Origin of the sequence: Ferrovibrio terrae, assembly GCF_943371255.1 — a bacterium.
Taxonomy (GTDB): domain Bacteria; phylum Pseudomonadota; class Alphaproteobacteria; order Ferrovibrionales; family Ferrovibrionaceae; genus Ferrovibrio; species Ferrovibrio terrae_B.
This window is the reverse complement of record NZ_CALRUC010000001.1, coordinates 1-53,672: the sequence shown is the minus strand read 5'-3', so window position 1 is coordinate 53,672 and position 53,672 is coordinate 1. Positions and strand designations below refer to the sequence as shown.

At 63.7% G+C, this 53,672-nt stretch carries 66 protein-coding genes, 2 tRNA genes and 1 pseudogene (1 of these 69 running past the window's edge); 57 read left to right on the top strand and 12 right to left on the bottom strand.

Annotated features, from left to right (window positions below):
• Together AAG799_RS00345 and AAG799_RS00340 are read right to left on the bottom strand one after the other, a co-directional pair.
• A protein-coding gene (locus AAG799_RS00345; protein ID WP_341893781.1) for a hypothetical protein crosses the window boundary here: on the bottom strand, positions 1–319 show its 5' portion. Its footprint begins 86 nt before the window's first position; 319 of the gene's 405 nt are visible here — the first part of the coding sequence; it begins with the start codon at positions 317–319; the stop codon falls past the left edge of the window.
• Positions 320–321: 2 nt separating this feature from the next.
• Positions 322–627 carry a hypothetical protein gene (locus AAG799_RS00340; RefSeq protein ID WP_341893780.1) on the bottom strand — a complete coding sequence of 102 codons (306 nt, stop codon included), beginning with the start codon at positions 625–627 and terminating at the stop codon, positions 322–324.
• Positions 628–819: 192 nt separating this feature from the next.
• On the opposite strand from AAG799_RS00340, the gene AAG799_RS00335 reads away from it, so the two are divergent.
• The gene (locus tag AAG799_RS00335) at positions 820–1,545 is read left to right on the top strand and encodes a hypothetical protein (RefSeq protein ID WP_341893779.1); all 726 of its coding nucleotides are present in this window, start codon (positions 820–822) and stop codon (positions 1,543–1,545) included.
• Here the strand turns inward: AAG799_RS00335 and AAG799_RS00330 are convergent.
• On the bottom strand, positions 1,508–1,981 hold the full coding sequence (locus AAG799_RS00330; RefSeq protein WP_341893778.1) for a hypothetical protein: 474 nt from the start codon (positions 1,979–1,981) through the stop codon (positions 1,508–1,510). The two genes, AAG799_RS00335 and AAG799_RS00330, sit on opposite strands and share 38 nt — an antisense overlap.
• Before the next feature lie 147 nt (positions 1,982–2,128).
• Complete coding sequence (locus AAG799_RS00325; protein ID WP_341893777.1) at positions 2,129–2,698, bottom strand: hypothetical protein; 570 nt, start codon at positions 2,696–2,698, stop codon at positions 2,129–2,131.
• A gap of 87 nt (positions 2,699–2,785) precedes the next feature.
• On the opposite strand from AAG799_RS00325, the gene AAG799_RS00320 reads away from it, so the two are divergent.
• From AAG799_RS00320 to AAG799_RS00215, 22 genes are all read left to right on the top strand, one after another.
• The gene (locus AAG799_RS00320) at positions 2,786–3,013 is read left to right on the top strand and encodes a hypothetical protein (RefSeq protein ID WP_341893776.1); all 228 of its coding nucleotides are present in this window, start codon (positions 2,786–2,788) and stop codon (positions 3,011–3,013) included.
• Entirely contained in the window at positions 3,010–3,453 is a 444-nt protein-coding gene (locus AAG799_RS00315) for a hypothetical protein (protein WP_341893775.1), read from the top strand. The genes AAG799_RS00320 and AAG799_RS00315 overlap by 4 nt, the downstream gene beginning before the upstream one ends.
• The gene (locus AAG799_RS00310; RefSeq protein ID WP_341893774.1) at positions 3,450–3,836 is read left to right on the top strand and encodes a hypothetical protein; all 387 of its coding nucleotides are present in this window, start codon (positions 3,450–3,452) and stop codon (positions 3,834–3,836) included. The genes AAG799_RS00315 and AAG799_RS00310 overlap by 4 nt, the downstream gene beginning before the upstream one ends.
• Complete coding sequence (locus tag AAG799_RS00305) at positions 3,814–4,122, top strand: DUF2312 domain-containing protein (protein ID WP_341893773.1); 309 nt, start codon at positions 3,814–3,816, stop codon at positions 4,120–4,122. Before AAG799_RS00310 ends, AAG799_RS00305 begins: the two co-directional genes overlap by 23 nt.
• Entirely contained in the window at positions 4,119–4,337 is a 219-nt protein-coding gene (locus AAG799_RS00300; protein ID WP_341893772.1) for a hypothetical protein, read from the top strand. The genes AAG799_RS00305 and AAG799_RS00300 overlap by 4 nt, the downstream gene beginning before the upstream one ends.
• Positions 4,330–5,172: a phage Gp37/Gp68 family protein gene (locus tag AAG799_RS00295; protein WP_341893771.1), complete on the top strand. Its 843-nt coding sequence runs from the start codon at positions 4,330–4,332 to the stop codon at positions 5,170–5,172. Before AAG799_RS00300 ends, AAG799_RS00295 begins: the two co-directional genes overlap by 8 nt.
• Positions 5,169–5,291 (top strand): hypothetical protein, encoded by a 123-nt coding sequence (locus AAG799_RS00290; RefSeq protein ID WP_341893770.1) that lies wholly within the window; start codon positions 5,169–5,171, stop codon positions 5,289–5,291. Before AAG799_RS00295 ends, AAG799_RS00290 begins: the two co-directional genes overlap by 4 nt.
• Positions 5,288–5,668 (top strand): DUF3307 domain-containing protein, encoded by a 381-nt coding sequence (locus AAG799_RS00285; RefSeq protein ID WP_341893769.1) that lies wholly within the window; start codon positions 5,288–5,290, stop codon positions 5,666–5,668. Before AAG799_RS00290 ends, AAG799_RS00285 begins: the two co-directional genes overlap by 4 nt.
• A gap of 27 nt (positions 5,669–5,695) precedes the next feature.
• The gene (locus tag AAG799_RS00280) at positions 5,696–7,588 is read left to right on the top strand and encodes a DNA cytosine methyltransferase (RefSeq protein ID WP_341893768.1); all 1,893 of its coding nucleotides are present in this window, start codon (positions 5,696–5,698) and stop codon (positions 7,586–7,588) included.
• Entirely contained in the window at positions 7,585–7,791 is a 207-nt protein-coding gene (locus tag AAG799_RS00275; protein WP_341893767.1) for a GcrA family cell cycle regulator, read from the top strand. Before AAG799_RS00280 ends, AAG799_RS00275 begins: the two co-directional genes overlap by 4 nt.
• A 4-nt stretch (positions 7,792–7,795) precedes the next feature.
• The gene (locus tag AAG799_RS00270) at positions 7,796–8,317 is read left to right on the top strand and encodes an HD domain-containing protein (RefSeq protein WP_341893766.1); all 522 of its coding nucleotides are present in this window, start codon (positions 7,796–7,798) and stop codon (positions 8,315–8,317) included.
• Positions 8,314–8,550, top strand: a complete 237-nt coding sequence (locus AAG799_RS00265) for a hypothetical protein (protein WP_341893765.1) — start codon at positions 8,314–8,316, stop codon at positions 8,548–8,550. The genes AAG799_RS00270 and AAG799_RS00265 overlap by 4 nt, the downstream gene beginning before the upstream one ends.
• A 38-nt stretch (positions 8,551–8,588) precedes the next feature.
• Positions 8,589–8,930, top strand: coding sequence for a VRR-NUC domain-containing protein (locus AAG799_RS00260; RefSeq protein WP_341893764.1), 342 nt, complete (start codon positions 8,589–8,591; stop codon positions 8,928–8,930).
• A complete protein-coding gene (locus tag AAG799_RS00255) occupies positions 8,930–9,259 on the top strand; it encodes a hypothetical protein (RefSeq protein WP_341893763.1) in 330 nt (109 codons plus the stop codon). The genes AAG799_RS00260 and AAG799_RS00255 overlap by 1 nt, the downstream gene beginning before the upstream one ends.
• A complete protein-coding gene (locus AAG799_RS00250) occupies positions 9,256–9,864 on the top strand; it encodes an MT-A70 family methyltransferase (RefSeq protein ID WP_341893762.1) in 609 nt (202 codons plus the stop codon). Before AAG799_RS00255 ends, AAG799_RS00250 begins: the two co-directional genes overlap by 4 nt.
• Positions 9,861–11,003 (top strand): site-specific DNA-methyltransferase, encoded by a 1,143-nt coding sequence (locus AAG799_RS00245; RefSeq protein ID WP_341893761.1) that lies wholly within the window; start codon positions 9,861–9,863, stop codon positions 11,001–11,003. The genes AAG799_RS00250 and AAG799_RS00245 overlap by 4 nt, the downstream gene beginning before the upstream one ends.
• A complete protein-coding gene (locus AAG799_RS00240; RefSeq protein ID WP_341893760.1) occupies positions 11,000–11,389 on the top strand; it encodes a hypothetical protein in 390 nt (129 codons plus the stop codon). The genes AAG799_RS00245 and AAG799_RS00240 overlap by 4 nt, the downstream gene beginning before the upstream one ends.
• Positions 11,389–11,580, top strand: a complete 192-nt coding sequence (locus tag AAG799_RS00235; RefSeq protein WP_341893759.1) for a hypothetical protein — start codon at positions 11,389–11,391, stop codon at positions 11,578–11,580. The genes AAG799_RS00240 and AAG799_RS00235 overlap by 1 nt, the downstream gene beginning before the upstream one ends.
• Positions 11,577–12,416 (top strand): hypothetical protein, encoded by an 840-nt coding sequence (locus tag AAG799_RS00230; protein ID WP_341893758.1) that lies wholly within the window; start codon positions 11,577–11,579, stop codon positions 12,414–12,416. The genes AAG799_RS00235 and AAG799_RS00230 overlap by 4 nt, the downstream gene beginning before the upstream one ends.
• Entirely contained in the window at positions 12,406–13,182 is a 777-nt protein-coding gene (locus AAG799_RS00225) for a hypothetical protein (RefSeq protein WP_341893757.1), read from the top strand. Before AAG799_RS00230 ends, AAG799_RS00225 begins: the two co-directional genes overlap by 11 nt.
• 67 nt (positions 13,183–13,249) lie before the next feature.
• Complete coding sequence (locus AAG799_RS00220; RefSeq protein ID WP_341893756.1) at positions 13,250–13,738, top strand: hypothetical protein; 489 nt, start codon at positions 13,250–13,252, stop codon at positions 13,736–13,738.
• Positions 13,729–13,962 carry a KTSC domain-containing protein gene (locus AAG799_RS00215; protein WP_341893755.1) on the top strand — a complete coding sequence of 78 codons (234 nt, stop codon included), beginning with the start codon at positions 13,729–13,731 and terminating at the stop codon, positions 13,960–13,962. The genes AAG799_RS00220 and AAG799_RS00215 overlap by 10 nt, the downstream gene beginning before the upstream one ends.
• A 190-nt stretch (positions 13,963–14,152) precedes the next feature.
• Here AAG799_RS00215 and AAG799_RS00210 read toward each other — a convergent pair whose 3' ends face one another.
• Positions 14,153–14,350 (bottom strand): hypothetical protein, encoded by a 198-nt coding sequence (locus AAG799_RS00210; protein WP_341893754.1) that lies wholly within the window; start codon positions 14,348–14,350, stop codon positions 14,153–14,155.
• Between the two features lie 64 nt (positions 14,351–14,414).
• Between AAG799_RS00210 and AAG799_RS00205 the strand changes: the two genes are divergently transcribed.
• From AAG799_RS00205 to AAG799_RS00070, 28 genes are all read left to right on the top strand, one after another.
• A tRNA-Met gene (locus tag AAG799_RS00205) sits at positions 14,415–14,489 on the top strand.
• A gap of 355 nt (positions 14,490–14,844) precedes the next feature.
• A tRNA-Gly gene (locus AAG799_RS00200) sits at positions 14,845–14,918 on the top strand.
• Between the two features lie 24 nt (positions 14,919–14,942).
• Entirely contained in the window at positions 14,943–15,155 is a 213-nt protein-coding gene (locus AAG799_RS00195; protein WP_341893753.1) for a hypothetical protein, read from the top strand.
• A 7-nt stretch (positions 15,156–15,162) separates the two neighbouring features.
• Complete coding sequence (locus AAG799_RS00190) at positions 15,163–16,002, top strand: hypothetical protein (protein ID WP_341893752.1); 840 nt, start codon at positions 15,163–15,165, stop codon at positions 16,000–16,002.
• A 2-nt stretch (positions 16,003–16,004) separates the two neighbouring features.
• Positions 16,005–16,217 carry a hypothetical protein gene (locus AAG799_RS00185; protein ID WP_341893751.1) on the top strand — a complete coding sequence of 71 codons (213 nt, stop codon included), beginning with the start codon at positions 16,005–16,007 and terminating at the stop codon, positions 16,215–16,217.
• Positions 16,214–17,827: a hypothetical protein gene (locus AAG799_RS00180; protein ID WP_341893750.1), complete on the top strand. Its 1,614-nt coding sequence runs from the start codon at positions 16,214–16,216 to the stop codon at positions 17,825–17,827. Before AAG799_RS00185 ends, AAG799_RS00180 begins: the two co-directional genes overlap by 4 nt.
• A gap of 20 nt (positions 17,828–17,847) precedes the next feature.
• A complete protein-coding gene (locus AAG799_RS00175) occupies positions 17,848–19,824 on the top strand; it encodes a hypothetical protein (RefSeq protein WP_341893749.1) in 1,977 nt (658 codons plus the stop codon).
• A complete protein-coding gene (locus AAG799_RS00170) occupies positions 19,821–20,327 on the top strand; it encodes a hypothetical protein (protein WP_341893748.1) in 507 nt (168 codons plus the stop codon). The genes AAG799_RS00175 and AAG799_RS00170 overlap by 4 nt, the downstream gene beginning before the upstream one ends.
• A 2-nt stretch (positions 20,328–20,329) precedes the next feature.
• Positions 20,330–20,599 carry a hypothetical protein gene (locus AAG799_RS00165; protein WP_341893747.1) on the top strand — a complete coding sequence of 90 codons (270 nt, stop codon included), beginning with the start codon at positions 20,330–20,332 and terminating at the stop codon, positions 20,597–20,599.
• Between the two features lie 166 nt (positions 20,600–20,765).
• Entirely contained in the window at positions 20,766–21,812 is a 1,047-nt protein-coding gene (locus AAG799_RS00160; protein WP_341893746.1) for a hypothetical protein, read from the top strand.
• Between the two features lie 12 nt (positions 21,813–21,824).
• Complete coding sequence (locus tag AAG799_RS00155; protein ID WP_341893745.1) at positions 21,825–22,937, top strand: N4-gp56 family major capsid protein; 1,113 nt, start codon at positions 21,825–21,827, stop codon at positions 22,935–22,937.
• Positions 22,938–22,964: 27 nt separating this feature from the next.
• Positions 22,965–23,687 (top strand): hypothetical protein, encoded by a 723-nt coding sequence (locus AAG799_RS00150; protein WP_341893744.1) that lies wholly within the window; start codon positions 22,965–22,967, stop codon positions 23,685–23,687.
• A gap of 96 nt (positions 23,688–23,783) precedes the next feature.
• Positions 23,784–24,842 (top strand): hypothetical protein, encoded by a 1,059-nt coding sequence (locus AAG799_RS00145; protein ID WP_341893743.1) that lies wholly within the window; start codon positions 23,784–23,786, stop codon positions 24,840–24,842.
• A 6-nt stretch (positions 24,843–24,848) separates the two neighbouring features.
• Positions 24,849–25,598, top strand: a complete 750-nt coding sequence (locus AAG799_RS00140; RefSeq protein ID WP_341893742.1) for a hypothetical protein — start codon at positions 24,849–24,851, stop codon at positions 25,596–25,598.
• 2 nt (positions 25,599–25,600) lie between these two features.
• Positions 25,601–26,776: a hypothetical protein gene (locus tag AAG799_RS00135; protein WP_341893741.1), complete on the top strand. Its 1,176-nt coding sequence runs from the start codon at positions 25,601–25,603 to the stop codon at positions 26,774–26,776.
• Positions 26,773–27,516, top strand: a complete 744-nt coding sequence (locus AAG799_RS00130; protein WP_341893740.1) for a LamG-like jellyroll fold domain-containing protein — start codon at positions 26,773–26,775, stop codon at positions 27,514–27,516. Before AAG799_RS00135 ends, AAG799_RS00130 begins: the two co-directional genes overlap by 4 nt.
• A gap of 3 nt (positions 27,517–27,519) precedes the next feature.
• Positions 27,520–28,014 carry a hypothetical protein gene (locus tag AAG799_RS00125; protein WP_341893739.1) on the top strand — a complete coding sequence of 165 codons (495 nt, stop codon included), beginning with the start codon at positions 27,520–27,522 and terminating at the stop codon, positions 28,012–28,014.
• 3 nt (positions 28,015–28,017) lie between these two features.
• Positions 28,018–28,671, top strand: coding sequence for a hypothetical protein (locus tag AAG799_RS00120; protein WP_341893738.1), 654 nt, complete (start codon positions 28,018–28,020; stop codon positions 28,669–28,671).
• Positions 28,672–28,783: 112 nt separating this feature from the next.
• Positions 28,784–29,128, top strand: a complete 345-nt coding sequence (locus tag AAG799_RS00115) for a hypothetical protein (protein WP_341893737.1) — start codon at positions 28,784–28,786, stop codon at positions 29,126–29,128.
• Position 29,129: 1 nt separating this feature from the next.
• Entirely contained in the window at positions 29,130–31,016 is a 1,887-nt protein-coding gene (locus AAG799_RS00110) for a hypothetical protein (RefSeq protein ID WP_341893736.1), read from the top strand.
• A gap of 1 nt (position 31,017) precedes the next feature.
• On the top strand, positions 31,018–32,433 hold the full coding sequence (locus AAG799_RS00105) for a hypothetical protein (RefSeq protein WP_341893735.1): 1,416 nt from the start codon (positions 31,018–31,020) through the stop codon (positions 32,431–32,433).
• The gene (locus AAG799_RS00100) at positions 32,433–32,942 is read left to right on the top strand and encodes a hypothetical protein (protein ID WP_341893734.1); all 510 of its coding nucleotides are present in this window, start codon (positions 32,433–32,435) and stop codon (positions 32,940–32,942) included. The genes AAG799_RS00105 and AAG799_RS00100 overlap by 1 nt, the downstream gene beginning before the upstream one ends.
• 28 nt (positions 32,943–32,970) lie before the next feature.
• Positions 32,971–33,891: a hypothetical protein gene (locus AAG799_RS00095; RefSeq protein ID WP_341893733.1), complete on the top strand. Its 921-nt coding sequence runs from the start codon at positions 32,971–32,973 to the stop codon at positions 33,889–33,891.
• 59 nt (positions 33,892–33,950) lie between these two features.
• Positions 33,951–35,102 (top strand): hypothetical protein, encoded by a 1,152-nt coding sequence (locus tag AAG799_RS00090; protein ID WP_341893732.1) that lies wholly within the window; start codon positions 33,951–33,953, stop codon positions 35,100–35,102.
• Positions 35,089–35,367 carry a hypothetical protein gene (locus AAG799_RS00085; RefSeq protein WP_341893731.1) on the top strand — a complete coding sequence of 93 codons (279 nt, stop codon included), beginning with the start codon at positions 35,089–35,091 and terminating at the stop codon, positions 35,365–35,367. The genes AAG799_RS00090 and AAG799_RS00085 overlap by 14 nt, the downstream gene beginning before the upstream one ends.
• A 10-nt stretch (positions 35,368–35,377) precedes the next feature.
• Positions 35,378–36,055 carry a hypothetical protein gene (locus AAG799_RS00080; protein WP_341893730.1) on the top strand — a complete coding sequence of 226 codons (678 nt, stop codon included), beginning with the start codon at positions 35,378–35,380 and terminating at the stop codon, positions 36,053–36,055.
• Positions 36,052–37,458, top strand: coding sequence for a hypothetical protein (locus AAG799_RS00075; RefSeq protein ID WP_341893729.1), 1,407 nt, complete (start codon positions 36,052–36,054; stop codon positions 37,456–37,458). The genes AAG799_RS00080 and AAG799_RS00075 overlap by 4 nt, the downstream gene beginning before the upstream one ends.
• 270 nt (positions 37,459–37,728) lie before the next feature.
• Positions 37,729–45,360: a hypothetical protein gene (locus tag AAG799_RS00070; RefSeq protein ID WP_341893728.1), complete on the top strand. Its 7,632-nt coding sequence runs from the start codon at positions 37,729–37,731 to the stop codon at positions 45,358–45,360.
• Here AAG799_RS00070 and AAG799_RS00065 read toward each other — a convergent pair.
• The 6 genes from AAG799_RS00065 to AAG799_RS00040 all read right to left on the bottom strand — a co-directional run bounded on the left by AAG799_RS00065 (position 45,335) and on the right by AAG799_RS00040 (position 48,615).
• Positions 45,335–45,505, bottom strand: a complete 171-nt coding sequence (locus AAG799_RS00065; RefSeq protein WP_341893727.1) for a hypothetical protein — start codon at positions 45,503–45,505, stop codon at positions 45,335–45,337. The two genes, AAG799_RS00070 and AAG799_RS00065, sit on opposite strands and share 26 nt — an antisense overlap.
• Positions 45,506–45,632: 127 nt before the next feature.
• Complete coding sequence (locus AAG799_RS00060) at positions 45,633–46,055, bottom strand: hypothetical protein (RefSeq protein WP_341893726.1); 423 nt, start codon at positions 46,053–46,055, stop codon at positions 45,633–45,635.
• 3 nt (positions 46,056–46,058) lie between these two features.
• A complete protein-coding gene (locus AAG799_RS00055; RefSeq protein WP_341893725.1) occupies positions 46,059–46,328 on the bottom strand; it encodes a hypothetical protein in 270 nt (89 codons plus the stop codon).
• Positions 46,329–46,608: 280 nt separating this feature from the next.
• Positions 46,609–47,277, bottom strand: coding sequence for an SOS response-associated peptidase (locus tag AAG799_RS00050; protein ID WP_341893724.1), 669 nt, complete (start codon positions 47,275–47,277; stop codon positions 46,609–46,611).
• A gap of 1 nt (position 47,278) precedes the next feature.
• Entirely contained in the window at positions 47,279–47,629 is a 351-nt protein-coding gene (locus AAG799_RS00045; RefSeq protein WP_341893723.1) for a hypothetical protein, read from the bottom strand.
• Positions 47,630–47,856: 227 nt separating this feature from the next.
• On the bottom strand, positions 47,857–48,615 hold the full coding sequence (locus AAG799_RS00040) for an IclR family transcriptional regulator (RefSeq protein ID WP_341893722.1): 759 nt from the start codon (positions 48,613–48,615) through the stop codon (positions 47,857–47,859).
• A 75-nt stretch (positions 48,616–48,690) separates the two neighbouring features.
• Between AAG799_RS00040 and AAG799_RS00035 the strand changes: the two genes are divergently transcribed.
• From AAG799_RS00035 to AAG799_RS00010, 6 genes are read left to right on the top strand one after another with little or no spacing between them, the layout of a single operon-like run.
• Complete coding sequence (locus tag AAG799_RS00035) at positions 48,691–49,323, top strand: nuclear transport factor 2 family protein (protein WP_341893721.1); 633 nt, start codon at positions 48,691–48,693, stop codon at positions 49,321–49,323.
• A 54-nt stretch (positions 49,324–49,377) separates the two neighbouring features.
• Positions 49,378–50,355 carry a tripartite tricarboxylate transporter substrate binding protein gene (locus tag AAG799_RS00030; protein ID WP_341893720.1) on the top strand — a complete coding sequence of 326 codons (978 nt, stop codon included), beginning with the start codon at positions 49,378–49,380 and terminating at the stop codon, positions 50,353–50,355.
• A gap of 17 nt (positions 50,356–50,372) precedes the next feature.
• A complete protein-coding gene (locus tag AAG799_RS00025) occupies positions 50,373–50,822 on the top strand; it encodes a tripartite tricarboxylate transporter TctB family protein (RefSeq protein ID WP_341893837.1) in 450 nt (149 codons plus the stop codon).
• Positions 50,819–52,327: a tripartite tricarboxylate transporter permease gene (locus tag AAG799_RS00020; protein WP_341893718.1), complete on the top strand. Its 1,509-nt coding sequence runs from the start codon at positions 50,819–50,821 to the stop codon at positions 52,325–52,327. The genes AAG799_RS00025 and AAG799_RS00020 overlap by 4 nt, the downstream gene beginning before the upstream one ends.
• A 10-nt stretch (positions 52,328–52,337) precedes the next feature.
• A complete protein-coding gene (locus AAG799_RS00015) occupies positions 52,338–52,901 on the top strand; it encodes an NADPH-dependent FMN reductase (protein ID WP_341893717.1) in 564 nt (187 codons plus the stop codon).
• A 51-nt stretch (positions 52,902–52,952) separates the two neighbouring features.
• Positions 52,953–53,354 (top strand): RidA family protein, encoded by a 402-nt coding sequence (locus AAG799_RS00010; RefSeq protein ID WP_341893716.1) that lies wholly within the window; start codon positions 52,953–52,955, stop codon positions 53,352–53,354.
• 3 nt (positions 53,355–53,357) lie between these two features.
• Here the strand turns inward: AAG799_RS00010 and AAG799_RS00005 are convergent.
• A pseudogene (locus AAG799_RS00005) lies at positions 53,358–53,672 on the bottom strand (ABC transporter permease); the annotation flags it as partial.

The following is a 53,672-nucleotide window of genomic DNA, read 5'->3' as shown; positions in this document are numbered from 1 at the left end:
GCGCCCCGGCCAGCATGTCGGCTGACCGCGCCAGATGGCGAACCGCTGGGCTATGCTCATTGATGACGCCGCAGCCATTTGCATAGATCAGCCGGATATATCCATCCGACCGTTCGATGCGCCGTGATGTGTTGCCCGGCAAGAACACGTGCAGGTGTTCCTCATCGTATTTCTCGATGTTCGCCGCGACCCGCTGTGCACTGTTGGTGAGGGGGCAGACAGGCTTTACGCCGTAGGGCTCCACGATCTTGATGCTGCAGCCGGCAGCCAGAATGTCGTGAACCAACCGTCCCACGATCATGTGAGAAGCGATGTGCATGGTTAGGCCCCGATCTGCAGACGGGAAGGCAATGACAACCAGCACCGGGTTTCCGGGTGGGGCATCGGTTCTTCAAGCACCTTGATCTCGCGCCACGCGCTCAGCTTCGACACGGCCAGCGCGATGAAGCTGGTCTGCCAGCCGTCGCTCTCGTAGTCGGTGCAGCGCACGGAATGCGTGGCGCCATCCGGCCAGGTCGCAGTGACCACCAGCTGGGCCATTACCGGGGTGCGCTGGGCTGCGGCGATGCAGCAGCCCATCTGCTTCTGAATTTCCCAGCGGATTTCTTCGTCGGTGTAATGCGCCATGGGTTGCCCCCGTCTGTTGCCTGAAGTCATAATAGGACTATTCCTATTTCAGAAGCAATAGGAATTTTCCTATTTCTGTTCAGCGGCAGTTTTGCGGGTTGTAATTTGTCCGTGTCCGGCTCAATCGGTAACCGTGGATGAACCTTGCGCTGCTACCTTTGAGTGTCGAATCCGCAATCTGGAGGGGTAAACATGCGTAAATCGGTCAGGTTCACCGCCGACAGCTACATTTCAACCATCCTCGGAGAGATCAGCAGCAGGGGCTTGCGGATCGACCAGGATCCAGACCTGACCCGCTGGCGCGCTGCCATTACGGCCGCGCCGGGAAACCTCGGGGCCAATATCAGCTTCGATCCCGCGCACCACGACCTCGATCCTGGCGGCCCGCATTACTGGCTGCGCGTGACAGAAATGGATGGCGCTGCCAAGGGCCGCATGTCGGCCTGCATTGCGTTCCGGCTTATCGAAACCGGGAAAGGGGGCTGGATGGAGTGGCTGGCGAGCGGCAGGCTATTCAGCAGTCGCCTGCCTCCGCTGGGCCGGCCGCGCCTAGTGCATCCTGCAGATTTGAACTGGCGAGGCCGCATCGGCCACCACGGCGGCTTGTGGGTGCATCCAGAGCGCAGGGGTGAGAACTTACCATACCTGCTGACGCACCTCATCCGCGCCCTATCCGTACAACGTTACGACGTCGACCACCATTGCGGCTTGGTGTTTGATGATCTTCGCAATAGCAGAATCCCATTGAGTCGGGACGGCTACGGTTACACCCGGGTAGTCCTGTCGCTGGTCGGCTTTGTCGACGCCGCCGGCAAGGTCACCCAGATGCACACCACACACATCGATCGCCGCGGCATGGATAAGCAGATAGCGGAAGGGCCTATGGCCGCAATCGAGCCGGCGAGGGCCGCTGCTTGATGCTGGATATCTCGGCCAGGCTGCTGCGGAACAGGATCGGCCTTACAAGTGTCGCAATGCGGGTCACTTCGTTGCGAACACCGAAGAAGGGCAGCAGGGCGCGCTCGTAGATCCGCTGCGGCATCGAGACAGTGAACAGCAGAGGCTCACGCATGGCCACCACCATGCCGTAAGTCTGCTCAGCAGCAATGCGAGCCGGAAGGAAGTTCAGCGTGCCCAGGCGAATATCCTTGTAGTCGCCGCCATCCATGACGAAGGGGTGGCGCTGGAAGTCGACCATGTTCCAGTAATCAATATCGCGCGGAGTCGTATCCAGCAGGTGAACAGGCTCGGGTGCATGTAAACGCCGCAGAGTTTGAACGAAATCAACAGCATTGTGCTGGCGGGCATTATGGCGCCACAAGCCGAGAGCCAAGCTTAGCTTTGGATCGAGCATAGCGGCGTGATCAAACGGCGTTCGGTCAATTCTGACCAGGTCGTTTGGGGTCGGAACTACAATGGAATGCGCTGCATACACGCATTGAGGGTAGCCAAGTCCTAAACCGGCTGCAACCTTGTAATATTGGACAATTCTACCAGAGGGTTACTTCGCTTTCCGCGCCGTCACCGGTTGAGGATTACCCTGCGTAACCTGTGGTTTTTCGGCGGCGGCCAGCACCCTGCGCTGCAGAATCTTCTGCATCAGACCAACACGCTCCAGGGCGTTGATCGGCCGGCCAAGCGATTCCTTCAATGCTTCGCCCATTTCGAGCGCCTCTATGTCGGCATCGACGAAGGCGAGGACTTCGGAATTTGCCACGGACATACCGATGGCCATCATGTCCAGATAGTCGCGCTGTTGCTTGGTCAGTACCAGATGCTCAAAGGCCGGCGGAGCTTCGTGGAAGCCCATGAATGCAGGGCTTTTCATCGTTATACCGCCCTGCGGCCTTCGGTTTTTATCGCCGCGCAGCTGCGCCGGCTCCAGATTGAGTTTCTTTGCCAGCTCGTCGCGCACGTCTTCCGGCAGAGCCCGAGGCACGCCGCGCTCCAGAAACTGCTGCAGGTAAGAGTGGCTTCGGCCGATCGAACGAGAGACTTCCGCCATGTTGAGATCCAGGGCGGCAAGCTGTGCCCGCACCAACTGGCGGACCGGATCATTGAGAATCACCATAGGATTAATCCTATTTTATACGGCCGCCGAGGTCGCGTAGGAAAATGCCTATTGTAAAATAGGAATAGTCCTATTATGATCTCGTCCATGACCAAAACGGCACCTGATCTCCTTGAAGACGTCGAGGCATTTCTAAAGCGCCACGATATGAAGCCGACCACGCTGGGCAGACTGGCGAAGGGCGACCCGAATTTCGTCTTCGATCTCCGTGCCGGCCGGGAAGGCCGCAGCAGCACCGAGGCGACGGTTCGGGACTTCATGAACGAGCGGGATGAACAGCTCCAGTCGCGGAAGCGGCGGGCGAGGGCTGCATGATCCGGCACTTCATCCAGCGGCTGCAATTCAGCAGAACCAAGCCGGTGCTGTCCTGCGTCTCGGACCGCAACGGGCTTCCCGACGGCTTCTTCGCTTCCGTGCTGAAAGAGGCATGGCCGCACGACACGGTGAAGCACGCAGCCCGCGCCACGGGGCGCCATACCCGCACCGTTGACGGCTGGATCGCCGGAGCCGAGCCCGGCCTGGGCGACATCATCGCCCTGATGGCTGCGAGCAGCATCATCTGGCAGCGCATCAGCCAGCAGGCCGGCCATAGCGATGCCAGCAACGTCATTCTTCTCATGCACCAGGCCCAGACTCTGGCCGGCGCATTGAGTCAGCTTCTCCAGCCCCATCGGCTTCCGGCAGCCGATCACACGCGCCTTTACCCCCCCGGCGCGGTGGACAGTGCCGGGTCAGAGCGCGGGGCCGCTGCATGAGCGCGGCCCCGCAACTCGATCTTTTCACGGGCCGACGCCCAGCGCGCCGCCGCAGCTATCCCGCGACTCCCGGCTTCAAGGAGAAGGGGGGCACCAGCCAATCCGCTGCCGTCTCAATCGAGAGCCGCGCAGCCGCCGTGCGCGCCCGTGTGCTGGCAGCTTTCACTGCTGCCGGTGCTCGCGGACTCACGCCCGACGAAGCCGGCAAGCAGGTGCAGGAAGACAAGCTCACGGTGCGCCCGCGCGTCTCGGAACTGCTGCGCGACGGGCTGCTGGTGAAGACCAAGCGCACCCGGATGAACGCCAGCATGAAAAACGCGGCGGTCTATGTCGCCAGCGAACACTTCAATGGGGGAACCGATGGCCAAACTCAAGAGCGGTAACTTTTCCACGGACCAGCTGAACCAGCTGGTGGCGCGCATCGAGCGCCTGGAAGAGGAAAAGAAGGCGCTGGGCGACGACATCAAGGAAGTCTATGCCGAGGCGAAGGCGCATGGCTTCGATGTGAAGATTCTGCGCCAGGTGATCCGCCTGCGCAAAATGGACAAGGCCGATCTGGACGAGCAGGAAACCCTGCTGCAGGTCTACATGGAAGCGCTCGGCATGCTTGCGGATACGCCGTTGGGCGGGGCTGCGATGCGCGCTGCTGGCGTTGAAGCGGCGGCATGAAGCACATGCTTCCTGATTCACTGCGACAGGCGATCCTGACTGACGCCAGCGCGATTGCTGACGAAGAGATCAAGTCGGCGCAGGAGCGCGTACAGACCCGCGTTCGCGCTCGCGTCGCGCAGCTCGCCGCTACGGTGATCGAGCAGATCAGCATTGAGAAGGACCAGGACAATCTTGTCATTACGCTGAAATTTGATGGTGCCCGCCGTGGCTGAGAACAGCAAGATCGAGTGGACGGACCACACCTTCAATCCGTGGCTGGGATGCACGCGCGTTTCGCCAGGCTGCCAGCATTGCTATGCAGAAACGCAGGCAACGCGGGTCAAGCTGGTGGAGTGGGGGCCGAAAGCCAATCGCCGCCGCACAGGCGTCGACAACTGGCGCGGGCCGGTGAAGTGGAACGCCAAGGCAGAAAAGCTGGGTATCCGGTTCAAAGTCTTCTGCTCCAGCATGGCCGATGTCTTTGACGATCACCCGAGCATCCGCCCGGAATGGCGCGGTGAACTCTGGGCCCTGATCCGGGAAACGCCGCATCTGGACTGGCTGCTGCTGACCAAGCGGCCTGAGAACTGGGCGAAGTTCCTGCCCAACCGCTCGCCGCCGCCTTCGCTCCAGCACGCCCGCCTGGGCGTGACCATCGAAGACCAGCCGCGCTTTGACGAGCGCAGCCCGCACATTATCCGCGAGCACGGCCACGGCTGGCCAACCTTTGTCAGCTATGAGCCGGCGCTGGGCGCGGTTGACTGGCGCCCGGCAATCCATGCCATCGACTGGCTGATCTGCGGAGGCGAGAGCGGCCACGGCGCGCGTCCGATGCACCCGGACTGGGCTCGCCAGACGCGCGATGACTGCAACGACGCAGGTGTGCCGTTCTTTTTCAAGCAATGGGGCGAGTGGGCAAGGCTTCCGGAAGGGTCGGCTCCAGAGCCGTTCATCGACAAAGGTGCGGCCCATTTCCTGCCCGAATCAGGGAACTGGATGGCGCGTATCGGGAAGCATGCAGCCGGCCGGCATTTGGACGGCGCTCTGCACGATGCGGTGCCGGCATGAGCACGTACGATCTGTTCGCATTGGGCACCTTCATCTTCGCAGCCAATGACAAGTGGGGCTCCGCCTGGTGCTGCTTTGCGATCGCTATCCTCAGCATCATCACGGCGAGGTGGGCATGACCACCGATCTCGTCCTCTGGATCATTCTCGCGCTGACGGTGAAGCACTTCATCTGTGACTTCCCGCTGCAGGCCACGCCCTGGATGTACCGCAACAAGGGCACCTATGGGCATCCGGGCGGCCTGATGCATGCGGCTATCCACATGCTCGGCACGGCCATCGCTCTGAGACTGCTGCTACCGGAATCCACGACGATATTCCTGTGTGTCTTGGCCGACTTCGTCGCTCACTACCACATCGACTGGGCAAAGATGCGCCTTAACGCGCACTGGAAGCTCGGCCCGACCACCAGCGAAGGCTTCTGGATTCTGCTTGGCGTGGACCAGCTGCTGCACGGCCTCACCTACATCGCAATCGTCTGGGCGCTGACCCAGTAGACCTTCTGAGTTGGGGGAAGAATAAGAATGTTTCCAAGTGGAGAAATCTCCATCGACAGCTTTGCCGGCGGCGGTGGCGCCAGCGAAGGGCACCTGCGGGCCTTCGGTATCGACCCGGACGTGGCGATTAACCACGACCCGGAAGCCATCGCCATGCACCGGGCCAACCATCCCGGCAGCCGACACCTGTGCCAGTCCGTCTACCGCGCCGATCCGCGCGACGTTGCCGGCAAAGACCCGGTCGGCCTGCTGTGGGCATCGCCGGACTGCAAGCATTTCAGCAAGGCCAAGGGCGGTCAGCCGCTCAACAAGAACATCCGGGATCTCGCATGGGTGGTCGTCCACTATGCCGAACGCCTGCCGGATTGGCAGAAGCCACGCCTGATCAGCCTGGAGAATGTCGAAGAGTTCCAGCAGTGGTGCGATCTCATCCCGGTGCTGGATGCTCACGGCGAGTACGTTCTGGACGTCCACGGCCGGCCGAAGATGGTTCCCGACAAGACCAAGATCGACAAAAAGGGCCTGGGCAACATCTTCAAGCGCTGGGTGAAGCGTCTCCGCGCCCAGGGCTATGTCGTGGAATGGAAGGTGCTGCGCGCCGCCGACTACGACACCCCAACGATCCGGAAGCGGCTGTTCGTGTTGGCGCGTCGCGATGGCCGACCCATCGTCTGGCCGCAGCCGACTCATGGCAAGCCCGGGAGCCTCGGCGTGAAGGCGGGCAAGGTGCAGGCCTGGCGCACGGCGGCTGAGCTGATCGACTGGAGTCTGCCGACCCACAGCATTTTCATGGATGCGGCAGAAGCGAGGGCCTTGGGCTGTAAACGGCCGCTGGCGCCTGCGACCATGGAACGCATCGCGCGTGGCATCGACCGCTACGTGCTGCGCGCCCAGCGCCCCTTCATTGTCCGAACTGACATGGCAAGTGCTGCCGGCCGGAATGGTGTCCACGGGCTGGATGAGCCGATCCGGACGCAATCGACGGCAGGTTCCTTCGCTCTGGTTGCGCCAGTGCTGTCCTATGCCCAGCAGGGCGGGGCCAATCGGTCCCCCGAGGATCCGCTGCACACGGTAACGGCCAGCAAGAAGGACCAGAACGCTCTTATCGCCGCACACCTGACTAAGTTCCGGGCCGGCGCCGTGGGCGTCGGTATGGACGAGCCGGTTCCGACAGTGACGGCCAACAGCTTTATCAAGCGGGAAGGCGGCGCCCCGCCTATGGGCCTCGTCGCTGCCACCCTGATCGGCCGGCACAGCCTGCACGGAGATGATGTCCGCGCGGCCTCCCCCGATGCCCCGATGAATACCATCACGGCAAGCGGCGGCCCTGCGGTCGTCGCGGCCTTCCTCGCGCAGCACAACACCGGCGTAGTCGGCCATGCCGCTGACGAGCCGGTCAGCACCATCACACAGGCCGGTTCGCACCAGAATGTGGTCACCGCCTTCCTGCTGAACCAGAAGGGCGCTGACCAGCGCATGCAGGGGATGGAGCAGCCGGCGCCGACGATATGTGCCGAGGGCACCCACGCCGGCGCGGTCTATGCCTTCCTTTGCAAATACTATGGCGAGGGAGGTGTCGGCCAGGCGGCAAACGACCCGCTTCACTCGGTCACGACACTGGCGCGCTTCGGCCTGGTCACCGTGCAGATCGACGGCGAGACTTACGTCATCGCCGACATCGGCATGCGGATGCTGGCCCCGCGCGAACTGTTCCGGGCCCAGGGCTTCCGCGAGAGCTACATCATCGAGAAGGGGCTGTTCGTTATCGACGGCGCCTCCGGTGCCGTCGAATGGCGCCCACTTACCAAAGCCAGCCAGATCCGCATGTGCGGCAACAGCGTCTGCCCGCCGCTGGCCGAAGCCATCCTGCGCGCGAACCTGCCTGAGTTCGTCGCTATCCCGGAAAGGAAAGCCGCATGAAGTCCCCGTGGACAGACGAGAAGATCAAGGCGCTGACCCAGCACTGGAACGCCGGTACCAGCATCAGCGTGATCGGCACGGCCATGGGCATGAGCCGCAATGCCGTGGTGGGCAAGGCCCACAGGCTGGGCCTGCCGCGCCGTGCTGACCCGATCCATCGCGGCCCGCGCTATTCCACGCAACCCGTAACTGCGCAGGCCTGACCAGATGAATGAGCTTGCAGAACGCGCGAGAATCTTTGCCGCCGCCGCGCATGACGCGGTCGGGCAGACGCGCAAATACACCGGCATTCCATACTGGTTGCACCCTTGGTCGGTTGCTCAGCGGGTTCAGCGTGTCCGCCACACGCAGGAAATGCTCGCCGCAGCCTACCTGCACGATGTCCTTGAGGACACCAAAGTGCGGCCGATCACAATTGGAAGCCTCTTCGGCGACACCGTGCTCAGCTACGTCGATTGGCTAACTGACGCCTCGACAGGAATGGAGGCAAACCGGGCAACCCGGAAGGAGTTCGATCGCCAGCACATCGCCAAGGCACCTGCCTGCGTGAAGACAATCAAGCTGGCGGACCTGATCGACAACAGCACTTCAATCCTCACCTTCGACCCAAACTTCGCGAAGGTTTACCTGCCTGAGAAAAAACTTCTCCTGCAGGTGCTGCGAGAAGGCGATCCCATTTTGTGGAATGAAGCCAACGACATTGTTGAACAGGGGATTGCACAATTATGAGCCGCCAGACCCCCAACGAAGACATGGTCGAAGCCTACGTGCTGTTCCTGCGCAAGCTGCCGAAGCGCACCAACCACGTCTATTTCACCGGCCTGCATGCCAGCGGCGAGTGGTGCGCGGCTGCGCGCAAGGCGATGGACCGTGGCTTCGGCGCCCTGGTACAGCGCCGGGTGATGAACGCTAGCGGCGCAACGATGTTCGAGTACGTCTTCCAGCGCAACGGCACGCCATGAAGAATGTGATCCGGCGCCCAGAGCAGGACTTGCAGCGCATGGTGTGGCGGTTCTTCGAGATCGCGCTGCCCATCGGCTGTTTTGCCTTCCATGCTGCCAATGGTGGGCGGCGCGGCCGGATCGAGGCTGCAATCTTCAAGGGCCTCGGCGTGGTGGCCGGCGTTCCAGACTTCATCATCATCTGGCAGGGCCGGGTCTTTGGCATCGAGCTGAAGGCGGATAGCGGCCGGCTTTCCATGCCACAGGTGCGCACCCACCAGGCTATGACGGCGGCGGGCTGCGAGATTGCCGTCTGCCGCTCACTGGACGAGGTCGACACCGCCCTGCGCGGCTGGGGCATCCCTCTGCTGGCCCGCTTCAACACCATGGCGGCTGCCTGATGGGTAAAGCCCAGCACCAGCGCCTGCATGCCGCACGCCGCGCCGTGGAGCGCTATGACGTGGTTTACAGCGATGTGCTGGAGAAGCGCCTGAAGCGCATCATCAAGCGGCGCATTGAAGGCACCGCAGACACGGTCGAGTGCGCCATCCTGGTCGGCATTTCCAAGAACCGGCCGATCTTCCGTGTCCGTCTCGAAGTGACCACCCGGCACGATGAAACCCGGTATGTCGATTTCAATCTGGTCTTCGACAAGGCGCTCTGGCGCATCGTCACATTCCTGCCGCCTGGTTATCGCGTGCTACCCAGCCATCGCGGGGTGGCGGCATGACGCCGTTCGAGCAGGCCTGCCATGACATCGCCGCGCTGCCGCAGGGCGGCTATCGCGTTGTGTATGCCGATCCGCCGTGGAAATTCAGCGCCGGCAAGAACAAGAATCCGTCGCGCCACTATCCGACCATGCCGCTGCGCGACATCGCGGCGCTGCCAGTTGCCGGCCTGGCACATCCCGAGGGCTGCCGCCTGCTGATGTGGGTGACGCCGCCGATCCTGCTGCTGCCGTTCGGCCCGCGCGAAGTGCTGACGGCATGGGGCTTCAAATACAGCACCGTGCGGACCTGGTTCAAACTCTACAACCGGGAGAATGGCCTGTTCATCTACAACAACAGCATGTCGCGCGGTCCTGGCTACGAGGCGACCGGCGATGCCGAGTTCCTTGTGGTCGCCAAGCGCGGCCGACCGGAGCGCATTGCCGGCGGCAAACCGCGCGGCGCCATCTTCGGCCAGCGGCGCGAGCACAGCCGCAAGCCGGACTTCGTACGCGACGAGATCTGCACGCTGTTCCAGGGACCGCGCGTGGAGCTATTCACTCGCACACAGCATGACGGCTTCGACAACTTCGGCAATGAAATCGGAAAATTCGAGGCAGCGGCATGAGCGTGCGGATCATCTTGGGTGATGTGCGCGACAGACTTGCCGATCTGTCGGACGCCTCTGTGCATTGCGCAATCACCAGCCCACCGTATTGGGGCCTGCGGGATTACGGGGTGGCCGGTCAGATCGGCCTTGAGGAATCCCCTGAGGCTTTTGTCGCTGAGATGGTCGCCGTATTCCGTGAGGTCCGGCGCGTGCTGCGCCCCGACGGCACCCTTTGGCTGAACCTGGGCGACAGCTATGCAGGCTCGGGCCGCGGCGGTAACCCAACGCGGGAGTCGTCTACCTTGGAAGGCGCCCACCGCTCGCAGGAGGCCAGTATGATCAGGCGTTCACGCGGAAAAGGCGAGACTGGGACCAACGCTCGGGCCGCGGCGGTAACCCAACGCGGGAGTCGTCTACCTGCTGGCTTTCACGAAAAACAGGTGGAGGCAGGAGCGCTCGGTAGGGCGTGGGTACCACCGCCTGTCGGTCTAAAACAGAAGGATTTAGTCGGCATACCTTGGATGGTGGCTTTCGCCCTTCGCGCTGACGGCTGGTATCTGCGGCAAGACATCATCTGGGCCAAGCCGAACCCAATGCCGGAGTCGGTGCGCGACCGGTGCACAAAATCTCATGAATACCTGTTCCTTCTCAGCAAGAGCGAGCGATACCACTTCGATCAGAATGCAATCGCTGAGGCGGTTGCGGGCGACCCCAATGCACCGCGCAATCGGTGGGACACGAAGGATTATGACGTTCCGGGACAGAAGCCACAGAAGCGGCTGGCTCGAAGTGGAAACAAAGTCCGTAAGCCGGGTAGTGCTCGTGGGTGTCCTGATGGCTCACCTTCGAATGTTTGCGGGTCCGTTCCTTGGGAAGGAATCACTCGCAACAAACGGTCAGTCTGGTCGGTTGCTACCTCGCCTCTAAAAGAATCCCATTTTGCGACCTTCCCCGCTGATCTGGTCGAGCCATGCATTCTGGCTGGGTGCCCGCGGGGAGGGGTGGTGCTCGATCCTTTCGGCGGCGCAGGCACAACGGGTCTTGTAGCCGATCGGCTGGGCCGCGATGCCATCCTGATCGAGTTAAATCCAGAATATGCCGAGATGGCCCGCCGCCGCATTCAGGGCGATGCGCCACTACTGACGGAGGTGGCATGACCCGCAAACTCGCCTTCATCGTCGCTGCCGCCGCCGCCGGCATGGTGATCGCCGCCGCTGCGCTTGGCCAACATTCCCACAGCGCCAGCCCCGGCGTTTCGCAGGGCATCGGCAAGGGCCCGGATGCTGGCGACCACGACTGGATCAGGGATGATCCGCAGTACCGCATGGAGCCCGGCGGCACGCATTGCTGTGACGCCTCGCACTGCAAGCCCCTGGACGACAGCGAAGTGATTCCGCGTCATGGCGGTTATTACATCCCGCGCACGGGCCAGTTCTTCAAGGAAGGTCAGCCAGGCGTCTACCAGAGCCGCGAGTGGCGCTTCTATGGCTGCGGCTCGCCGGAGCGCCTGTGGTGCTTCTTCATCGCGCCGGGTGGCGTGTGATGAACCTCACTGACGACGAGAAACAGCGCATCGTCAAGATGGCGGCCAGCGGCTGGCCCAGCACCACCATGAACCGGCTGCTGCCGGCGACGCGATACCAGCGGGCGAGGAAAGCTCGGATCGAGGCCTTCCTGGCCGAGAACGGGCTGTCGCTACGAAGCAACCAGTACAGGGCAGGGGTAACGGTGTGAGTAAAGTCAGGCGTATCGACTTCAATCCGGATGAGTTCCTGGCCGGCGTGTTCGGACTGTTCAATCCGACTCAGTTCGCGGCCTGGTGGCTGGTCTGCACCTATTGCTATTCCGAGGGCCGTCCGATCCGCGAGGATGACCGGCTGTACGACAAGATTGCCCGCGCCGTGAAGATGCGCCGGCCCGATGTGATCAAGGCCATCGAGTATGCCGTGAGCATCGAGAAGCTGCAGCGTACCGTCGATGAACACGGGGTGTGGCTGTCTCAAAAGCGTGTCGAAAAGGAGTTGAAGGCAGCGCGAAAGCGTATCGAAGGCCCATCGAAGCCGACGCGAACAGAGCTAAAAGACCAATGCATTCAAAGGGAGGACGAAGAGGGCACAGAAATTCCCGTCGCAGCCCCTGCACTACCAACTACCACTACCAATACCAACACCATCAATAATGCAGAGAGCGCAGGCATCCCGCTGGATCGGCTGGCCATTGAGGATTTCGATTCGATCCGGGTCGAAGTCTTCGGCCCTGAACAGGCCCGTGCCTACCCCAACAGCCTCGATCTGGTGACGGCGCGCCGATGGATCGAGCAGGGGGTTCAGCGCACGACCTGGATGGCCGTGTTCCGTGCCAAGCAACTGCAGCGGCGGGCTGGTGCGCAGCGTCCCATCGACACCATGAACTATTTCGACCAGGCCATTCTCGACGCCCATGGCGCGGCCAGCCGGCCATTCCAGCCCATGGCAGCGGCTGGTGGCAGCACCATGCGCCACGACCGCACGGGCCGCGGCGCAGAGAATGGATTCGCAGTAATCATCCGGGAGGCCAACGATGGCAACTGACCTGACCAGCACGAGCCAGACCGCACTGGCCACGGCCGAGACCACCAGCATGGGCTCGCTGCTGCATCTGGAGGACAACGACGGCAACTGGCTCCCGCCGCGCGTGGTGACGGACCAGCTGCGCCTGCAGGCCCGCGCCATGCTGGCCGACATGCCGCGTCGGATGGCGCCCGCAAAACCAGAGTCGATCGCCAACTGGCTCGCCAGCCTCGGCGTGCTCTGCGCCGGCAAGATCAGCGTTGAAGACGCCAAGCTGAAAATCGCGGCCTATGTCAGCGTGCTGGAAGGTGAGTTCGAGGCCGGCTGCTACACGGAAGGCAGCCTGAAGCGGATTTACCCGCAATTCACCTGGTTTCCGGCCGGCGGGGAGATCCATGCCGCCCTGCTGCGCGAGAAGCGACGCCTGTGGGTCGAGCGCGGCCGTCTGCGCAAGCTGGCAGACGGCGACCGCGGCGTCCGCGAGGACCGCCCGCCGCCAACGCAGGAGCAACAGGATCGGGTGGCCGAGGCCATGCGCGACTCAGGATTGCTGGACCCCGGCAAGCCTGAGCGCCATCGCCGCGCCGCCCAGGAACCGATGACCGAGAAGCAGAAGGACATGCTTCGCGCCGGGCTGTCGAAGTGCGATTTCGGTGGCGGCGTGCTGTCCGATGAACAGGTTGAGTCGGCTTTCGGCGAAACGAATCACGTTTCACGTGAAACACCCGACGCCGCTGCACCGGCCGAATCTTCAAGCGGGCAGGGCGATGCCGAAGCAGCACAGTGAGGACGGGATGACCGATAAAGTGATAGAACTTCCGATCCTTAACGATCGCGGCGCCGGCGGCAATGCCATGAGCAATCGCCCCGCCGTGATCCGGGAAACCATGACTGCGGGGATTTATCAGCGCGCCATGCTGGACAGCACAGCGATCGACGTGGCCCAGCGGGCAGGCTGGCTCGGTGAAGCCGACAGCGACGAATCCAAATGGCGCATCGAGGCCGCCCTGTGGCTGCGCCGCACCTATGAGCGGGCAGGCCTGCGTCAGCGCGAGAGCGGTTCATACCAGACCCGCAGCGAAGGATCGCCCGAGATGAGCGACGTGGAAGCCTGGAACCAGAAGGTCTTCACCGACGCTGCCCGGGTGATCGGCACGGCCAACTGGCCCGCCATGCGCCAGTTCGTGATCGACGACCATCAACCACCGCCGCCGGCCCGGCAGGTGATCTGCCACCAGCTCGACCGGCTCGCCTGCCACCGCGGCATGGTCTCGCAGGATCATCCCCGCTATCACAGCCTGGCGGCGACGCTGCGGGCGGAAGGAGTCTCGTCATGGCGCTGACCAAACTGGTGATGAACCCGGTAAAATCCTCCAACCTCTCGGCCGTCGGCTACGATCCCGAGTCCAAAACCATGCGGGTCGAGTTCAACGGCGGAGCTCGCCACGACTATTCAGGCATCACGCCCGAGCAGTTCACCGATTTCATGTCGGCCGAGAGCAAGGGCAAGCATTTCCACAAGAATTTCCGCAGCCGCAGCAGCAAGCCGGTGCGCGACACCGATTGACCAGGGGTCGCGGGGAAATCTGCGTTTCGATGCGCAGCCAACCCCAACTAGGAAAAATATCTACGAATAGGACTATTTAGGCTTGCGTGCCCCAGATTTTGGGGGTATTGACTGAACCCGGGTTCATGCGGCCAAAGCGCACATGAATCGGCAGAGCGGCGGCAGGGCAACCAGGCCGCCGTTTCGCGTTTCAGCGCGCACGCGCCATCGAGGCAGCTTCGGTAAAGGCATCCATCGTGCCGACAACGACCACGCTGTGCTCCTTATCGAAGTCCAGCGTCAGGATTGTGTGCTGCTGGTAGGTGCCCTCGGCACCCGTCCGAACGAGGTCAGCATTGACGAGCACTGTGGCTCCACCGATCAGTTTGCACTTCACCATTGTTGCCATGCCATTTCCCCCTGTTTGAGGCGCCCATCATCGGCAGCCCGACGCGGATAATCAACGAAATTACTGCGGGATAGCTCAGTGGTAGAGCGCCAGACTCATAACCTGGCTGTCGCCGGTTCAACTCCGGCTCCCGCTACCAATTCCCGGCAACGGGATGGTGCGTGTTGCCAGAGCGGTCGAATGGTGACCAAGCAAAGAGGCCTGACGGGCTATGCTGGTAGCAATCCTAGGGCTTCGTACGTTCAAATCGTACACACGCACCACACTAACTCCGGGGAAGCCCGGATGGCGTGCTTGGAGGGAAGAATATCGTAGCCCTCTGTCGGTCCTGATCTAGAGCAGGATACCGGCCACAGCGGAAAGTTTGCGACCCGCCGCGCCCCTACCATTCGCCCTATGGGCACTGGCATCTGCCGGCCGGACCCCACAAGTGCCAAGGGATGCTATGGGCCCTTGGCCGGATAAACTTTGCGCCATTCGCCCCATTGGGCACAGCGGCCTTGGCCGAGCGGTCAGGCTCCAGCCTTCCAAGCTGGCTACGCCGGTTCGATCCCGGCAGGCCGCTCCAAACCTTCAACCATCGAGGCAAGCTATGGGCGAGACCATTTTCGCGCTGACGCCGGTCAGCCTGCCGTATCCGCCGTACATTAACGTCAGTGAGCGTGCTGGCGGGCTGGAGATCACCATCCGCTCTGCCGCGAACGGCGAACAGTCTGGGGCTACGGCCGCCTTCCATTTCGACGCCAAGAGCCGCGCAGAGCTTGAACGGCTGAGCGCAGCACTTCAGGCGTACCTCGCCCGCTGAGCCACCCGTGCCCAAGAAACCCACCCAGGCCCCAGTAAAGACCGGCCCGGACTGGGGCGCCATCAAGCGCCACTGGGTTGCCGGTATCCGCAGTATCCGTGACATCGCCAAAGAGGCGGGCATTACCCACCGGGCAGTATCCGAGTATGCGAAGCGGCATGAGTGGCCGGAACGCAGCCTTGCCCAGAAGATCCGGGACACCGCCAAGGATAAGACGGCCCGTAAAATCGCGGAGGAAACCCGCGCCAGCCAGAATGCCAAGCCCACCATTGCCCCGGTAGCCACTGAGCGGCAAGCCGAGGGCGGAGGGCCGTCGCAGCCCGAGCGCGTAGCCAATACCGATGCACGGGCGATTCGGGCAGAACCCGATATCGACGAAGCCGAGATTGTCGAACTGAATGCCGTGGCGCAGTCCGAGGTGACCGCCATTCACCGGCGCGACGCCCGGGTGCAGCGGCAAATGATCGGCCGGTTGCTGCTCGAGCTGGACCATACCACGGCCCGGCGCGATGAAATCGAGGCGGAGATTGAGGCTGAAACCCAGAAAGACACCAACGGGACGCGCCGCGCCGCAATGATGCGGGCCGTCAGCCTGCCCAGCCGGGCCGGCGTGATGCGGGATCTTGCAACGGCACTGACCAAGGTGGTCGGGCTGGAGCGTCAGGCCTTCGGCATGGTGGACGCAGACCCGAACCGGCCGTCAGGCTCCGGCGCACCGCTTGCTTCTCGCCTGACGCAGATCGACCAGCAGCGCAGGGTTGAGACAGAAACGACGACAACGCCGCAAGGCGCAACGGTGGTGAAGCAGACCACGACGCTGCAGCAGCGGCTTCGGCAGATCAGCTGACAATGGCAGGGCCTGCCGAAATGAAGCCGTGGCAGTTCACGGCCGTCATCGGCGTGCCCGGTGCGCTCTATGCCATGAAGCCTGACGAAGCGCAGGAATGCGAGGCGGCCAAGCTCTGCTCCTGCGAGGACTGCCAGTCGCTGGTGAAGACCTACCAGCAGGAACAGATTGAATTTCTCTCAGCCAGAATGATGGAGGGGCAGCGCCTGACATGAGCCAGGCCGCCCCGGTCCAAGGTTACGATGGGCTGGATGATGACGAAGTAATCCGCCGGCTGCGGCTCGATCTGGAAGCCTATTGCACGGGCTTCGTCCGGATTCAGGACAAACAGGGCCGGGTTCACTTCTTCAACTGGAACCGTGCGCAGCGCCGACTGCATGCCGCGATCGAGAAGCAGAAGCTGGAGAAGGGCTGGGTCCGGGTCATCATCCTGAAGGCCCGCCAGATGGGCATCTCGACCTACATTGGCTCTCGCTTCTACCGCAACACCTCGCTGTTCCTTGGTCGCAACACCTTCATCCTCACGCACGAGGACAAGGCGACGCAGCAGCTGTTCAACATGGTCAAGCGCATCCATGACCACATGGATGATCGCCTACGCCCCGCGACGGAAGCCGCCAACGCCAACGAACTGAAATTCGCCGGCTACGACGGCGGTTATCGCGTCGGCACCGCCAAGAATCAGGGCGGCCTGGGCCGCTCCATGACGCTGCAGCAGGTGCATGGCTCCGAGATGGCCTTCTGGCCGCAGGCCGCCAACCACTTCGGCGGCATCGGCCAGGCTGTTCCGGGCGAGCCCGGGACCGAGATCATCATGGAGTCCACGGCCAACGGGCCGATGGGCGACTTCTACGAGGAATGGAAGAAGGCCGAGGCCGGCCTGTCGGATTACCTCGCCATCTTCCTGCCGTGGACGCTGGAAGACGCGTATCGCCGTGAGCCGCCGCAGGACTGGCAGCCGACCGGCGCTCTGCGTGAATACGCCCAGCTCTATGGGCTAGACCGGCAGCAGGCTTTCTGGGCCGAGCGCAAGAACGTCGAGTTGGGTGGCCAGCCCGGCGAGATCGTGCCGCTGTTCCAGCAGGAATACCCGATCACCGCGGCGGAAGCCTTCCAGGCCACGGGCGTCAACGGGCTGATTGCTGGCGAATATGTAGCTCGCGCACGCCGGGTGTCCTTAAGCGAGGCGCCCGGAGCGTCCCGCGTGCTGGGCATCGACGTTGCCCGTGGTGGCCGAGACAGCACATGGCTGATCGACCGCAAGGGCTGGCGTGCTGGTCACGCCGTCAATGAGCGGATCGACACCGACAACATTCTGGTTCTGGTCGACAAGGTCACCAAGACCCTGATCGCCAACCCCGACATCCGGCGCGTCTACATCGACGCTTCGGAGGGCTTCGGCCATTCGCTGGCCAACATCCTGAGCTCCAACGGCTTCGCGGATCGTGTCTGCGCGGTGAGCTTCGGCGGCGAGGCATCCGAGCCCCTGCTGTACCTGAACAAGCGGGCCGAGATGTATGGCCGCATGCGCGACTGGTTCAAGGCAGCCGGAGGCGCCGACCTGGTCGACAGCGACGAACTGCACAGCCACATCGTGGCGTCGGGCTTCGCCTATGGGCTGGACGGGGTTCTCAAGATCGAGCCCAAGGAAGCCATCAAGAAGAAGTTCGGCTTTTCGCCTGACGGTGCCGACGCCCTGGCGCTGACCTTTACCGAAATCCTACCCGTCGAAATGCCGGAAGCAGCGCCCTATGGCGCGGCGGACGGCTACGGCTGGGCCGGGATCGACACCTCAAACGAAGTCATGGATTGGCGAGCCCGGTAGGGCAGCAACAGGGAGAGTCGATGCGCTACGGACCGACCGCCCCCCGGGGCCTGCCCGTGCAGGATCCGGAAAAGCTGCTGCTGCTGGCGGATCGCTGGGCCCGTGCGACTGCGCCCCACGACAAGTGGGCTGAAGACGCCAAGAAGTGTGTTGATTATGTGGAAGGCCGGCAGTGGGCCGAGAATGTGAAGCGCAGCATCGAGCGGCAGGGCCGGCCGGTGCTCACCTTCAACGAGATTTTCCCGCTGGTCCGCCTGGTGCTGGGCTACCACCGCAACAACCGCAACGACACCCGAGCCATCCCCGGCTACGACGGCACCGGCGAGGAAAAGGTGGCGGAAGCCATCAGCCGCGTGTTCAAGCAGACCGCCGAGCAGAACCAGATGTCGGCCCGCGACGCGGAAGTGTTCGGCGACGGCATCATGACCGGCCGCGGCTTCTACGATACCCGGCTTGATTTCAGCGAAAACGACTTCGGCGAGATCAAGACCGGCAGCCGAGACCCGTTCCGGGTCAAGGTCGACCCCGATCTGGACGACTACGATCTCGACAAGGGCGGCTTCGTCATCCAGGACGAATGGGCCTGCATTGATCAGGTGCGTGATCTCTATGGCCAGCAGGCCGCTGATCTCGTATCGCCGCTGACCAGGGGCAACACCTCGGTCGGGCCGATCATCAACACCAATTCAGAGTCAGGCGACGTCCACCCGATCCGCAGTTTCGGGCTGGAAGACAACGACATGCCGGAATGGTGGGGCCAGTACAACACCGTGCTGGGGGATTACACCGACCCGCTGCGCAAGAGCATCCGCGTGCTGGAGTTCCAATACTGGCAGGCCACCCCGACCCGGGTGTTTGTCGATCTGGAGACCGGCGACCGCTCGGTGATCCCGGATCACTGGAACCAGGAGAAGATCGGCAAGGCGCTCTATTTCGCCGAGCAGCGCGGCAATCCGCTGTTCGTGCGCAAGCAGATGACCAAGCGGGTACGCTGGACCACCATCATCGGCGATCTCATCGTTTATGACGACTGGTCGCCCTACGACGGTTTCACACTGAAGGGCTATTTCTCATGGTTCCGCCGCGGCTTCACGCGCGGGATGGTGCATGACCTGATTTCCCCGCAGGACGAGATCAACAAGCGCCATATGGCCGGCGTCGAGACCGTGATGCGCACCGCCAACTCCGGTTGGATGTATCAGGAAAACTCGCTGGACCCTGTGCAGGAGCGCCAGCTGAAGAATTTCGGCTCCGCGCCCGGTATCAACATCAAATTCAAGGGCGAGAAAGCCCCGACCCGCATTACGCCCGTTGGTCCCTCGACCGGCCATGAATGGCTGGAGACGAACGCCGAAGACAAGATGCGTCGCATCAGCGGTGTCAACGAGGCGGCCCTTGGTGAGAACGACAAGGTGCAGAGTGGTCGCGCGCTGGAGGCCAAGCAGCGCCAGGCCGTGATCTCGCTGCAGGTCTATATGGACAATTTCAAGCGCACCAAGGAACTGGTGGGTCGGCAGTGGCTGAACATGGTGCAGAAGCACTACACCGAGAAGCGCATCTTCCGGATTCTGGGCGAAGACGGCAAGTTCATGCAGACCGTCATCAATGACGAGCAGCGCGACCCCGCCACCGGCCTGACGTCCAAGCTCAACGATGTGACCGCCGGCAAGTACAGCGTGCAGGTCGACGAGGCGCCGCTGGCTGCCAGCTTCGCCAACGCCCAGTTCGAAGAAGCGCTGATGCTGGCCGAGAAGATGAAGATTCCGCCGCAGGCGATCCTCGACATCATCATCGACCTGTCCTCGATCCCGCGCAAAGAAGAGGTCAAGGGCCGCATGCAGACCCTGATGGGGACCGCTGCACCCGGCGCCATGCCGGGCGGCCAGCCTGGCGCCATGCCGGGCCAGCCACCGGAAAGCCTTGTCACCGCCGGCACGCCAGCCGGCATCGTCACTCAGCTGCCGGTCGGGCAGCCGCAACCCGCCATAGGTGCATGATGATTGATCGCCGGCTCTACCAGTCGACGGCCGTAACGGACCGTTTTGACGAAGAAGCGGCCGGCACCGCATGGTGCGGTGTCACCGTCATGCGAGACGGCAATGCCGTGCTGCTGAGCGACCAGCCGGCTTTGGACTGGGCGGCAGACTGCATGATGTTCGCCTGCGACATGGCGAGGGCGCTGAACAAACATCTGCACCATGACGGCTTTTGGTACGTCGGCTGGACGCACCCGAGTTCCGTGTTCCTGCTGGGCAGCACCGGCCGCACCTATCAGCGCGCGGTGATGATCTGGTTCGACAGCGACGGCGACCCGGCCTTTACCGTTGAGATCCTGGACCCGATCTGGGACATCCTGAACGCCGGGCCAGATGCGTGGCTGGAGCAGTGCGAAATCGCATGGCAGCGGCGCAAGCATCTCATGATCGAGGTGCTGGACCCCAAGGAAGGCCAGACCTTCAAACAGGCGCAGGGCGAAGCTGCCCCGAGCGCGCGGCCCTGATCATGGCAGACGCCAGCCACCAGAACGGCAGGGGGCCGTGGTTTGAAAAGCTGCTGCCGCACATCATCACGGCCAGCCTGGTCGGTGCCATCACCTGGGGCTCGACACAGGCCGACATCAAGCATCAGGACGCGCAGATCAACGACCTGAAGCGCGAACTGAACGAAAGTCGCAAGTCAGACACCATGGTCGCGGAGCGCCTGGCGCGCATCGAGGCCAACCTGCAATTCGTCGTCGAAGAGACACGCCGGCAGCAGCAACTGCGCCGCTAACAGAACCACCGCCTGACCAGCGCGCAAAGGCCTCGGAGAAATCCGGGGCCTTTTGCATTTGGTCGCCGCCGCCGGGCATCCGGGCGCTTTCGGTCTGGCCGAACCGTAATCGAGCCGCCGCCGCCGGGCCAACGGGCGTTGCCGCTATCCCGCGAAAGAGGAAGTCATGACCGTAGAGCAGACAAGCGACCACTCGGATTCCGTCCATCCCGATCTAGCGAACGGCATAGAAGTTCGCGAACTCGTGAAAGCGCCGATCGAAGCCGACGACCCCGACGCACTCGATATTGCGGCGGCCAAGGCTGACATCGAAACCGCAGCGAAGCCTGCTGCCGCGCAACCGGATTCCAAGCCGGCAGCCCCTGTCGCGCCTGCAGCGACCACAACGCCGCCGCAGACCGCCTCAGCTAAGCCGGCCGGCCAGCCGGATCAACCCATGATCCCGAAGGCCAGGCTTGATGAAGTGCTGAAACGGCAGGAAGACCTCGTGAAGCGGAACGCCTTCCTCGAAGGTGCGCTGAGCGCGGGCAAACCTGCGGACACGCCAGCGGCACCTGCCGCACCGGCGGCCCCGGCCCGGACCATCGCCCAGATCGAAGCTGACAAGCTCGGCCTGGCTGACCAGTTCGACCAGGGCAAACTTTCAGCCAAAGAGTGGCGTGAAAAAGAGATCGCGCTGGACCGCGAAGCCCGGGCCCTCACTGAGAAGCCCGCCGCCGCACCGGTACAGCAGGATGACCTGTTCCTTGAGTCGCTGACCCAGCAGCTCGAAGAACTCCATCCCTATGCCAAAGACGGCATCCTCGACGACGCGCAATGGATCTTCATTGAGACCGAAGCGCGGAAGTCGTTCTCCGCCGAAGGGAAAACCATCGGCGAAGGCTCGGCCGACACCTTCCTGCTGCGTCAGCGTATGGCGCAGCTCTCGGACAGGTTCGGTCCTGTGATGACGGGCAAAGATCTCAAGAAGCCTGCTGCTGCCAACGGTCCTGCTGCAACGACCCAAACCACCACACCGCCGGCGCCATCTGCGACCGCTGCTGCCCGAGCCGGAAAGCTCGGTCTCGCGGAGAGGATTGCGCCGGACATCAGCAATCTCGGCGGCTCAGCCGCTCCGAGCACCGAACTCAGTGACGCCGCTCTGATGAACATGAGCGACGACGAGATCGGTGCACTGCCGGAGGCGACGAGGCGCCGAATCCTCCAAACCTGAAAGGTAACTGCAATGCAGACCGACTTTGGTGCACTCACCGACGCGCAAAAGCGTCTCTGGGCCGCCGAGACCTGGACGCAGGGTCGCGACGAGTCCTTCTGGTTCAGCGCGGGCTTCATCGGCAAGAACGACACCGATATGTCCAAGCCGATCCAGCGCATCACCAAGCTGACCGAGACCGAGCGTGGCACGGAATGTGTCATGCAGCTGGTGCTCGACATGCAGGGTGACGGCGTTGTCGGCAACAACGTGCTGGAAGGCAGCGAAGAAGCGCTGGTCAACGATGCTCAGGTTATCCGCATCGACCACCTGCGCAATGGCGTGAAGTCCAAGGGCAAGATGGCGGAGCAGGCAACTGTCATCCGCTTCCGTGCCACCGCCAAGAACAAGCTGGCCTTCTGGATCGCCGACAAGATCGACGAACTGGGCTTCCTGACCATCGCGGGCCGCAGCTATACGCTGAATACCAACGGCACCACCCGCGGTGCGTCGCAGCTGCCCCAGCTGTCGTTTGGGGCCGACGTGTCCGCCGCCTCGTCCAACCGCATCATGTATGCCGGTTCGGCGACCTCGGAAGGCACGCTGACTGCCAGCGACAAGGTCGACTGGAACCTGGTCGTCAGCCTGAAGGCGTTCGCTGAACGCAAGAAGCTGAAGCCGATCCGCGAAGGCGGCAAGAACTACTACGCCCTGGTGCTCTCGACTGAAGGTCTGCGTGACCTGCAGAAGGACACCACTTACCAGACCATCGTCCGCAGTGCGGCGGAACGCGGCAGCAAGAACCCGCTGTTCCAGAACGCTGTGGCCGTGGTGCAGGGCGTGGTGATCCACAGCCACAACAAGGTGTTCAACACCCTTGGGCTGTCGTCCAGCAACCGCTGGGGCTCGGGCGGCACCATTCACGGTGCGCAGCACGCGCTGCTCGGTTCGCAGGCGCTCGGCCTGGCCACGATCGGCAACACCGACATGGCCGAATCCAGCAGCACGGACTACGGCGACAAGCCTGGTATCGCGACTGGCCGGATGATCGGGCTGCTCAAGCCGCAGTTCAAGTCCACCCCTGATGGCGGCTCCCGCGAGGACTTCGGCGTGATCTCGCTGAAGACCGCCGCGGCTGCGGCCTAACCCCTAGCGCAGAAGGAGACCCAGACAATGGGTATGCTGCACTATTCCGTGCAACTGCACGACGAGCGCACCGGCGCCGCCATCACGCAAAGTGGCGGCGCCGTCATTGTCTGCCAGAGCGGCGACGCTTCGAAGCAGACCCTGTACACCAAGGCCGGGCTGGCCGCGTCCAATCCGGTCGCGATCACCTACGGCAAGATCGAGTTCTGGGTGGCGGACACCGCCACGCAGGTCGATCTTTACGGCATCGGGCCGAACGGAGAATCCATCCGACTGGCCGGCGTGAAGCCGGGCGGCGATGCGGCTTACTTCGTCAATACGGCGCTGATGCAGGTCTACAAGATTCCGTTCAGCTATGCCGACCAGGCTGGCGATGCGACCGAGACCGATACCGGCCTCGATTTCGTCACCAATACGATCGTGCATGGCCTCGGACTTGGTCTGCTGGTGACGGTTGCGGATGCGACCGAAACCATCGATTTCGGTGGAAAGACTTCGGAGTCTGGCGACCCCGATGGCTTCCTCGATCTCGTCTCGGTCGCGTCGGCCGTCATGGTCAAGCCGACCCTGGCCAACGGCACCCCGACGCTCGGCGCGCTCCTGTTCGTACAGGACAGTGCCAACGCCGGCGACGAAGCCCCGGAAAGCCATGTCGTGGTCTCCACGGCGCGGTCGATCACCTACACGCTGTCGGCCGGTGCCGACACCGCGAAGGGCTTCGGCATCTTCCCGGTGACCCTGCCGGCGTAAGCCGCGGGTCTCTGCGTGAGGGCAGGGCCGGGGAGTGCCGTCCCCCCGGCCCTGTTTCTTTCCACTGACGGCGACCCCAACTGAAAGAGGCCAGTGATGGCAAAGCAGACGGCAAAACAGGCCGGCGCCCAGAGCGGTGCGGCCAATCAGCAGAATCAGAACGCGGCGGAGCAGGGTAAGGCGCCCGATCCATCGCCGATCAGCGCTCAGCCGCAGGCTGATGTTCAGCCCGGCGCACAGCGCCTGCAGGGCGTCGCTCCGGAAGGCGACAACGCCTCGGCCGGCACCGGTCACCAGTTCGGGATCGACCCCGATCCTGTCAGTGATGCCGCCCCCGGTCCCGCCCTCAACGTCGACGCGGCCAAGACCATCGCACCGCAGCCCGAAGTGGCGCAACCGTCCGTCGTCAACGCCGTGCCGACAGCCTTCCTCGTCACCGGTCTGAAGCCGAAGCCGGGCTCGGCCGAAGTGGTCGAGCTGAGCATAGAGACCCCGGACGGTTTGATGGGCGGCACCCTCGATATGAGCATCGAGGCCGCTTCGGCCAACAAAATCCAGCAGGGCAAGCTGGTCTATGTCTTCGAGGACGGCACTTACAGCGTGCCCGATCTGCCGCCGATGCAGGTTGCCCGCCCCGGCGCGGGCCCTGTCACTGGTCTGCGTGGCGTGAATGCCCAGGCCGCCCAGCCGGTCGAGGCTTCAACCGACCTCGATGTGCTGGACACCACGGCGACCATCAGCCACCCGAAGCGCGAACACACCATTCTCGTGAACGGTGACGAGATCACCCATCTGTTCGAGCACGGCAAGGCCAAGCGCATGCCGGCCTCTCACGCCATGAAGTTCGTCAAGCACAAAGCGTTCATCGTCACCGACCCGAACACGGGCAAGCGCTACGAGCCGATCGCTGATCCCTCGCAGCGTCAGGTAAACATTCACGCGCTGTCGCCCAGCCAGGTGATCGCCTCGCTGGATGAACTGACCAACAAGGCGCTGCTGAACCGGTGCCACACCCTGAACGGCGGCGAACGCTACGGCGGCAACAGCGAGCGCAACGAGATGATCGCCTTCATCGTGGCGGCCACCTCCCCGCAGCAGGCCGAAGGCGGCGGCGACGAGATGGATAAGACCCAGCTCGACCGTATGTTCGGCTGATCCTGAATGTCCGCAATCCTGTCGGCGGTGCAAGTTGTTGAGGAATCGCTTCGCAAGATCGGCGCGTATTCCATCAACGACAGCGCCGCCGACGGGACGGAACTCAGGGTAGGACTCACGTGGCTGGACCTCATCATGGCCCACCTGTCGGGCTCCACCCAGATTTTCTGGCTGATCCGCAATGAAGTCAGCCTGCCGCTCGTGACCGCGCAGCGCAGCTACCAGCTGCCGAACGCGCTCAACGCCTCGGCCCCAACCAACGATCTCCAGTTCATCAACGGCGCCACGTTAATCGACGAAACCGGCTCGCGCACCCCGCTGACCATGCTGGATTACCAGACCTACAACGCCGTGACGAACAAGGACGATGTCGGTGACCCCACCGGGGTCTATGTCGAGCGTCTGGTCAATCCTGTGCTCTACACCTATCCCGTGGCGCAGTTCGATGTCTCGGCAGGTCAGACCCGCCGCATCGAGCTGAGTGTCCAGACCTTTGCGAACACGGTCTCCGGCAACCGGCCAGCCGCCGGCGTGCAGAGCGAGGGCAGCCTGCAGCATGGCCTGCGGCAGTCCTGGCAAAAATGGGCCATCTACGAACTGGCCGCATCGCTTGGCGACGGCACGGTCCGCAACCTGCCATCCGGCCGACTTGATCGCCTGCGCGACGTCGCAATCGTCGCCAAGAAAGAACTGCTGGCCTTTGAGAACCGCGAGAACTTCGACGCCCCCAATCAGACCGCTTACCGGGATTACTGACCATGGCCCAGCGCACGCTTGTCCCGGACTTCGGCCTGGCAAACCCGATCTATATTGGCGGCACGGTTACGGCCTATGTGGCTGACGAGGACGGCGCCAAGACCGCGACGCTCGCCACGCTCTATGCCGCCACCACCGGCACGACCGAGCTTGAGAATCCCCAGACGCTGGACTCTGAGGGCAAGTTTGCCCAAGCCGTGTATATCGACCAGGCGGTGATCCTGACCGCCAGCGGCCTCAGCATCCCGGACCACGATACCGGTGTGATCCGGCCCAAGTCCGGCGACGACGAACTATATGCGCTGGTCGCCCGAGTGCAGGCCATTCTGGCCGAGATCACCGCGCAGGCGGAAGGCACCAGTGTCGATGCCATCAACGCCGCCACCAGTGCGGCGCAGGCACTTGCCGCCCAGGCTGCCGCCGAGGCCGCCGTCGCCGGCCTGAAGTGGCGCCCCTCTGTGCGTGCGGCCTCTGTCGCCAATGTCAGCGTATCCTCGGCGCCGTCTTCACTGGATGGCATCACGCTCAGCGCCAGCGACCGCGTGCTGCTGAAGGACCAGACCGCGCCTGCCGAGAATGGCGTCTATGTCTTCAACGGCGCGGCTGCCGCGCTGACCCGTGCCACCGATGCCGACACATGGGCCGAGCTGGTCAGCCAGGCCGTCACCGTGGAAGAGGGCAGCTCCTGGGCCGATTACACCTTCGTCTGCCAGGTCAATCAGGGCGGCACGCTCAACACCACGGCGATCACCTGGGCCACGCTTAAGATCGTGCTGCCGGATGGCTCGGTCACCCCGGCGAAGCTGTCCACGGCCGCGCGCAAGCAGGCCATCGTCATCGCCGCCTCGGACGAAGCAACCGCGCTCTCCACCGGCACGGCCAAGACCACCTTCCGGATGCCATACGCCTTCACCATCACCGAGATCCGGGCCAGCCTCAGCACAGCGCAGGCCAGCGGCTCGATCTTCACTGTCGATGTAAACGAGGCCGGCTCGACGATCCTCTCGACCAAGCTGACCATCGACAACACCGAAAAGACCAGCACGACGGCCGCCACGCCTCCGGTACTCAGCGACACGTCCCTGGCAGATGATGCCGAGATCACCATCGACATCGACCAGATCGGCAACGGCAGCGCCAAGGGCCTGAAGGTCATCCTGATCGGTTACCCGACATGATCAGCGTGGTGAACCCGCACATTCTGACGCCTGCCTATATTGCCAATGCCGTCAACTTCGACGGCACGAACGATTATATGCGGCGTGCCACGGACTGGACCGGTGGAGCACTCACTGGGAAGGTCGGAACGCTCTCTCTCTGGGTCAACTTCAAAGGCGGTGACGGCGCTGCACAGAAGCTGTGGCATCAGGACGGCGGCTACGGATACATGGAGCGCACCAGCGCCAACAAATTCCGCATCTTCATGTACGAGACCACGGGCGGAACCATCAGCCTCGATATGATCTCGACCAGCAGTTACACCGTGGCTTCTGGCTGGGTGCATGTTGCCATGGCCTGGGATGTCGCGGCCGGTACGACTCAGATGTATATCAATGGCGCCAGTGATCGCGCCGGCTCGCCCACGGCGCTGAACAACACGCTGGAATATGCCCGCGAGACCATGTCTTTCGGCGCGGACCAGGCCGGCGGCGGCGGAAAACTCAATGCCGATATCGCCGATTTCTATTTTAACACCGATGCCTTTATCGACCTCAGTGTTGCGGCCAACCTGCAGAAATTCCGCAGCGCGGCCGGAAAGCCTGTCTTCCTCGGTCTCGATGGCAGCGCGCCAACAGGGGCGAAGCCGCAGATTTGCCTGACCAACCCATTCGGCACATGGCACCAGAACCTGTCGGGGTATGGCGATTATACTGTGACTGGCGCACTTACCGCTGGCAGCAGCAGCCCGAGCGCATGAGTCATGAACCCGCAACAGTTTGACCGCTTCATCCTGCGCCCGGTTCTCACGGCGATGGCGCCTGAAGTCCCAAACAGCGAAGCCGCGCGCCGATTGCTGCTCGGCACTGCCTCGCATGAAAGCGGAGGCTTCCAGTTCATTGACCAGGTAACGGCGCTCGGACTCGCAAACGATGCCGATGGTCCGGCCTACGGACTGTTCCAGATGGAAGCGGCCACCCATGACGACCTGTGGCGGAATTTCCTGCAGTACAAACCGGCAGTGACTGCGAAGGTCCAGCAGTTCCGGGCTGACCAGCCGGATCTGGTGAGACAGATGCGCAGTAATCTCTGTTACGCTGTGGCCGTGGCCCGTGCCCAGTTCTATCGCGCCAAGCCGCCGCTGCCGCCAGCCGACGATCTGCCTGCCCTGGCGGCCTACTGGAAGCAGCACTGGAACACGGCGCTCGGCGCCGGTACCCCGGATCAGTGGCTTAGGCATTACCCGAAGGGACTCTGACCCATGCTCGGCGCGATCTTCTCCGCCATCACCGGCATCCCGGCACTCATTCAGGCCGGCACGGACCTGTACGAGACCATCGCGGGTAAACCGACTACGGCCACCACCGCGGAGCAGCTGCGCGTCGATGTCGAATCCCTGCCGCCAGAAAAGCAGCAGGCTTTTGCGGATGCCATGCGGCAACGTATCGAGGAATACCGGGCTGAGACGGAGCGCCTGCGAAATGAGCAGGGCGATGTCGATGCCGCCACGCTGGCCACCCTACCGCCCGATGCACGGGTAAAGGTGGCAATCAGCCGCATGACCACGCGGCCCTGGACGGTTCGGATGTTCGTTTATTTCCTATTGACACCTGCGTTTGCCATCTGGGCCGACGGCGCCATGGTGATGACGCAGAACCTGCTGCTGCTCTGCAATGCATTGTTCGGATCGAACTTCCAGTGGTCGCCGCAGTTACTGCTGGAAAAATTCATCATCAATGAGAACTACCGCGAAGTGTACGTCTCGGCCACGCCTTGGTTGCTGGCAGCGGTACTCACCTACATGACGCTGAGAAGCGGGGAAAAGAACCCGGCTGCCGGCGGCGGGATCACAGGTGCAATTTCGGGCCTGATCTCTGCCATCGGTTCGATCAAAGGCGCAGCATCAAAACGATAGAATCCTTCGGGATGGCCTGACCGGCCTAACTGGTCTGCCCTTCTCGGGTATTTCCTCCCTAACTCAAAGCCCCGGCCTCACAGCCGGGGCTTTTCTTTTCCGAGGGTGAAGAATGGCGACTTATGCGAAAGAGCTGCTTTCCGCATCGACGGACGGCCGCAACATCAAGGTTGTCGCCACCGCCACGGCCGGCACGCTGATCCATACCGCCGACGCGACGGCAATGGACGAAGTCTTCCTCTTCGCCAACAACCGGGATTCTGTCGCGCGGCTGCTGACCATCGAGTTCGGCGGCGTGACCAGCCCTGATGACCTTGTCGTGGTGACGCTGGCTGCTCGCTCCGGGCCCCGCCTGATCGTGCCGGGTTGGGTGCTGACTGGTGGCCTGCTGGTTCGCGCCTTTGCCGAGGCGGCCAACGTCATCGGCATCAACGGCTATGTGAACCGGATTTCCTGATATGGCAACGCAGCGCATCGCCGATTTCGACACCTGGCGCCCGGGTTACGCGGGCTCGCTGGTCACGGTCTATGTCGCCGGCACGACCACGCTGGCCGACGTATTTCTCGACGAAGCGCTGACCTCGGCTGCAGACAACCCGATCACACTGGCCAGCCAGCAGAGCGGCGACGTCTCTTACGGCAAGTGGCCCCATGCCGGCAGCCTCTATACCGCGCAGGCCGTGGAACTGAGCATCGATTCCACGGACCGGACCGGGGTTACCCGGCCCCCGCTGACCACGGTTGCAGGCGAGAATGCCAGTGCAGCACTCGTCACCGCCACGGGCGGCAGCGTTGCTCATACCCTGGCCGATGTCGTCGCGCGCATGTTCCATGCCACGGATTACGGCGCTCTCGTGGCTGGCGGCGGTTCGGCTGCCAGTAACAATGCGACCCTGCTGGCTGCCCTCGGCGCCGCTGCCGGCGCTGGAGGCGGCATCGTGCAGGTTCCGGCCGGCACCTATGCCTTTACCGCGCTGAGCATTGCCGGCGGCTGCGTGCTGCAGGGGCAGGGGCGAGGCGTCACCATCCTGCAATGCCAGACCGCCAACCGCTGCGTCACCATGGCGGGCGACCGCGCCGGCCTGCGTGCCATCACCATCGACGGTGTGAACAACACGGCATCCAGCACAGGCGTCTATGGCAAGGCCCGCTCGGAACTGCTTTTCGACGATGTGGACATCAAGCGTTTTGCCATCGGCCTGCACTTCAAGGGCGGCCGGAAGCTGAATGCCCGCAATCTCTATCTGACCAACAACACCAATGGCGCAAAGCTCTATGGCGACGACGATGCCGGCGGCGGGGCGGACGGCGACGCCTTCATGTTCAACGAATGGTCAGGCGGCGCGGTGACGCAGACCAGTGGCATCGGCATCGACCTGTCGTTTGAGGACATGGCCTGCTGGCATAATGTCTTCCGCGACATCGGATTCGAGGACAACACCGGCACGGCGGTCCGGGTCAACGGTGCCCGCTGGGTCCGGCTGGAAAGCTGCTGGTGGACCGGGAATACCATCAACCTCGACGTGCTTGACGACAGTGACGCCTCTGCTGCGGCCCGCCTGCTGAACACCATCGAAAGCCTGCAGATCATCGGCGGCGAGATGTCGGAAGGTGCGGTCAACCTGCGTGACACGCTACTCGATGTGGCTTTCATCGAAATGCGGTTCTCCGAAGTGGCCTTCACGCTGACCTCGCCGCTGTATTCCGTGCTGCTGCGGGACTGCAACGAGAGCCTGGTCACCGTCGCCGGCACGGCCTCCTACCTGAACCGATGGTACAAGAACGACCATGGCGCCACGACAGGCCTAACCACGGATGCCACGGTTACCAAGGCCTGGGCCCGCACGCTTGAGCCCGGAGAAGTGGTCTACCTGCTGGGTCGGGTGATCGGCAATCAGCGCAATGGCACCGGCGTGGGCGGCTACTGGATCGCGGTCACCGCCAAGCGTGCCGGTTCGACGCTGCTCTACGACGCCCAGTCGGCAAATTTCACGGTGGGCGACGTCCTAACCGGCGCTACCTCTGGCGCCACGGCCCGGATCATTGCCGATAGCGATGGCGGCACCACGGGCACGCTGACGCTTCGCGACATCGACGGCGCCTTCATTGACAACGAAGTCATCACGGGCAGCAGCGGCGGGTCCGCACTGGCGAATGGTGCCCTGGTCGCGGGCTCCGTCGCCCTGCTCGGCAGCGTGGCTGATGTTCGCACCGCCTATGAGGACGATTCTGCTTGGGCCGCAACCTTTGCCGCCAACGGTCCTGAGATCGAACTGCGCGTGACGGGCGCCGCGGCCAAGACCATCGAATGGACCTGCGACGTCGATGTAACGACGAGCCTGTGACATGGCGATTGAGTGGTCGCCCATCCCGCTGAACGGGAAACTCTACGGCAATCTGGACGAAATCCACGCCGGCCAGTCGCACTCGGCTCTGGAGAACTGCTTCATCAATGAAGCCGGCGGCATCTCGCGCTTCTGGGGCTTCGAGGTGTTCTGCCAGCTGCCCGACAATGGCCGGGTGCATCTGCATGAATGGCGCGGCGATCTCGTAGCGGCCACCAGCAAGGGCCGGTTCTATACCGTGGACCGGCTGGGCGTCGCGATCGACAAGACCAGCGTTCCTGTTGCGGGTGACAGACGCGTGATATTCGCCCGCACGGAAGACGAACTGGTGATGACGGCTGGTCGCAAGCCAGTGCGCTTCGCCGGGCAGGAAACGGAACTGCTGAGCCCCGATGCACCGGATTCCACGCATTGCGGCTTCATCGACGGGTTCCTGCTGCTGAACGAACGCGACAGCGGTAGATTCATCCATTCCCCGCCCGGCGATACCCGGACATTCGAACCCCTCGATACCTTCGCGGCCGAAGGCCAGCCTGACAATATCGACGGCCTGATCGTCACGCCCTTCCGTGAATTGCTGCTGGGTGGAAGTAGCAGCTTTGAGCAGTTCGAGCGCCTGACCACGGGCGACATCCCGTTCTTCCGGCGCTGGGCTATCGGCGAAGGCCTGTCAGCGCCTTACACGCTGCTGTTCGCCGACAATGCCCTGTTCTGCGTCAACCGGGGTCGTGAATATGTCCGCTTCTCGGGCCAGGTGACGCAACCCGTCAGCAACGATATCGGCCTGGTGCTGGAGACGGCCGATAACTGGGAGGAAGCCTGGACCGGCGGCAACCCGGACCGTCCGCTCGATGTGTTCGGCCAGCGTTTCGTGCTGCTGCAACTGCCGCACGCCCTGAACGCCTATGGAAGCAAGGGCCTGACGCTGCTGTATGACTACCGCAACAAGCGCTGGTCCAGCCTGTTTGGCTGGGATCAGAGCCAAGCACGGCCCGTGCGCTACCCGATCTGGTCGCACTGGACCATCAACGACGAGACCTATTTCGGCGGGGAAGGCGTGATCTACCGCCTGAAGCGCGACAGCTACAGCAATGCCGGCGGTATTTCCCGGCTCTATGCCCGTACCGGGTTCATCGGCGACAGCGGTCCCTACGAGATCTGCAATCTCCGGATAAGGGTGAAGCGCGGCGTCGGCAGCCATACCGCTGAGCCCTCGATCTCGCTTCGGGTGAAGCGCGACAACAAGGCCTGGTCCAACTGGAAGCAGAAGGGTCTGGGCAAGGCCGGCCGGGGTTTCCAGTACATCGAATATGGGGGCTTCGGCACCGGGCACAGCTTCCAGTTCGAGATCATGGCCACGGATGACTGCGAGATCGAGATTTCCAAGATGGAAGCCGTGGTCGAGAAGGCCGACTGATGACCGCTATTCTCACACCGCCCCCGCCGCCCCGCGTCACTGGCGACGCCGCCACGGACCAGCGCTCTTCTATGCAGTGGGCTCAGGACTTCTATGAGAAGGCCATGAGTTATTTTCTAGCTGCTCCGGACCAAGCCCAGAGCGGCAATTTCGATCCCTCTGACCTGCCAGACCCGTCCACGGCCACGGTCGCTTCGGCCCAGGACACGGCCAACAACGCCTATATTCTGGCTGACCGGGCCATGTCTGCCGCTGGTGTCTTCGGCACCCTGACCTTTGGCGCGGCCGACACGACGAAGACTGCCACATTCAGTTCGGCCCTGCCGGATACCACATATATCGTGCTGTTTACCCCTGTAGTTGCGGAAACAGGCACCCCGGCCTCGGGGGCATACCAGACCACCAAGCTGACCAAGACGACAGCAGGCTTCACCCTGACGATTGCTGCGGCTCCAGGCGTAGGCGCCAGCGTGACATATCAATACCGGCTCCAGCGTGCGCCGAGTTAAACTCGGCCATAGGGAATCGGAGGCGGGCATGAAGACGGCGGTATTCATTCTGGTGGCAGCGGCGCTCGCTGGCTGTGTGACTCAGCGCTCGGAAGTCGGAAATCTGTTTGCTCAGGGATCGGAGATCATTCGCCGAGATCCGGACAAGCAGATTGCCAAAGCCGACGCTGCAGCAGCGGCCAGGGGGTATACCCGGCACCAGATCAAAGCAGGTGAATTTCAGCTGGTCCTGCGGCGCCCGAAGCTGGACAAGGCGGCTGAAATCGAAATCGCCCTGTTCGGCGACGGCATCAATTTCTGGCAGAGCGACAATTCTGGAAGGCGGACCTATACGACGCCGGCCCAGAACGCGCCGGACGATCCCGGTTATTACTTCGATTCCGCGCCGGCAGGCCGCAGCATCTACATTCTGGAGCGTCCGTGCTTCGCGGTGACGCCGAAGACCGATCCGAAATGCAGTGATCATTACTGGTGGGATCGGGGTCGCTACAGTGAGCCGGTGCTGGTTGCCGTGTCCAAGGCGATTGACGAAGCCAAGGCCATGTCTGGAGCGCGAGTTGTGCATCTGATCGGGACATCATCTGGCGGGACGCTGGCTGTGTTGGTTGCTGCGCGCCGTGATGACATTGCCAGCATCAGGACGATCAGCGCAGCACTCGATACCGAGGCGACATTCAAGTATCAGGCCGGCAAGTACGGAGCCGCCGCAGATTTCGTCGTGGATGGTCAGAACCCATTGCAGGTCGCTGAAAAGCTCTCACGGATTCCGCAGCTTCACATCCGTGGTAAACGGGATGAACTGATCCCGCAGCAGGCATGGGAAGCATTTCGCTCGCGAGCCGGCAATTGTGCGGCAATTCTTGACGGAGAAACTTCTCACTATGATGCCGATCTGCACGATCTTTGGCGTCACGGGTTCGCCGAACCATTGAAGCGATGCCTGCCATAACAGGCATCAAGTTTTCACCATAGGGCAGCTTCGGCTGCCCTTTTTTATTGGAGGCCAACATGGCGCTGGGTCTTTCGGATTTCGGTGGTGTCAAAGGTCGGCGTGGCTCGCGTGCAATCAACTTCACGAGCCTGCTGGCCAACGAGGACGCCAACAAGCGCATGACTGAGGACGGCGAAACCGTGGGCATCCCGGCACCGCCCTCTAATGGCGGTGGGCAGGGAGGTGCGGGCGGCGGCACCGGCGGCGGAGGTGGGCAAGGCGGTGGCGGCGGCCCCGGCGATGGCGGTGTCGGCGCGGATGAAGGTGACGGCGTCCCAAGCCCGGGCGATCCAAGCGTCGGCCTTGCTGCTGACATCGGAATTGGCCCCCCTTCGGGTTCGCCCGACACTGGTGGTGTTAGTGGCATGGCGCGAGGCGTGGCGGCGGGAGGAAGCTTCCTGATGAGCCCTGTGATGTTCTCAATGAAGGCCCTCGCGAACAAAGCTATCAGCATGATGAGTGACGATATTGCCTCGGCAGGTGGCACTGGACTATCTGCGACGAATGATGCTGCCGACGGTACAAGTGGCAACGCGACGGGTCCGGGTGGGGCTAGCTCCACGGCAGGCGCGCCGAACTCGACTGGCGCGAATGGGCAAGTCGCGGTAGGCCCCGATGCCGACGCAATCGACAACAACGCCCAAGGCACGCCGGCGCCAGGTCCGAGCGGTTCGCCGGGCCCCGGCCCGGGCCCCGGACCGGGGCCCGGAAACTCTGGTGGCAATGCCGCTGCAGATACCGGTGACGCCGCAGATGGTGGTACCGGTGCCGCCTCCACTGCGACTGATAGTGGCGGCGGTGGTAGTGGCGGAGGCGGCGGGGGTGACAGTGTTATCTGCACCGAAATGCACCGTCGCGGCTGGCTCGATGATGCCTCCTATCGTGCTGACGCAGCCTTCGGAGCCGCCATGCCTGCCGATGTTGTGTCGGGCTATCACGCATGGGCTGTGCCGCTTGTCGCTGTAATGCGCAGCGAAAGCCTGGCCGGCAATGCGCTGGCACTTCTCTTCGCACCGCTGGCGCTGGCTTGGGCGCGCGAGATGGCGTTCCGGCAGGGTGTCGGTGAACACGGGCATTGGCTTGGCCGGGTGCTTCTCAGCGCCGGCGCCCCCCTCTGCGGCATGATCGGTCGCATCATCAACAAGGAGTCCGCCCATGCTCACGCCTGATGCAATCGCACAGCAGTTCAATACTGTTCTCAGTGAGTCTGAGCGGGTCGAGATGGCGACTGCGCTGACGCCGCGCCTGACCCAGCTGTTCATCAAGATGCTGGGTCAGGAATACGGCCCGATCCTGCAGCGGCTCGATACCTATCAGGGCAGGTTGAAGGCGGAAGGGCGGATCGGGGCACCCACCCCGCCGGCCATGCCTGGCCTGCCCGGCGCACCGACGATGCCGCGCGCACAGTCTCCGCTGTCCCGCGTCGTAGCGTAAGAGTCACGCCATGAGCTGGTTTTCAGACGTTGGAGATTTCTTCAGCGGTGCCGGAGGCGTGGCTTCGGGCATTCTCGGTGTCGCGAATGTGGCCACTACGTTGCTCAGCAAGAATGCAAACGATGAAGCAGCGGAGAAGGTCGCGGCCGGTCACCGTGCTGCGGCAGACGCTACGCGCGAAGCGAACGCCGCTGCGCAGCGCCGTTTCGATACCATCCAGAAAGCCACTGAACCCGCCAACTCGTACCTGCGCGGCGTTTACGCCAATCCGCAGGGGCTCAATCCGCAGCAGCAGGCAGAGCTGAACGAACTGCGCCGCACGACCAGCAACCGGCTGGCGACGTCAGGTCTGCGCGGCTCGGGCCGTGCCCAGGTCGCGGTGCAGAAGGGCGTGGAAAGCGACTTCGTCAACCGCGCCATCACCAGCAATCTGCAGCGCGCGGATCAGGCGGCGGGCCAACAGAGCGGGCAGAACATGCAGGCCACCTCGCAGCAGGCCGGGCTGGACCGCAGCACGGGTGCAGCGGAATCGCAGGCAGCCCTCGGCTCGGCCTATGCCGGTGCCGATGCGGGGCTGGCGACAGCTGAGACTGGCACCCGTGCGCTGAGCGATCTCGCCGGTTACATGGCGAGCGAAGTGAAGGGCCGCAGGAGTCGGCAGGATGCGGCAAAGGGAGGCGAAGCATGAGCGGTCTGGGGTTCATCCGTGGCGGTGGCGCGAGTCCTGTCGACGCGTTTCAACGCAGCCGGGCGGCGGGTCAGCATGCCGAGCTGAACGACATTCGGATCGGTGAAGCACGGCGCGCGGAGCGCCTGGCGCAAGACGTTGACGACGCCTATGGCGCCGCCGCAGCCGGGCAGGGGCGACCGCAGGCAGCTCCGGCTCCCGCACCGCAGGTTCCCGTGCCGCAAGGCATGGACCCGCATGCTGCCGCCAACCTGCAGAGCGACCCCGGCGCCGCGCAGTTCAACACGGGACAGCCGCAGGGTGCAGCCGCCGCGCCGGCGTCAACGGGACAGCGCCTGCGCGATGTGCGCGGCAACGTCGCGGACCGCCTGATGCAGGTGAAGGGCGCCCGTGGCGAAGCCGCGCGGATGATGATGGCCGATGCCCAGCAGGAAGAGCAGGTCATGCGCCAGACGTTTGAGCTGGCCAAGACCGATCCCGTGCAGGCCAAGCAGTATGCGCAGCAGTTCGGCGTGAAACTGCCGCCGCAGATGGAAGCAGCGCTGAACGATAAAAACACCGTGCTCAACTGGACCCGCGCCATGGATGCCGCGGCGAAATCCTTCCCGGATCCGCACCAGAGCGGCAAGCGCTTCCAGTTCGCGCAGCAGTATTTTCTGGGCCTCAACAGCGGCCGGGTGGCGGAAACCGTCGCCGGTGCGCAGGGCCCGCAGGACACGCCGCGCTATGCCCCGCAGTTGACTCAGGGCGTCGATAAATCCGGCCAGAATCATCAAATGATCTTCGACCCCAACACGGGTCAGATGAAGGGCACGGGGTATCTGTCGCCACACCAGCCGGCGCCGCAGTATCTCTATTCCCCTGAAGGCGTCGTGATGACCAACCGCAATGGCGTGGCCGTGCCGGTGAAGACCGAGACCGGCGAGCCATTCAAGGGGACCGGGCTGCGTGGCGTCGGCGCCAATGGCCGCACCACCTCGATCGCGCCGAATCCGCAGACCATCCGCATGCGCGCGCTGGCCTGGACGGAGCGGCAGAAGGATGCGGCCGGCGTGCCGCTGTACCAGACGCCGCAGCAGCGCGAGGCGGCGATTCAGGCCTATGAGGCTTACATCACCGGCGATTACGCCAAGGCTGGCCAGATCCTCGGTTCGGCCAATCCACAGGCCGCGAAAAGTCCCGGCATGCTGGAGCGCCTGTTCGGCTCGCTCGGTCAGGACAATCAGCAGCCGGCCGGCCAAACTGGCAGCGGTGGCGAGGCGCAGCTCGGTGGCGCGCTGCAGAATGGCGGCATCCCGCCGACCTATACAGAGGGCGGTGTTTCTGGTACGTTCACCGGGGAATTTGAGGGGGGGCTACCCGTCTACGCCACGAGTGATGGGCGTAGGTTTGTCGCGGAGTAGCCCGGCATGGTCCGGTTTCTTGACAGCGGCAGCAGTGCTGTTGCGTCCGATATTGCGACGGCGCGCCCTTCCGGGCTGCGTCGCGTCGGCCAATCCGCAGCGCCCCAGTTCCAGACCCCAGTGCTGGATCGCCTGGCGTCGGGCGGCGCCGAGTTCGATCAATCCCCTGCGCAAGGCCACTCGGCCATCCCGGAAACACAAATTCCGCAGTTTTCCGCGCCCGTAACTCCGGTTTCACATGAAACACCCCCGGAACCGGCGCCGGAAACCATGCAGCGGACCTCTGGCCTGCGCAAGGTCGGACTGCCCACAGCGCGCGATCTGGCGGCGGAGCAAGCCGCATACGATGCTATTCCATGGGCCACCCGCGCCGGTGCCCAGCTGGAAAGCGGCGTCGAAACCCTGAAGCAGAGCGCGGTCGGCACGCTGGCGAAAGCCGGCGGCACGGCGCTCAGCATCATGGACCGGATTGACCGCGGCGAAGCCGTGACGGATGCCGATGATCCGGCCGGTTACCAGCACATGGGTCAGGCCGATCGGCAGAGCCTGCGTGCCCAGAGCACGGCAGGCCTGGCGCGCAATGTCGGCCGGCTGGCGGAAAGCGATGCCGCGCAGAAAGCCCTGCCGCGCAGCCCAGCGGCCGACGCGCTGGTGCAGCGTGCCAATGACGGCGACTGGAGCGGTGCCTGGCAGGCCTTTGCCACCGATCCCGCCGGCATCCTGCAGCAATTCAGCCTCGAGAGCGCGCCGCTGGCAGCACCCGGGCTGATCGCCGGCACCATCGCGGCACCCGTGGGCGGCGTTCCAGCCTTCCTTGCAGGTCTGGCTGGTGGCAGCTATCCCACGGAATACGGTCTGGCAGTGGTCGACCTGCTGCGGGATCGCGGCATCAACCTGCAGGACCAGCGCGCTGTTGAAACCGCGCTGACCGACCCTGCCTTCCTCGCCGAGGCCGGGCGTAAGGGCAACATGCGCGGTACCGCCATCGCTGCCTTCGATGCCGCTGGCGGTCGCCTGGCCGCGCCGCTGCGCGGTGGCAGCGCACTTCGCAACGTTGGCATCGGAGCCCGCAACGTCGCCGCCGAAACGGCATCCGAGATGGCTGGCGAAGCATCCGCCCAGTTCAGCGCCGATGGCGAGTTCAAGCCCGGCGACATCATCGCGGAAGGCCTTGGCGCCTTGCCGCAAAGCGCCGGCATCACCGCCGCGCGCACGGTCATGCACGCAGACCCCGCGTCGCAAGCCGCTGCTGCGCCTGCAGCTGAGCGCCAGGAGCCGTATTTCGGCACCGAACCCCCCAATCTCCCATCCGTCGATCTGCCGCCCACACCCGCCGGCTACCCGTTTCAGGAATCCACCGTGCCGGCCGGCGCGCAGCCAGCCGAACCCTTTGTCGGCGCCGACCCGCGTGCGCCGGTATCACGTGAAACCCCGCCCGTGCCGCCGCAGCCGAGCGTGCGCGACATCATGGACGACGACCGGCCGCTGGATGAGATCCGCGCCGATCAGGAAGCCGCTACGGCAGCCGCAATCCCCCAGGAAGAAGCGACGCGCAGTAATCCCACCGTGATCCTGACGGCGGAAGACGTGGATCGGGCAGCCCAGCGCACCAACGCCAGCCCGCCGCCGGCACAGGCCGAAGCAGGCAATTATGCCAAGGCCGTGGTGGACTGGAACGGACTCAAGATCAACATCGAGACGCCGCGCGGCGGCGAGCGCACCGCCAAGGATGGCTCGTGGTCCGTGCCCGATTTCCCGGCGCATTACGGCGAGATCCGCCGCACGGAGGGCGCCGACGGCGATCCGGTGGATGTCTACATCGGCCAGGACGTCGCCGCTCCCACCATCTATGTGATCGACCAGAAAGAGCCCACCGGCGCTTTCGACGAACACAAGGTCATGATCGGCTTCTCCAGCCCGGATGACGCGCTGGCGACCTATGAGCGCGCATTCAGCGACGGCAGCGCGCAGAGCAGGATCGGCGCCGTCACGCCGATGACGCAGCGCCAGTTCAAAAACTGGCTGAAGAACGGCGACAACACCAAGCCCGTGACTTACAAGCCCGGCGCCGGCCTGGCGCCGAAGAAGCGCGCCTCGCTGGGCCGGCCCATGGATGCCGTGGAGTTCATCGCCGCCAGCGGCGGGCTGCGCGATCCCGGTGGCGAGCTTCGTGCCATGGACGCGCACCGGACTATCGTGCCGCGTCTGGGCAACCTGATCCGAAAGGCCGGGCAGGAACCCGACATGATGCGCGAGGCCATGGTTGAAGCCGGTTATCTGTCGGAGGGCTCAACGTCGAGCGATCTGTTCGAGCTGCTGCGCAAAGGCATCGCTGCCCGCAAGGCCAAGGATTTCCGCGCGCGCGGCTGGTCGCAGAACGACAGCGGCTGGGTGGCGGAGCAGGACGCGACCGAGCAGGCCGCTGACGCTGAGCGCCGCTTCAACGAGACCCGGGATGAAGTGGAGTCCAGCGTCAAGGCCGCAGGCGGCAATCTGCTGCCCGAGGAAATCGACCGCGTCATGGCGCTGATCGGCGCCGGCGAAGACATCGCGGAAGCAATCTATATCGTCGTGACGGCCGCTGCGATTGACGCAGACGCTGTCGCGGCTAAGGTGGAGGCACAGGTCAATGATGGCACAGACACCCCGTTCCCCGACTCCGAACTACCCGGCCCTGACGCCAAGCGAGGCGAAAGCGAAGACGCTGAACCCCGCCGAGCGGGCAGTCCTGCTGGAGAGCCTGCAGGCCCAGCTGCGCAACCCGAACCTGCCGCAGAAGCTGCGGGCCGAGATCCAGCGCCAGATCGCGAACCTGAACGCAGCCGAGAAGATCAGGGCGAGGAAGGGGAAGCCGGCGAAGTAGGCGAGGCCGCTGCCGAGGCGCCCGATACCAGCGAAGCCGACGCCAGGCTGGCTGAGCAGGATCATCTCAAAATCTGGAACAGCGGTCCTTTTAAGGCCTGGCTGCGCGGTCTCGGCGCGGACCGTATGCCGCACAGGGAAAGCCCTGTTGCTGGTGCCATGGTGCGCGGCTGGCGCGATGCCAAGGAAGGCAAGCCGCCTGCTGCTCGCTTGCTCAACACTTCCGACATGAAGCCCACAGGGTTCAATCCGATTTCCGATTACCTCATGGGCTATTGGGGCGGGAAGTTCGGTGAGTCCAAGGAGATTCGCGCGCTCGCTATTGGCAGCACCATGGGCTCGGAAGAAGCCATGGCCATCCTCAATGGCGAGGAAGCACCGGATGAGACTCCGCCACCTCGATTCTCGCAGGCTGAAGCCAAGGATTTCGCCGAGCAGCTGGTACGGGAAGGTCGCACCACCGCTGGCAACACCTTCGATGCCGATGGCAATACGGTCTATTTCTCCGTCGATCAGGGCCGCTTTGTCGATTACACGTCGAGTGCGCGGCCGGCGCCGTTCAAAGAAATCAAAGAGGGCCAGATTGGCGTATGGACCAATCGCGGCGGCCACGTCTTCAAGGTTGCCGATCTGCGGAAGCCCGTTTCCGAGCAGACCGCTCAGGGCGAACAGACCGTCATTCCGGGTGCAGAGAAAGCCAACGATCGCACCGTTGCCGAGCGCCGTATGGAGGGCGGCAAGAAAGCCGCGAAGCCCCAGCAGGCCGCTGATGAAGGCCTGTTCGATACCGGCGCGCGCAAGCAGACGGTTATGTTCGATCGCCAGCGTCGGCCGAAGCGGATTCTGCTCAACTCAGCCGATGGCGTAGTCGCGGACGAAATCCCGATCCTGAATGACGCCAAAGGCTATGTCCGCCTGGCGCCGGAGTATGTGGCCAAGCGCGATGCGCTGGCACAGATGGTAGCGCCGATCATCACGCGGATCACCGGCCTGCGCGACATGAATGTCGTGATCGTGGATCGCTTGCTGGGCAAGGTTGAAGCTGACAAGGACACTGGCCGGCCCGAGACCTGGGATGATGTTGCGGGTGTCGTCAGCCCTGTCGACAAGCTGCTGGTCATGGCGCTGGATAATCCAGACCCGGTCAGTACTGCACGGCATGAGTCCGTGCATCTGCTGCGCGATTTCGGCGTCATCACGCCGGCCGAGTGGAACATTCTGGCGCGCGCCGCCCAGGACGAGGGCTGGCTGGCCCGGCATGACATCAAACGCTTCTATCCTGACCTGACGAAGGACAAGCAGATCGAGGAAGCCGTCGCCGTCGAGTTCGGCAAGGGCGACTACCAGAGTGACCAGTCCTCAGAGGTCAACAAGATTTTCCGCAAGGTGGCGGAGTTCCTGCGCCGCATCCGTGCCGCCTATCGCCGCGTTTTCGGCAAAGACCCGGACTGGCGCGACATCTTCAGCGCCATGGAAACCGGCAAGCTGGCCTCGGCGGAGGCCGTGCCGTCGGGCCAGCAGGCGGCGATGGCGGACCGCCGGCCCATGTTCAACCGGGTCGCAGGCATTCCGGCTGCGGCCGAGCCGCACCTGTCGGCCTTCCGCAACATGGAACGCCTGAAAAACCATCCGGATTACAAGGCAGCCAAAGGCGGCGATGGCGAAGCCGCGATCCGCCTGGTGCGCGATGTTGTGCCGGCCGAGATGATCGAAGCCGCGCAGCAGCGCTTCGAGGAAGGCACGCTGTTCGCGCCCGTGCTGGCAGAAGAGTTCACCGGCGACAACCAGATACCGGCAGCCCTTGCCGGCATGTTCGCCGCCGCTACGGGCGGTGACACCAGCACCGAAGTCGTGCAGGTCAATCGGGCTTTCCACACCGGTGCCGGACCCATGGAGCGCCTGCTGGCCCGGTCCCTGTTCGAGGGTGCTGTGAAGCAGGGCGGCAGCTATGTGATCGTGGACGATGTCACCACCATGGGCGGCACGCTGGCCGACATGGCGAGCCATATTCAGGCAGGTGGCGGCAAGGTCGTCGGCACGATTACCCTTGTGAATGCCAGCCGCGAGGGTGTATTGGTCCCAAAGCGGCACGTCCTCACGCAGATCGAAAGGCGGTTCGGCGATGCAGTCAAAGACCTCTTCGACATCGAGCCCGCGAGCCTCACGGCAGACGAAGCCCGGTACATCCTCAACTTCCGCGACGCTGAAGGACTCCGAGGCCGCGCGGCTTCGGCAGAAGGCGAGCGCAACCGCCGCCTCAGCACAAAAGGCATTCAGTCACCTGAAGCCGAAGCGGAAAGCGACCAGGGCGGCATAAGCCCGGCCGGCGCCGATGACGCGCCGCTGCTCGATCCCGACAAGAAGAAGACCAAGCCGATGTTCAACCGGCTGGTCGAGAAAGAACCCACCCAGCTTGCCCGCAAGGAAGGCATGCTCTGGGGCTTGGCGCACGGCTATCCCGTGGACCGCGCGCTGAAAATGCCGTTCGACTGGTTCGGCGGCATGGACGATAAGGGCAACTGGAAACCCGGCGTCAAACTGACCGAGAAGGCCGGCAAGCTGATCACCGAGGCGAAGTTCAGCAAGGGCGGCGCCTTCAACTGGCTCAACCCGACGCTTGAGGCCGCGCGCGCTGGCCTGATCGACCGCTATGGCCTGCAGGCGGATTACATCGCCCGTGACAGGGAGCGCCGGCTGGATGAGCGCCATGTTGCGCTGGAAGGCCGTGACCTGCTGGCCAAGCTGGCCGAGACGGTGAAGACGCCCGAGGAATGGCGTGTGCTGCATGCCGTGCTGACGGGCGAGGAAATCCCGGCCGATCAATGGCAGGAACTGGCCGAGCCGGTCCGGGTGGCCATCGACCAGCTCAGTCAGGAAGCCGTGGCGCTGGGCCTGCTGTCGCCGGAAAGCTATGAGCGCAACCGCGGCACCTACCTGCATCGCGTTTACACGAAATACGAGGATTCCAAGTCGAGCCTGGCCCGCTGGGCCGGTCAGCAGATGACCAGCCGGCGCCGCCGCGTGCTGGGCGACCAGTTGAAGGGCCGCGGCATCTTCCTCGATGTGGACATGCCGCGCCTGATGGAAGACGTCCCGGGCTATGCCGGCGGCATGGGCAAGCCGGCCGATATAAAGCAGTCGTTCCGCCTGCTGGAGCGTCAGGCGCAGCAGGATTTGCCGCTGGGCGAGAAGCGGAAACCTGTTGTAGAGGACCGCGTCTGGTGGCCGGCCGACAAGGATGTGCCGGGCAAGTATGCCGACTATCAGGATCGTGGCACCTGGGAGGTGCGCGACATCCGGAACGGCAAGGCCGTGCTGTGGCGCGATTACACCAAGGCCGAGCGTGAGCAGATGGGCGAGATCACCGACGCCCGCTACACCATCGCCAAAACCTTCCTGACCATGGCGCATGACCTGGCCGTGGGCCGGTTCTATCGCGACATCGCCCGCAATGAAGGCTGGGCCCGTGCGCAGGAGCCGGCCGACCGCTGGGTGAACGCCTCGGATTACAACCGCTTCTGGAATGACGCCGATGTGGAATGGGTCAAGGTGCCGGACACGGTGATCCCGAACAGCGGCGGCAAGCTGCGCTGGGGCGCGCTGAGCGGCAAGTTCGTGCGGGCCGAGATCTGGCGCGACCTGAATGAGATCGAAGCTCTCACGAAGCGCGGCATCTGGTCCGAGCTGCTGGCCCAGTGGAAGCAGAACAAGACCGCCCGCAATCCCGTGGTTCACATGAACAACGTGATGAGCAACTTCATGCTCATGGACATGGCCGACGTCCGGATGACCGACTTCGCCTCGGCCGCCCGGTCCTACCTGAACAAGGACGGCCTGTGGAAGCTGGCCAACGACAATGCGGCGTTTGGTGCCGACATGGTCAGCAGCGAGATGCGCCGCGACATTCTGCAGCCCGTGCTGGACGAGATTTCAAAGCAGAACGCCATCGAGGTCAGCAAGGCCGACGGCGCCATGGGCAAGGCATTTGCCGTGCTGGGCAAGCTGGCCCGCCTGCTGGAGCCGGTGAAGAAGCTGGACCAGAAGATGCTGCAAGCCTACCAGCTTGAGGACGAGGTCTTCCGCCTGGCGCTGTTTAAGCGCCGGCTGGATCAGGGCTTCAGCCCCAAATCTGCGGCCGACGAAGCGCGCGAGCAGTTCATCGACTACGACATCCGCGCGCCGTGGATCAATTTCCTGCGCCGCTCGTTCCTGCCGTTCATCAGTTACACCTATCGTGCTGCACCGATCATCGCCAAGACCATCGCCGGCAAGCCGTGGAAGCTCGCCAAGTATTTCGCCATCGCCTACGGCATCAACGCGCTGGCCTATGCCATGCTCGGTGACGACGGCGACGAGGACAAGGAGCGCGGTTCCCTGCGCGAGAATGAGCGCGGCCGGACTTGGATCGGCGTGCCGCGCCTGATGCGCCTGCCCGGCAACCGCGACGACAACCCGGTGTTCCTCGATATTCGCCGCTGGATTCCGGGGGCTGACGTCTTCGATCTGGGGCAGGGCAGCAGTGCGCTGCCGATCCCGGCGCCGCTGGTGCCCGGTGGCCCGATCGCCATGGGCGCCGAAATCTTCCTCAACAAGAAGTCGTTTGACGGCAAGGCCATCATCAACACCAAGACAGACACGCCGTGGGAGCAGGCCAAGAACATTGGCGACTACGCATGGAAGTCGCTGGCGCCGTCAGCACCATGGGTGCCGGGCTCGTGGTACTGGGAGAAGATCGCGCTGGCGGCGAAGGGCGCACGCGATCGCGCCGGCAACGATTACAGCCTGCCGGAAGCCCTGCTGCAGAGCGCCGGCATCAAGGTCGGCACGCGCGACGTGGATTTCGGCTACGCCATGCAGTTCAAGGAACTGGACAGCATCGGCCGCGAACTGAACTTCCAGGCCGGCACGCTGCGCAAGGACTTCGGGCAGGGCAAACTCAGTGAGACGGCCTTCCGCGATGCCATGCAGAGCATCACCGAAAAGCGGCAGCGGCTGGCGGATCGCCGCGGCGAGATCACCAAGACCAGGGCAGGGCAGTAACGCCCGCCAGCACCAGGCCGAGCAGGGCGCCCAAGCCGGCCGGCACCGGCCATCCTGCATGCCGGCGCAGCAGCACCATCACGGACTCACCCGATAACATGTGCGCCACGGCAATGCAGATGCCGGCGATGATCGTCAGCAGCATGCCGACAGGATAGCAGGTGTTGTAGCTGAGTCCTGCGTCGACCTACGCAGGATTTGCCATATCTTCAGCGACTTCGACGTATGGCAATGCTGGGGCCACATTCGTTGAACGAATGTGGGGCGAGGCCTCAGAGCGGTTGGCCGAGCCGTTCTTCAAGCATCTTCACCTGCGAGGCCAGCTCCGCAATTTTTGCATCAGAGAGCCTGCCGATAACAGGTGTCGGCCGGCCTCCGATACAACGAAAAAAGCGGTTGTCCCAGTGCGCCCACTTCATGTCGGTGAGGACGAAGCGTGTCGCCTGGTGCAGGCCAGCGAGGTCCATGTCTGCCGGCATCACAATCGGAAAGCTATGGAGCGGACGGCCGTCCATATTGGTCGTGCCGTAAGCGACACGAACCACGATTTTCCCTTTGTGCCGTGCGACGCGGCGCACCAAACAAGGACGGTCTTTAAATCCGGGTGGTTTGCCGTCGTCCCGTGGCCAGCGGGACATCACGATCTCGTTCGTTTCCGGTGCGGTGTGCTCCGGATAGGAGTAGATTTCGGCCAAAGTTCACCAGCGGCGCTGGCGGATATCCTCGAGATCAGCTTCGTCGATAGGACCAACGAGGTCGTCGATGGCCTTCAACTGCTCAGCAGTGACAACGTCGTCATACTTGTGACCGCGCAGAGGTACGCTGTCCTGATCGCGAGCAGCGATCTCGGCAGTGGTGGCAGCGGCGTTTGTCATTGTTTTTCCCCGGTGCGTCGGTCGCTGGTTCTCAGCGGCCGGCTTCTTCTTAGGCGGATTAATGCGGTTTTTGTCGTCGGGTGCAAGTGGCATATTGATTACCCTCTTGACGCTAGACGTGGTAACCGAATCACTTCGAAAGTCCCAAGATATTGATATTGGCTGGGTTAAGACTTTCTTCCAGCCCGTTAACCATGGCCGGCGGTGACCATCGTCACAGTGGGGGTAGGCCAAACGTGTGGCCTTCGCTTCGGTTCCTCAGGGCATTCTTGATCATCATGATGGCCATGATGTGGCGCGAATCGTCTTCTTGTCCTGCGCTCATTGGCCATGGCCGGCATGCTGGTGCCGCATGCCGCATTTACGCCTCATTCTAGTCGGCTCTCGCCTGCGGCGGGTCGATCACCAGGCGGCCGGCCGGGTAGGGCTGGAGCAGGCCCTGCAGCTCGGCGCTGCCCACCGCGGCCTCGCCAAGCCAGAGCGGATAGGCGTCTTCTGGCAGGATTGCCGGCATGCGGTCGTGGATGGCCTTCATATCGGCATTGGCGGGCACTGTGATGATGCTGCAGCTCAGCAGGGCGATACCCTCGGCCGCGCCGCCCTTGGGCCTCCAGCTGGCCCAGAGGCCGGCAAAGGCGGGCATCCTGTTGTCGGTGGTGGTGATCTTGTGTTTCTGCTTCGGGGTCTTCGTGCCGGTCCACTCGTAAAACACATCGAACGGGATCAGGCAGCGGCCACCCTTGCCCTTCGCACCCTCGAAGCTGGGGCCGAACGCCTTGCTGCCGGCCAGCTTCTCGGATCGGGCATTGAAGGTGGCGTATTCCGTCTTCGGCGCTGCTTCCCAGTGCGGCACCAGGCCCCAGCGCATCGGTACGATCTTGCGCGCGCCGTCCGCACCCAGCGCGATCGTCAGCAGCTGGTCCGTGGGCCGGATCTCGGGTCTGGGCGGCCCGCCGCGTTCGGGTAGCTCCGGCGCACGCCGTGCGTTGAACCTGGTGCTGATCACCCGCAGATCGGTGATGACGCCCATCCTGTTGCACATGCTATGGCCACCGCTTTCTGGAGGGCTGCGCCGGCGGCGGGATCGCCTCGCTGGTATCGAGGTATCGGTCCAGATGCCCAAAGCCCCAGACCGGCCTGCTGCTGGCTGGAGCATCGTCGACCAGGCAGTAGATGGAACCGACCTTGCCGCCCGTGCAGACCGGGCAGTTGGCTTCGCCCAGAAGATCGGTGGTGGTGACGGTATCGCCGCGCTCCCGGATGGCATCCTGCAGTTTGACGAACCACTTATTCTCGCAGGTATCGCAGACCGCGACGACATCGGCGCCGACCTTGCCGGCCGTGGCACGGCGGAGGTTCAGGACTTGGGCGAGTGTGCGAAGAGCGTGGCGCATGGCGCGGATTCATAGCCGGCAACAGACCGGGTACGCCACAGGATGGTATTCCTGATCCTGGATGGCCGCGAAGTGGGAAAACGAGTGGGAGACTGTACGCCAATCGGGCTCAATCTGGCCACAAACGACGTTCCACGCACCTTTAAATTCAAAGACTTAAAGGGCAAGCATATTTTTTACACCGAGGATGTCGGCGGTTCGATCCCGTCATCGCCCACCATCCCCAGTCATCCACGCCGGCGCAGCCCGGCGGCTTCGATCATCGCCGCCATTTCGGTGCTGGCTGACCGCAGGCGCTGGCGGATCAGGGCCGCGCTGGTCCTGCTGAAGCGCACGGTGGGTACGGCGAGGTTGATGCTGCCGATCAGGTCGCCCCTGACCACGACAGCGGCGGCAATGCCGGTGATGCCGATGGTGAATTCCTCGCGCGCATAGGCAAAGCCTTCCTCGCGCGCCAGCCGGATCTGCTCCCAGACCTGCTTCGCCGTGGCCAGCGTCTGCGGCGTGAAGCTCTCGAATTCGGTGCGCGCCAGATAGGCCTTGATCTCCTGGTCGCTCATATGACTGAGCGCGATCTTGCCCGACGAGATCGCATAGAGCGGGGCCTTTTCGCCCACCCGCATGGTATAGGCCAGCGCCTGGCCGCCGGTCTGGGTGGCAATCGCCGTCACATGGTCGCCGTCGCGCACATAGAAGCCGGTGGTCTCGCTGGTCTCCTGGCTCAGGCGCTGCAACAGCGGCAGCACCACGGCCTGCAGGGCCGGGGCAGGGCGCCGCTTGGCCAGATCGACGATTTTCTCACCCAGCGAATAGCGTGAGCTGGCCGCGTCCTGCAGCAGGTAGCCGCGCGCGGTCAGGTTGCCGAGCAGCTGGAACAGGCTGCTGCGCGGAATCCCCAGCGCGCTCATCAGCTGCGAAAACGAGTCATGCCCCTGCGCCACCGCCTCGAGAATATCGAGCACGCGGTCGGCAGACTTGACAGTCACGGATGAAGTCTGTTCCATAGTGTGAACCAGTTTATATATGTGAACTTGCAAAAAGCAAGTCCGACGGGAGGGACCATGACGACAGACCGCGATGACCGGCTTGCCATTGCCGATCTGCTGCAGAACTGGGCGATGTGGCGCGATGCAGGTGACTGGGAGCGTTTCCGCACCGTCTGGCATGACGACGGCTGGATGATGGCCACCTGGTTCCAGGGACCGGCGGCGGATTTCATCCGCGTCAGCCAGGAGGGCTGGGCCAAGGGCGTCAGCATCCTGCATTTCCTTGGCGGCATCTCGATCGACCTCGCCGGCAACCGTGCGATCAGCCAGACCAAGATGACGATCTCGCAGCGTGCGCCGGTGCATGGCGTGATCTGCGATGTGGTCTGCACCGGCCGCTTCTACGACTTCCTCGAAAAACGCGATGGCCGCTGGGGTGTGGTCTTGCGCCAGCCGATCTACGAGAAGGACCGCATCGATCCGGTCGACCCGGCCGCCCTTCCGAAGATCGACGCGGCCAAGCTGGCGACCCTGCCGGAAGGCTATCGGCATCTGGCCTATATCCAGGAAGAGATCGGTTACACGGTGAAGCGCGACATGCCGGGGCTGAAAGGTGCCGCTGTCGATGCGCTGTACCGCCGTGGCGCCGGCTGGCTGCGCGGTGAAGCAGTGACACCGCAGATGTTCCTGACGCCCATCGCGGCCTAGACGACACCATAACAATCGCCACGGATAAAAATCCGGGCTTCGGAGGAGGAAACCATGAGAAAGATCGCGACCGTATCGCTTGGCCTGGCTATGGCCGCAGTGACAATGCTTGTTGCCGGCACGGCAGTCGCACAGGCATGGCCTGATCGGCCGGTGCGCATGATGGTCGGCTTCGGCGCCGGCGGTGGCACCGACATCATCGCCCGCATCATCGCCCAGCCGTTGTCGGAAATTCTCGGCCAGCCGGTGGTGGTGGAAAACAAGGCTGGTGCCGGCGGCACCATCGCCGCCGATGCGGTGGCGAAATCGGCCAAGGACGGCCACACCATCTTCATGATGAACAACGGCCATGCGGTCTCGGCCAGCCTGTACAAGTCGCTGCCCTATGATTCGCAGACGTCGTTCGCGGCGGTCTCGCTGGTGGCGACCATGCCGCTGCTGATCACGGCAGGCAACGATGTAGCGGTGAAAGATGCCAAGGGCCTGATCGAACTGGTCAAGGCGCAGCCGGGCAAGGTGCGGTTTGCCAGCGTCGGCGTTGGTTCGACCCAGCATTTCGCCGGTCTGATCTTCCGCTCCATCGCCGGGCTGGAGATGCGGCATATTCCTTATCGCGGCACGCCGGCAGCCATTGCGGCCGTGCGGGGCGGCGAGGTCGAGCTGCTGTTCGAGGTGGCGGCACCGGTGATCGGCCAGATCAAGGGCGGTGAGCTGAAAGCGCTGGCGGTGACATCGGCCAAGCGCTTCCCGGCCCTGCCCGATGTACCGACCATCGCCGAAGCCGGGTTGAAGGGTTACGACGTCACCACCTGGTATGGCCTGGCTTTCCCGGCCGGTACGCCGGCGGCCATCGTCACCAAGATGAATGCGGCGGTGAAGACTGCGCTCGCCAAACCAGAGGTGCGCAAGCAGGTGGAAGACGCCTATTTCCTGCCGGCCACCAGCACGCCGGCTGAGTTCGGCACGCATATCGGCAGCGAGATCAAGCGCTGGGCCGAGGTGGCGCGGGATGCCGGCGTGACCCAGCAGTAATGGCGTCTGCCTTGCCCATGACACGGGAGGCCACCGCCGGCGCAGTCATTCTGCTTGCCGGCGGTGTGCTTCTGGCGCTGACCTGGTCCTATCCCAGCGGCGATCTGTCCGAGATCGGTCCAGGCCTGATTCTGCAGCTGGCCAGCGGCCTGCTGTTGCTGCTCGGCGGGCTGATGCTGGGGCGCGGCATCGCCGGGCGCAGCGACGAGATGGCGCGCGTACCCGCCCAGCATCGCTGGCGGCCCTTTGTCATTCCTGCCGCGATGGGCATGTTTGCCGCATTGTTGCCCTGGCTCGGCCTGGCGCTGACGGCGGCTGTCTCCAGCTATGCCGCCAGTCTGGCCTCGCGCGAGTTGAGCCAGCGCGAACGTCTGGCCTGCGCGCTGCTGCTGGCCGCCTTCGTCACCGCGCTGTTCGGTTATGGCCTGCGCTTGCCGGTACCGGTCTGGCCGAGGCTGGCGGCATGATGCAGTCGCTGCAGCATTTCATCGATGGGCTGTCAATTGCCCTGCAGCCCGGCAATCTGCTGTTCTGCTTTCTCGGCGCGCTCTGCGGCACGCTGATCGGCGTGCTGCCGGGCATCGGCCCGGTCGCTACCATCGCCATGCTGCTGCCGGTCACCTTCTATCTCTCGCCGGTGGCGGCCCTGATCATGCTGGCCGGCATTTATTACGGCTCGCAATATGGCGGCTCCACCACCTCGATCCTGATGCGGGTGCCGGGCGAGACGGCCTCTGTCGTCACCTGCCTCGATGGCTACCAGATGGCGGTGCGCGGCCGTGCCGGTGCGGCCCTGGCGATTGCAGCCCTGGGCTCGTTTTTCGCCGGCATCGTCGGCACCATGCTCAACGTGTTTTTCGGTCCGCAATTCGCCAAGATCGCTCTGGCTTTTGGCTCGGCGGAATATTTCGGCCTGATGCTGCTCGGCCTCTCGGTTTCCATTGCCATGTCGCATGGCGGGATGCTCGGCTCGGTTGCCATGGTCTGCGTCGGCCTGGTGCTCGGGATCGTCGGCCGCGATGTCAACACCGGCTATGCGCGCCTCACCTTCGATATCCCGGAACTGTCCGACGGCATCGGCTTCGTGCCGCTCGCCGTCGGCCTGTTCGGCATCGCCGAGGTGATGCGCAATCTGGAAGGCGGCGAGGCAGTGGGCAAGATGGTGAAAAGCGTCGGCCGGTTATGGCCGTCGCGCGAAGAGGGGCGGCGTGCGGTGCCGGCGGTGCTGCGCGGCACCATCCTCGGCACCGTTCTCGGCATCCTGCCGGGCGGCGGCTCGATCCTGGCCTCCTTCACCTCCTACGGCCTGGAGAAGCGGCTGTCGCGCCGGCCCGAGGAATTCGGCCATGGTGCCGTCGAGGGCCTGGCCGGTCCCGAAGCGGCCAACAATGCCGCCGCGCAGGCCTCGTTCATTCCGCTGCTCACACTCGGCATCCCGCCCAATGCGGTGCTGGCCCTGCTGGTCGGCGGCATGATGATCCACGGCATCGCGCCGGGCCCGACGGTGATGACCGAGCGGCCGGACCTGTTCTGGGGCCTGATCGCCAGCATGCTGCTGGGCAATATCATGCTGGTGATCATCAACCTTCCGCTGGTCGGCATCTGGGTGCAGTTCCTCAAGGTGCCATACCGGATGATGTTCCCGGCGATTTTCCTGTTCTGCTGCATCGGCGTCTATGGCGTGAATGCCAGCCTGTTCGAACTGCTGCTGGCCATGGGTTTTGGCGTGATCGGGTATGGCATGTCCAAGCTGGACCTGGAGCCGGCGCCGTTGGTGCTCGGCTTCGTGCTCGGTCCGCTGATCGAGGAACACCTGCGCCGCGCACTTGCGCTGTCGGATGGCGATCTGAGTGTCTTCGCGACACGGCCGCTGGCTGCTATCCTGATCGGACTGGCGCTGCTGATTCCCTGCCTGGTCCTGCTGCCGCATCTCGGCGCACGGCGTCGAGAGATTTTCCAGGCCGAGCCTTAAGGAGTTACCTATGTCCGATACCATTCGCGTGGCCGCCCTGTGCGGCAGCCTGCGCAAAGCCTCCTACAACATGATGGCGCTGCGTACCGCCATCGAGGTCGCGCCCGCCGGCATGACCATCACACCGGCCGAGATCGGCGACCTGCCGCTCTACAATGACGATATCCGGCAGCAGGGCTTTCCGGCACCGGCCGAGCGTCTGGGCAAGGCGCTGGGCGAGGCCGATGCGATTCTGATCGTGACACCGGAATACAATTTCTCCATCCCCGGCGTGCTGAAGAATGCCATCGACTGGGTCTCGCGCCTGCAGCCGCAGCCGTTCGACAACAAGCCGGTCGCCATCATGGGCGCTGCCATGGGTCCGCTGGGCACCGGGCGCGCGCAATACGACCTGCGCAAGATGATGGTGTTCCTGAACGCCCATCCGGTGAACAAGCCAGAAGTCTTCATCGGCATGGCGCAGACCAAGTTCGATGCCGACGGCAAGCTGACCGACCAGCCGACGCGCGAGTTCATCCAGAAGCTGCTGGTCGCTTTGCAGGCCTGGACCGCGCAGCTGAAACCGAAGGGCTGACGGCACGGGAATTGCTTTGAATCCTCCCGATAATCTTATCGGGAGGATTCAATGTTCACCTTGCATAACCCATCCGACGCAGCCCCGTTGCCCGGCCCGATCAGCTGGGGACTGGAACTGCCGACACCCAGGCGCCTGCTCTATGTCTCGGGGCAGGTGGGCGAGGATGCGACGGGCAGGATCGGCGATGGCATCCTGCGCCAGGCCGAGCTGACCTGGGCCAATGTCGGCACCGTGCTGCGCGCAGCCGGGATGACACCGCAGAATATCCTGCGCACCGGCATCTATTTCACCAGCGCGGTGGACATGACCGATACGTTGAAAGACCAGCTCAACAAGATCCGCGTGGGTTTTCTGGGCGGGCATCGCCCGGCCTCGACCATCCTGTTCGTACCACGGCTGATGAATCCGGCCTGGCTGATTGAGATCGATGCCATCGCGGCGGAAGTCTGACGCCTATTTGGCCTCGCGGTCGTAGGCGACGCCGATGGCCGCCGGCAACCGCGCCGCGCGGCCCATCAGCGCCAGCACGACAATGGCGATGATGTAGGGCAGCATCTGCACGACATAGGAGCTGATCGGCAGGCCGATGGTCTGCACGCGCAGATACAGCGCCTCGGCGGCCCCGAACACCAGGCAGGCAACGAGAGTCCCGAACGGCATCCAGCGCCCGACAATGATCGCGGCCAAAGCGAGATAGCCACGGCCCGAGGTCATCGCATCGGTGAAGGTGCCGATCTGCTGCAAGGCCAGCACGGCGCCGCCCAGCCC

Coding starts and splice junctions, on each gene's coding strand:
- AAG799_RS00015 (WP_341893717.1), top strand. CDS start 52,338: ATGTCCGATACCATTCGCGTGGCCGCCCTGTGCGGCAGCCTGCGCAAA.
- AAG799_RS00260 (WP_341893764.1), top strand. CDS start 8,589: ATGGTGTGGCGGTTCTTCGAGATCGCGCTGCCCATCGGCTGTTTTGCC.
- AAG799_RS00095 (WP_341893733.1), top strand. CDS start 32,971: ATGAAGACGGCGGTATTCATTCTGGTGGCAGCGGCGCTCGCTGGCTGT.
- AAG799_RS00080 (WP_341893730.1), top strand. CDS start 35,378: ATGAGCTGGTTTTCAGACGTTGGAGATTTCTTCAGCGGTGCCGGAGGC.
- AAG799_RS00335 (WP_341893779.1), top strand. CDS start 820: ATGCGTAAATCGGTCAGGTTCACCGCCGACAGCTACATTTCAACCATC.
- AAG799_RS00025 (WP_341893837.1), top strand. CDS start 50,373: ATGACACGGGAGGCCACCGCCGGCGCAGTCATTCTGCTTGCCGGCGGT.
- AAG799_RS00165 (WP_341893747.1), top strand. CDS start 20,330: ATGGCAGACGCCAGCCACCAGAACGGCAGGGGGCCGTGGTTTGAAAAG.
- AAG799_RS00285 (WP_341893769.1), top strand. CDS start 5,288: ATGACCACCGATCTCGTCCTCTGGATCATTCTCGCGCTGACGGTGAAG.
- AAG799_RS00045 (WP_341893723.1), bottom strand. CDS start 47,629: ATGCGCCACGCTCTTCGCACACTCGCCCAAGTCCTGAACCTCCGCCGT.
- AAG799_RS00245 (WP_341893761.1), top strand. CDS start 9,861: ATGAGCGTGCGGATCATCTTGGGTGATGTGCGCGACAGACTTGCCGAT.
- AAG799_RS00270 (WP_341893766.1), top strand. CDS start 7,796: ATGAATGAGCTTGCAGAACGCGCGAGAATCTTTGCCGCCGCCGCGCAT.
- AAG799_RS00155 (WP_341893745.1), top strand. CDS start 21,825: ATGCAGACCGACTTTGGTGCACTCACCGACGCGCAAAAGCGTCTCTGG.
- AAG799_RS00240 (WP_341893760.1), top strand. CDS start 11,000: ATGACCCGCAAACTCGCCTTCATCGTCGCTGCCGCCGCCGCCGGCATG.
- AAG799_RS00115 (WP_341893737.1), top strand. CDS start 28,784: ATGGCGACTTATGCGAAAGAGCTGCTTTCCGCATCGACGGACGGCCGC.
- AAG799_RS00315 (WP_341893775.1), top strand. CDS start 3,010: ATGATCCGGCACTTCATCCAGCGGCTGCAATTCAGCAGAACCAAGCCG.
- AAG799_RS00300 (WP_341893772.1), top strand. CDS start 4,119: ATGAAGCACATGCTTCCTGATTCACTGCGACAGGCGATCCTGACTGAC.
- AAG799_RS00265 (WP_341893765.1), top strand. CDS start 8,314: ATGAGCCGCCAGACCCCCAACGAAGACATGGTCGAAGCCTACGTGCTG.
- AAG799_RS00215 (WP_341893755.1), top strand. CDS start 13,729: ATGGCGCTGACCAAACTGGTGATGAACCCGGTAAAATCCTCCAACCTC.
- AAG799_RS00250 (WP_341893762.1), top strand. CDS start 9,256: ATGACGCCGTTCGAGCAGGCCTGCCATGACATCGCCGCGCTGCCGCAG.
- AAG799_RS00140 (WP_341893742.1), top strand. CDS start 24,849: ATGTCCGCAATCCTGTCGGCGGTGCAAGTTGTTGAGGAATCGCTTCGC.
- AAG799_RS00195 (WP_341893753.1), top strand. CDS start 14,943: ATGGGCGAGACCATTTTCGCGCTGACGCCGGTCAGCCTGCCGTATCCG.
- AAG799_RS00210 (WP_341893754.1), bottom strand. CDS start 14,350: ATGGCAACAATGGTGAAGTGCAAACTGATCGGTGGAGCCACAGTGCTC.
- AAG799_RS00330 (WP_341893778.1), bottom strand. CDS start 1,981: ATGCTCGATCCAAAGCTAAGCTTGGCTCTCGGCTTGTGGCGCCATAAT.
- AAG799_RS00280 (WP_341893768.1), top strand. CDS start 5,696: ATGTTTCCAAGTGGAGAAATCTCCATCGACAGCTTTGCCGGCGGCGGT.
- AAG799_RS00075 (WP_341893729.1), top strand. CDS start 36,052: ATGAGCGGTCTGGGGTTCATCCGTGGCGGTGGCGCGAGTCCTGTCGAC.
- AAG799_RS00130 (WP_341893740.1), top strand. CDS start 26,773: ATGATCAGCGTGGTGAACCCGCACATTCTGACGCCTGCCTATATTGCC.
- AAG799_RS00185 (WP_341893751.1), top strand. CDS start 16,005: ATGGCAGGGCCTGCCGAAATGAAGCCGTGGCAGTTCACGGCCGTCATC.
- AAG799_RS00070 (WP_341893728.1), top strand. CDS start 37,729: ATGCAGCGGACCTCTGGCCTGCGCAAGGTCGGACTGCCCACAGCGCGC.
- AAG799_RS00135 (WP_341893741.1), top strand. CDS start 25,601: ATGGCCCAGCGCACGCTTGTCCCGGACTTCGGCCTGGCAAACCCGATC.
- AAG799_RS00050 (WP_341893724.1), bottom strand. CDS start 47,277: ATGTGCAACAGGATGGGCGTCATCACCGATCTGCGGGTGATCAGCACC.
- AAG799_RS00145 (WP_341893743.1), top strand. CDS start 23,784: ATGGCAAAGCAGACGGCAAAACAGGCCGGCGCCCAGAGCGGTGCGGCC.
- AAG799_RS00150 (WP_341893744.1), top strand. CDS start 22,965: ATGGGTATGCTGCACTATTCCGTGCAACTGCACGACGAGCGCACCGGC.
- AAG799_RS00310 (WP_341893774.1), top strand. CDS start 3,450: ATGAGCGCGGCCCCGCAACTCGATCTTTTCACGGGCCGACGCCCAGCG.
- AAG799_RS00090 (WP_341893732.1), top strand. CDS start 33,951: ATGGCGCTGGGTCTTTCGGATTTCGGTGGTGTCAAAGGTCGGCGTGGC.
- AAG799_RS00100 (WP_341893734.1), top strand. CDS start 32,433: ATGACCGCTATTCTCACACCGCCCCCGCCGCCCCGCGTCACTGGCGAC.
- AAG799_RS00055 (WP_341893725.1), bottom strand. CDS start 46,328: ATGCCACTTGCACCCGACGACAAAAACCGCATTAATCCGCCTAAGAAG.
- AAG799_RS00035 (WP_341893721.1), top strand. CDS start 48,691: ATGACGACAGACCGCGATGACCGGCTTGCCATTGCCGATCTGCTGCAG.
- AAG799_RS00320 (WP_341893776.1), top strand. CDS start 2,786: ATGACCAAAACGGCACCTGATCTCCTTGAAGACGTCGAGGCATTTCTA.
- AAG799_RS00290 (WP_341893770.1), top strand. CDS start 5,169: ATGAGCACGTACGATCTGTTCGCATTGGGCACCTTCATCTTCGCAGCC.
- AAG799_RS00030 (WP_341893720.1), top strand. CDS start 49,378: ATGAGAAAGATCGCGACCGTATCGCTTGGCCTGGCTATGGCCGCAGTG.
- AAG799_RS00255 (WP_341893763.1), top strand. CDS start 8,930: ATGGGTAAAGCCCAGCACCAGCGCCTGCATGCCGCACGCCGCGCCGTG.
- AAG799_RS00120 (WP_341893738.1), top strand. CDS start 28,018: ATGCTCGGCGCGATCTTCTCCGCCATCACCGGCATCCCGGCACTCATT.
- AAG799_RS00170 (WP_341893748.1), top strand. CDS start 19,821: ATGATGATTGATCGCCGGCTCTACCAGTCGACGGCCGTAACGGACCGT.
- AAG799_RS00125 (WP_341893739.1), top strand. CDS start 27,520: ATGAACCCGCAACAGTTTGACCGCTTCATCCTGCGCCCGGTTCTCACG.
- AAG799_RS00085 (WP_341893731.1), top strand. CDS start 35,089: ATGCTCACGCCTGATGCAATCGCACAGCAGTTCAATACTGTTCTCAGT.
- AAG799_RS00020 (WP_341893718.1), top strand. CDS start 50,819: ATGATGCAGTCGCTGCAGCATTTCATCGATGGGCTGTCAATTGCCCTG.
- AAG799_RS00220 (WP_341893756.1), top strand. CDS start 13,250: ATGAGCAATCGCCCCGCCGTGATCCGGGAAACCATGACTGCGGGGATT.
- AAG799_RS00065 (WP_341893727.1), bottom strand. CDS start 45,505: ATGCTGCTGACGATCATCGCCGGCATCTGCATTGCCGTGGCGCACATG.
- AAG799_RS00175 (WP_341893749.1), top strand. CDS start 17,848: ATGCGCTACGGACCGACCGCCCCCCGGGGCCTGCCCGTGCAGGATCCG.
- AAG799_RS00225 (WP_341893757.1), top strand. CDS start 12,406: ATGGCAACTGACCTGACCAGCACGAGCCAGACCGCACTGGCCACGGCC.
- AAG799_RS00305 (WP_341893773.1), top strand. CDS start 3,814: ATGGCCAAACTCAAGAGCGGTAACTTTTCCACGGACCAGCTGAACCAG.
- AAG799_RS00110 (WP_341893736.1), top strand. CDS start 29,130: ATGGCAACGCAGCGCATCGCCGATTTCGACACCTGGCGCCCGGGTTAC.
- AAG799_RS00325 (WP_341893777.1), bottom strand. CDS start 2,698: ATGGTGATTCTCAATGATCCGGTCCGCCAGTTGGTGCGGGCACAGCTT.
- AAG799_RS00160 (WP_341893746.1), top strand. CDS start 20,766: ATGACCGTAGAGCAGACAAGCGACCACTCGGATTCCGTCCATCCCGAT.
- AAG799_RS00340 (WP_341893780.1), bottom strand. CDS start 627: ATGGCGCATTACACCGACGAAGAAATCCGCTGGGAAATTCAGAAGCAG.
- AAG799_RS00105 (WP_341893735.1), top strand. CDS start 31,018: ATGGCGATTGAGTGGTCGCCCATCCCGCTGAACGGGAAACTCTACGGC.
- AAG799_RS00275 (WP_341893767.1), top strand. CDS start 7,585: ATGAAGTCCCCGTGGACAGACGAGAAGATCAAGGCGCTGACCCAGCAC.
- AAG799_RS00235 (WP_341893759.1), top strand. CDS start 11,389: ATGAACCTCACTGACGACGAGAAACAGCGCATCGTCAAGATGGCGGCC.
- AAG799_RS00010 (WP_341893716.1), top strand. CDS start 52,953: ATGTTCACCTTGCATAACCCATCCGACGCAGCCCCGTTGCCCGGCCCG.
- AAG799_RS00180 (WP_341893750.1), top strand. CDS start 16,214: ATGAGCCAGGCCGCCCCGGTCCAAGGTTACGATGGGCTGGATGATGAC.